General features: G+C 41.0%; 34 protein-coding genes and 1 CRISPR repeat array. Of the genes, 16 read left to right on the top strand and 18 right to left on the bottom strand.

The window, feature by feature from the left end; translation table 11 throughout:
• Positions 1-86: 86 nt before the first annotated feature.
• Positions 87-1,409: direct repeats of the CRISPR family, unit length 37 nt; unit sequence ATTGCAATTTCATTAACTCCCTATCAGGGATTGAAAC.
• Between the two features lie 149 nt (positions 1,410-1,558).
• On the top strand, positions 1,559-2,254 hold the full coding sequence (locus ACM0OR_RS19740; RefSeq protein WP_414578199.1) for a type 1 glutamine amidotransferase: 696 nt from the start codon (positions 1,559-1,561) through the stop codon (positions 2,252-2,254).
• A 78-nt stretch (positions 2,255-2,332) separates the two neighbouring features.
• Here the strand turns inward: ACM0OR_RS19740 and ACM0OR_RS19735 are convergent, their stop codons facing one another.
• From ACM0OR_RS19735 to ACM0OR_RS19715, 5 genes are all read right to left on the bottom strand, one after another.
• The gene (locus ACM0OR_RS19735) at positions 2,333-4,030 is read right to left on the bottom strand and encodes an alpha/beta hydrolase (RefSeq protein WP_414578198.1); all 1,698 of its coding nucleotides are present in this window, start codon (positions 4,028-4,030) and stop codon (positions 2,333-2,335) included.
• A 476-nt stretch (positions 4,031-4,506) separates the two neighbouring features.
• Complete coding sequence (locus tag ACM0OR_RS19730; protein WP_414578196.1) at positions 4,507-5,445, bottom strand: DMT family transporter; 939 nt, start codon at positions 5,443-5,445, stop codon at positions 4,507-4,509.
• Between the two features lie 113 nt (positions 5,446-5,558).
• Positions 5,559-6,734, bottom strand: coding sequence for an enhanced intracellular survival protein Eis (gene eis / locus ACM0OR_RS19725; protein WP_414578194.1), 1,176 nt, complete (start codon positions 6,732-6,734; stop codon positions 5,559-5,561).
• 115 nt (positions 6,735-6,849) lie between these two features.
• Complete coding sequence (locus tag ACM0OR_RS19720) at positions 6,850-7,455, bottom strand: TetR/AcrR family transcriptional regulator (RefSeq protein ID WP_414578201.1); 606 nt, start codon at positions 7,453-7,455, stop codon at positions 6,850-6,852.
• A gap of 285 nt (positions 7,456-7,740) precedes the next feature.
• Complete coding sequence (locus tag ACM0OR_RS19715) at positions 7,741-8,235, bottom strand: GNAT family N-acetyltransferase (RefSeq protein ID WP_414578192.1); 495 nt, start codon at positions 8,233-8,235, stop codon at positions 7,741-7,743.
• A gap of 334 nt (positions 8,236-8,569) precedes the next feature.
• Between ACM0OR_RS19715 and urtA the strand changes: the two genes are divergently transcribed.
• From urtA to hisC, 6 genes are all read left to right on the top strand, one after another.
• Entirely contained in the window at positions 8,570-9,886 is a 1,317-nt protein-coding gene (gene urtA / locus ACM0OR_RS19710; protein ID WP_414578191.1) for an urea ABC transporter substrate-binding protein, read from the top strand.
• A 322-nt stretch (positions 9,887-10,208) separates the two neighbouring features.
• A complete protein-coding gene (gene urtB, locus ACM0OR_RS19705; RefSeq protein WP_414578190.1) occupies positions 10,209-11,369 on the top strand; it encodes an urea ABC transporter permease subunit UrtB in 1,161 nt (386 codons plus the stop codon).
• A gap of 39 nt (positions 11,370-11,408) precedes the next feature.
• Positions 11,409-12,527 (top strand): urea ABC transporter permease subunit UrtC, encoded by a 1,119-nt coding sequence (gene urtC, locus ACM0OR_RS19700; protein ID WP_414578188.1) that lies wholly within the window; start codon positions 11,409-11,411, stop codon positions 12,525-12,527.
• Positions 12,502-13,242, top strand: coding sequence for an urea ABC transporter ATP-binding protein UrtD (gene urtD, locus ACM0OR_RS19695; RefSeq protein ID WP_414578187.1), 741 nt, complete (start codon positions 12,502-12,504; stop codon positions 13,240-13,242). The genes urtC and urtD overlap by 26 nt, the downstream gene beginning before the upstream one ends.
• Before the next feature lie 53 nt (positions 13,243-13,295).
• Positions 13,296-13,994, top strand: coding sequence for an urea ABC transporter ATP-binding subunit UrtE (gene urtE / locus ACM0OR_RS19690; protein WP_414578186.1), 699 nt, complete (start codon positions 13,296-13,298; stop codon positions 13,992-13,994).
• Positions 13,995-14,081: 87 nt separating this feature from the next.
• Positions 14,082-15,140 carry a histidinol-phosphate transaminase gene (gene hisC, locus ACM0OR_RS19685; protein WP_414578184.1) on the top strand — a complete coding sequence of 353 codons (1,059 nt, stop codon included), beginning with the start codon at positions 14,082-14,084 and terminating at the stop codon, positions 15,138-15,140.
• A 52-nt stretch (positions 15,141-15,192) separates the two neighbouring features.
• Here hisC and ACM0OR_RS19680 read toward each other — a convergent pair whose 3' ends face one another.
• The 4 genes from ACM0OR_RS19680 to ACM0OR_RS19665 form a co-directional block, all read right to left on the bottom strand.
• Entirely contained in the window at positions 15,193-16,599 is a 1,407-nt protein-coding gene (locus tag ACM0OR_RS19680; protein WP_414578183.1) for a family 2B encapsulin nanocompartment shell protein, read from the bottom strand.
• 104 nt (positions 16,600-16,703) lie between these two features.
• Complete coding sequence (locus tag ACM0OR_RS19675) at positions 16,704-18,113, bottom strand: family 2B encapsulin nanocompartment shell protein (protein ID WP_414578182.1); 1,410 nt, start codon at positions 18,111-18,113, stop codon at positions 16,704-16,706.
• Between the two features lie 66 nt (positions 18,114-18,179).
• Positions 18,180-20,432 (bottom strand): family 2 encapsulin nanocompartment cargo protein terpene cyclase, encoded by a 2,253-nt coding sequence (locus ACM0OR_RS19670; RefSeq protein WP_414578180.1) that lies wholly within the window; start codon positions 20,430-20,432, stop codon positions 18,180-18,182.
• Positions 20,433-21,290: 858 nt separating this feature from the next.
• On the bottom strand, positions 21,291-23,138 hold the full coding sequence (locus ACM0OR_RS19665; RefSeq protein WP_414578178.1) for an SUMF1/EgtB/PvdO family nonheme iron enzyme: 1,848 nt from the start codon (positions 23,136-23,138) through the stop codon (positions 21,291-21,293).
• Between the two features lie 645 nt (positions 23,139-23,783).
• Between ACM0OR_RS19665 and ACM0OR_RS19660 the strand changes: the two genes are divergently transcribed.
• Complete coding sequence (locus tag ACM0OR_RS19660) at positions 23,784-24,392, top strand: hypothetical protein (protein WP_414578177.1); 609 nt, start codon at positions 23,784-23,786, stop codon at positions 24,390-24,392.
• Here ACM0OR_RS19660 and ACM0OR_RS19655 read toward each other — a convergent pair.
• Positions 24,389-24,535 carry a hypothetical protein gene (locus tag ACM0OR_RS19655; protein WP_414578176.1) on the bottom strand — a complete coding sequence of 49 codons (147 nt, stop codon included), beginning with the start codon at positions 24,533-24,535 and terminating at the stop codon, positions 24,389-24,391. The genes ACM0OR_RS19660 and ACM0OR_RS19655 overlap by 4 nt on opposite strands.
• A 91-nt stretch (positions 24,536-24,626) precedes the next feature.
• On the opposite strand from ACM0OR_RS19655, the gene ACM0OR_RS19650 reads away from it, so the two are divergent.
• Positions 24,627-25,085, top strand: coding sequence for a hypothetical protein (locus tag ACM0OR_RS19650; RefSeq protein ID WP_414578175.1), 459 nt, complete (start codon positions 24,627-24,629; stop codon positions 25,083-25,085).
• Between the two features lie 107 nt (positions 25,086-25,192).
• Here ACM0OR_RS19650 and ACM0OR_RS19645 read toward each other — a convergent pair whose 3' ends face one another.
• On the bottom strand, positions 25,193-27,499 hold the full coding sequence (locus tag ACM0OR_RS19645) for an AAA family ATPase (RefSeq protein ID WP_414578174.1): 2,307 nt from the start codon (positions 27,497-27,499) through the stop codon (positions 25,193-25,195).
• A 475-nt stretch (positions 27,500-27,974) separates the two neighbouring features.
• Between ACM0OR_RS19645 and ACM0OR_RS19640 the strand changes: the two genes are divergently transcribed.
• The 3 genes from ACM0OR_RS19640 (at position 27,975) to ACM0OR_RS19630 (ending at position 34,406) form a co-directional block, all read left to right on the top strand.
• A complete protein-coding gene (locus tag ACM0OR_RS19640) occupies positions 27,975-29,579 on the top strand; it encodes an iron uptake porin (protein WP_414578172.1) in 1,605 nt (534 codons plus the stop codon).
• Positions 29,580-30,097: 518 nt separating this feature from the next.
• The gene (locus tag ACM0OR_RS19635; RefSeq protein WP_414578170.1) at positions 30,098-32,764 is read left to right on the top strand and encodes a protein kinase domain-containing protein; all 2,667 of its coding nucleotides are present in this window, start codon (positions 30,098-30,100) and stop codon (positions 32,762-32,764) included.
• A gap of 58 nt (positions 32,765-32,822) precedes the next feature.
• On the top strand, positions 32,823-34,406 hold the full coding sequence (locus ACM0OR_RS19630; protein ID WP_414578168.1) for an NB-ARC domain-containing protein: 1,584 nt from the start codon (positions 32,823-32,825) through the stop codon (positions 34,404-34,406).
• Between the two features lie 215 nt (positions 34,407-34,621).
• On the opposite strand, the gene ACM0OR_RS19625 is transcribed toward ACM0OR_RS19630, so the two are convergent.
• Entirely contained in the window at positions 34,622-35,425 is an 804-nt protein-coding gene (locus ACM0OR_RS19625; protein WP_414578166.1) for an ABC transporter permease, read from the bottom strand.
• Between the two features lie 654 nt (positions 35,426-36,079).
• Here ACM0OR_RS19625 and ACM0OR_RS19620 point away from each other — a divergent pair.
• Entirely contained in the window at positions 36,080-37,153 is a 1,074-nt protein-coding gene (locus ACM0OR_RS19620) for a glycosyltransferase family 4 protein (protein ID WP_414578164.1), read from the top strand.
• Between the two features lie 79 nt (positions 37,154-37,232).
• On the opposite strand, the gene ACM0OR_RS19615 is transcribed toward ACM0OR_RS19620, so the two are convergent.
• Together ACM0OR_RS19615 and ACM0OR_RS19610 are read right to left on the bottom strand one after the other, a co-directional pair.
• Positions 37,233-37,622 carry a DUF1499 domain-containing protein gene (locus ACM0OR_RS19615; protein ID WP_414578200.1) on the bottom strand — a complete coding sequence of 130 codons (390 nt, stop codon included), beginning with the start codon at positions 37,620-37,622 and terminating at the stop codon, positions 37,233-37,235.
• Between the two features lie 58 nt (positions 37,623-37,680).
• Positions 37,681-38,199 carry an HPP family protein gene (locus ACM0OR_RS19610; RefSeq protein WP_414578162.1) on the bottom strand — a complete coding sequence of 173 codons (519 nt, stop codon included), beginning with the start codon at positions 38,197-38,199 and terminating at the stop codon, positions 37,681-37,683.
• Positions 38,200-38,390: 191 nt separating this feature from the next.
• Between ACM0OR_RS19610 and ACM0OR_RS19605 the strand changes: the two genes are divergently transcribed.
• Positions 38,391-39,539, top strand: coding sequence for an alanine--glyoxylate aminotransferase family protein (locus tag ACM0OR_RS19605; RefSeq protein ID WP_414578161.1), 1,149 nt, complete (start codon positions 38,391-38,393; stop codon positions 39,537-39,539).
• 355 nt (positions 39,540-39,894) lie between these two features.
• On the opposite strand, the gene ACM0OR_RS19600 is transcribed toward ACM0OR_RS19605, so the two are convergent.
• Together ACM0OR_RS19600 and ACM0OR_RS19595 are read right to left on the bottom strand one after the other, a co-directional pair.
• Positions 39,895-40,080, bottom strand: a complete 186-nt coding sequence (locus tag ACM0OR_RS19600; RefSeq protein WP_414578159.1) for a hypothetical protein — start codon at positions 40,078-40,080, stop codon at positions 39,895-39,897.
• Between the two features lie 66 nt (positions 40,081-40,146).
• Positions 40,147-41,130: a GntR family transcriptional regulator gene (locus ACM0OR_RS19595; RefSeq protein ID WP_190701387.1), complete on the bottom strand. Its 984-nt coding sequence runs from the start codon at positions 41,128-41,130 to the stop codon at positions 40,147-40,149.
• 209 nt (positions 41,131-41,339) lie between these two features.
• Here ACM0OR_RS19595 and ACM0OR_RS19590 point away from each other — a divergent pair, with 209 nt between their 5' ends.
• Entirely contained in the window at positions 41,340-42,089 is a 750-nt protein-coding gene (locus ACM0OR_RS19590; RefSeq protein ID WP_414578158.1) for a dienelactone hydrolase family protein, read from the top strand.
• A gap of 203 nt (positions 42,090-42,292) precedes the next feature.
• Complete coding sequence (locus ACM0OR_RS19585) at positions 42,293-43,195, top strand: S1 RNA-binding domain-containing protein (RefSeq protein ID WP_414578156.1); 903 nt, start codon at positions 42,293-42,295, stop codon at positions 43,193-43,195.
• Between the two features lie 88 nt (positions 43,196-43,283).
• Here the strand turns inward: ACM0OR_RS19585 and ACM0OR_RS19580 are convergent, their stop codons facing one another.
• On the bottom strand, positions 43,284-43,742 hold the full coding sequence (locus ACM0OR_RS19580) for a type II toxin-antitoxin system VapC family toxin (RefSeq protein WP_414578154.1): 459 nt from the start codon (positions 43,740-43,742) through the stop codon (positions 43,284-43,286).
• The gene (locus tag ACM0OR_RS19575; RefSeq protein ID WP_414578153.1) at positions 43,739-44,008 is read right to left on the bottom strand and encodes a hypothetical protein; all 270 of its coding nucleotides are present in this window, start codon (positions 44,006-44,008) and stop codon (positions 43,739-43,741) included. Before ACM0OR_RS19575 ends, ACM0OR_RS19580 begins: the two co-directional genes overlap by 4 nt.
• Between the last annotated feature and the right edge of the window lie 650 nt (positions 44,009-44,658).

The following is a 44,658-nucleotide window of genomic DNA, read 5'->3' as shown; positions in this document are numbered from 1 at the left end:
TCATTTTGAAATCTCTCTTAATTTTTATTAGTAAATAAGATGCGTTTTCCCTAGGGTAATGCTCAGGCTCAGGCACAGAAGCAAAGATTGCAATTTCATTAACTCCCTATCAGGGATTGAAACGGCGAGATGAATAATAAAGGCTTCATCCTATATGATTGCAATTTCATTAACTCCCTATCAGGGATTGAAACAATAGTATTTTCGAGTAAGCCAGCCTCTTGGTACGATTGCAATTTCATTAACTCCCTATCAGGGATTGAAACTCAAAGCTTTCCTTTGCGCTGGCGCAGTAAGTCAAATTGCAATTTCATTAACTCCCTATCAGGGATTGAAACAAAAAAAGCTGAATTAAATTCTCAATTAGCTGATTGCAATTTCATTAACTCCCTATCAGGGATTGAAACAATGGCCAAGTAAATCAAATGCGTCGCCAAGCCATTGCAATTTCATTAACTCCCTATCAGGGATTGAAACCCGTTCGCGGTTGCTGTCCCGTTCGCTTTTGTTGTGATTGCAATTTCATTAACTCCCTATCAGGGATTGAAACTTTGCATCGTGAGTAACAACACTGAAAACAATAAATTGCAATTTCATTAACTCCCTATCAGGGATTGAAACAAGTTTACCAACGTAACCAGTATCAGCTAGGTTTTCATTGCAATTTCATTAACTCCCTATCAGGGATTGAAACCTTGCAATAGACTGCTATTTTTTTTAGGACAGATTGCAATTTCATTAACTCCCTATCAGGGATTGAAACATTGACAGGGAATCACCCAAAGTAACCGCTTGGTATTGCAATTTCATTAACTCCCTATCAGGGATTGAAACAGAGTAGAGACTATTAGAGAGTGGACTAAATCTGGATTGCAATTTCATTAACTCCCTATCAGGGATTGAAACAAACAATACGCTGCCCTTGATTATGCAGCAACCAATTGCAATTTCATTAACTCCCTATCAGGGATTGAAACTTCTAGGCTTAGACTGTATTCAACTACCCTCAATAATTGCAATTTCATTAACTCCCTATCAGGGATTGAAACCCAGGTGGGAAAAGTATCTCACCCTCCACAGCGTGAATTGCAATTTCATTAACTCCCTATCAGGGATTGAAACAGTGCAGGTGCAACATCAGACCCTAGCACCCATATTGCAATTTCATTAACTCCCTATCAGGGATTGAAACAGATTACAGCGATCGCACTTATCTCTGACCAGAATACCATTGCAATTTCATTAACTCCCTATCAGGGATTGAAACCAAATCTGGAGATGGCGGACGTGAAAAACATCCCAATTGCAATTTCATTAACTCCCTATCAGGGATTGAAACCCCAGTATCTAATTGCTGAGATTAGAGCGGTAAATTGCAATTTCATAAACTCCCTATTAGGGATTATTGCGTTCTTCTTTGCGCCTTTGCGCCTTTGCGCCTTTGCGTGAACAATCAAATAGTATTATTCAGCAACACCAAAATATTGATGTAACAGATCAAATTATCATAAGAGAAGGGCTAAAGCCCTTACTACAAACGAATATTGGGGAATTGGAGATGAAGATACATTACTTGCAGCACGTTCCCTTTGAAACACCTGCCAGTATTGAAAAATGGGCATTAGAACACAAACATTATCTTTCCGCCACTAGATTTTATGCGAACGAATCCTTACCGCCAGTGGAGGATATTGATTGGCTAGTGGTGATGGGTGGCCCAATGAATATTTATGAAGATAATCAATATCCTTGGTTGACACAAGAAAAGCAATTTATTGCCCAAGCAATCCAAGCCAATAAGACAGTAATTGGGATTTGTTTAGGTTCGCAGTTGATAGCAGATGTTTTAGGCTCTAAAGTTTATCCAGGAGAGAATAAAGAGATTGGTTGGTTTCCTATTGAACTAACAAATGAAGGTCAAAACTCAACTATTTTTAGTGCATTACCGCAGCAACTTACAGTGTTTCATTGGCATGGTGACACCTTTGATTTACCGCCAGGTGCGACTCGGTTAGCCTACAGCCAAGGGTGTCAAAATCAGGCGTTTATTTATAATCAGCGAGTCTTAGGTTTGCAGTTTCACCTAGAGTCAACTAAAGAGAGTGTTAGTCAAATTATTGCAAATTGCGGTGATGAATTGGTTGAAGGGAAATATATCCAGCAATCAACAGAAATGCTCGCTCAAACAGAGAACTTTGAAAAAATTAATACTATCATGAATAGTATATTAGATAACCTTGCTTATAATTCGTAACTGTTTGTAGTAATGACTTTAGTCCTTTTCAATTTTAAAAATAAGGGCTGAAGCCCTTACTACGAACATTATGGAACATTAGTATTGTGGGGAAATGGTATTAGGTTCAGCACCTAAACCTTGTGCTAATTCTGTAGAGGTGAGAGACTTAACGATACTCAAACCCAGAGAATGGCGAGAAATGGTTTTAGCATAAGCTGCACTCAGATAGGGTGCGTATTCTGCATTATTAGCTACATAGGTTTGGAAGAAAGGTAAACTCAAAATATTCATGTAGCGATGTGCTTGTACTGCATCCCCGACTAAATCTGGAGATAAGGGTACTTGCTTACTGCTGGGATGACTATTCCCAATGGTGGTGAAATGAGTTCCACCAACAAGCACGGCGAGATATTTTTGGGAACTAGCTAACCAAGAAAAGGGTAAGATTTGCTCATACAAAGCTGGTGCAATAGTATCTTCACTGCTACCAATCAGCATCACAGGGACTTTAATCTGATTAATCCCAGACTTGCCAAAAATAGAACTGGTGATGGGGTTAACTGCGATCGCAGCTTTGACTCGTTTATCTTGTAAGCTATCTAGCAGGGATTTATTTTTTATTCCCAAGGCGCGACACTGAAATAAAACAGACATATTCCAGGTTTTATTCAGTTTCTCTGGTTTGCAGTCTTGTTGCAACTGCCCAAAGTTAATCTTACCGCCAGCTAAGGCTAAGGCTGTGTAGCCTCCTAAAGATTGCCCAAAAACACCCACTTCTTGCAGATTTAGCTTACCTTTAAACTCACCATCAGACTGGTTACTAATTTCCAGTTGATTCAAAACATATTTTACATCTAAAGGTCGGTCTTGAAATTCCTCTGGTGATATGACTTCATTTGCTTGTTGACTCACACCCCGCGCTTGTTTAGCATCGCTACCGGGATGATTGGGAACAACTACAGCAAACCCGTGAGAGGCTAAATGTGTAGCCAAATATTGAAAGTTACTGCTGTCTGAACCCAAACCATGCGAAATGACAATTACAGGCGCAGTCTTTTTAATCCGGGGGAGATAAACATCTGTTAACAATAAGCGATGACGTGCAGAGTCAAAAAACTTGAGTGTATATTTTTGCGCCGGAATTTTGCCGTGATTGGCTAAATCTGGTAGTTGAGACAAACCTTTGGTATTGTGGATGCTAGAGGCTTCTAGATTAGATTTTTTGGTAACTACTGCGATCGCTTGGTGAGTTTTATTAACGATTTTCTGTAATTCCCCTGCGATCGTTAGACTTTGGGCTAAATTAATGTAGATACCGTTAGTAGGATATTTGCGTAATAAATTTAATAAAGTTAACCCTTCCGGTTCACTAGCTGCTAACACTAACGCTGAACGTAAAGCATTTAATTCCGGTTCTGTTTCTATGGTTTTACTTTGAATTACCTCCCCCAACCGCCGCAGTAAAAATTCTCCTTGGGGCGTGTACAAAAATTGCGACAATACTACCGAACTAACTTTCACCGGAGTATGTAACATTTGCCGCAATTCTTGAAACTGTTTCGGTGGTAAATATTGCTGATATATAGCTAATTCTTCATTGACGAAACCTGTTTTGGCATATACTTCTAAAGTAGCAACAGAAATAGATAACTCTAAACCTGAATAAGAGGTATAGACTCTTTCGGCTGCTATGGCATGATGATTTACTCCCGATGTTGGGAGTAGTATTGACAGAACTAGCAAGAGCGAATGTTTGCTCACGCTGCTAGTCCATTTATTCAATAAACTATTCATTGCTCAACTGTTTTGGTGGTGTAATGCTGATTGTTGGTAGTAATGCTGACACCCCAGTTGATTGGAAGAATTCGTAATTCGTAATTCGTAATTCGTAATTCGTAACGATGCTCCCCCCCGCTACGCTCTAAGCGTAGCTATGCCGCAGGCTTTACGTAATTCGTAAAACCTTAAATTTGAGTTGGATTTATTGGCTTGTGTTGTATAAACTTATTCTGATAATTCAGAATTTCAATGATTTTTTGTGGTGATTACGTGATGAAAATGTGGTTTTTTAGAAGATACACAGGTAGAAAAAGATTCACCCTTGAAGAGACTTAAACTGATGCTTGACACTAACGCTAATGATCATAACAAATGTTAAAAATCACTGCCTCAGTAATTTTAATGTAGCTTTAAACATTAAATTTCCTTGAGAGCATCCCACCGACAGAAGTCCCGCACGAAGAATAAAAGAAACAGATATTTCTATCCTGTCACCTGTCACCTGTCCCCTGTCCCCTATTCTTCTTCAGCGCGATCGCAATTGAACCACCTACTACTAAAAATGCCCCAAATACACCTAAAATTGTCAGCCGTTCTGGAGGGATTAAATTAGGTGCAATTAGTGATGTAAATTCTACTGCTATTAAAGTGACAATAGGAGCTAAAGCTAATACAGCACTAACACGGGATGCTTCCCAATGTTCCAAAGATTCCGCAAAAGCACCATAGGCAATGAGCGTATTTAGACCACAAAAAAGTAAAGTTACTAAATGAAAATTATTGAGTGTAATAATTGTATCTATCTTAGCTAGGGGAGTGAATAATAAAGCACATCCGCCATAAATCATTAACATAATATGGGCAGAAGATAGAGATTGTAATAATTGCTTTTGAGCCAAAGCATAGACTGCCCATACTACTGCACCTAATACCACTAAACCACTACCGAAAATGTATGTACTAGAGGAAGTAATTAAATTAGTGAATTGGGCGCGAAAAAATAGAACATAACCTAAAGTTAAGACACTTACACCCAACCATTGCCGCACATTGTAGCGTTCTTGAAAGACGACTAAACCACCAAAGCCCAACAACAGAGTAGCTAATTGAATAATCACCTCAGCGTTAGCGGGAGACGTTAACGCTAAACCCTGCATAAACAAAAAGTAATTAGCCGCTAACATCAGAGTAGCGATCGCTAACAATTTCCAACCATTAGCACTCAATTTTCCTAACTGCGGTAATTGACCGCGCATCCCTAAATATGTAGCCAGCAAAACAAAGGACACCAAAAAGCGAAACCAAATCACGGTGTAAACGTCCAAAGTTTGCAATACCACCTTGAGTGCGATCGGTAGAACGCCCCACAAGCAAACAGTCAACAAAGATAACGCCAGCCCCAAACGCCAGCGACCAGAACTATAGTGCATAATAATTCGTAATTCGTAATTCGTAATTCGTAATACCCTACGGGTTCGCGTAGCGTTCCGTTCGCGCTAGGGTTGCGTAGCAAAGGAAAGGCTTGCGCCTACTTAATTCGTAATTAAAAGAAATCCATCATCCAGGGAGAGACACCGGCAAATATTTGCGTAGCGGTGGAGAGTGCTGTGGCTGTTGCATCTAGTTTTCCGGCTAGTTGTAATTGAGAGGGTGTAAATAGGCTGGAGTATAGGGGTGCTAATCCTTGAATATCTAGCTTTAACTCACCTTTACCGCCTTTGGTGACTTCACCTCGACCATTGGCAACAGATAGAATAAATTTACCTTGGTTGCTGGTTAACAAGTTATCTTGTATGTCTAAATGTAATTCTGCTTCCACTCCTGGCGGATAACCACGGGCGGACAAGGCTTTGCACACATCAACTATTCTTAGCATCCAGCGATCGCTCTGGCAAATTTTAGCAGTTTGCTCTGGTAAAAGTAATGTCAGAGCATCAGTAATGGAACTCTTCCAGCGTACTTTGTCAATTTGGGAACGATGATTGGCCAGAAATGACCAGAAAGTGCGTGCTGCATCAGGGGAAAGCATCACCCAATCTTTAACTCGCACAATAGAAGCGTCTTTGGTACGTTCTTGAGTGAAGATGATGTAACCTTGGGGTTGGTCTTTGTCACCAATCAAGTAAGTATAGAGAGTTTCTTGAGCTTCTGTGTGAATTAATCCTTGCCAAATTGCGGGATGTCGATCTAAGTATCCGTGAGTAAGTTTTCCCTGTTGCTGATGTAGACTGTGAAATAGATCGTCATCTTTCGGGTCTACAGGTTGCACTGGTAAAGACTGTTCCCGTATCTGAATACTTTGTGTAGAAATTTCCCAAGTGCAGTAACTTCCAGCTTGTTCATAGCCGGCTTTGCGGTATAGGCGTTGTGTAGCTGGATAGAGAACCGAAATTGGTATATCCTGGGCGTGGATTTCCTGGAGAGCATTTTGGAGCAAGGCGATCGCAGCTCCATCCCCACGGTATTCTGGAGCAATACCCACCGCCGCCAGTCCCGCCATCGGTACACGCCCACCACCCCACCATTGACCCATCGAGTAAATTACCAAGCCACCAGCAACTTGTTGATCTCGATAGATAACACGAAAATTATCTAAACCAACAAGGTTGGCATAAATTTCACTGTCACCAGCCGACATAATAAAACACTGTTCGAGGATATGTCCTAATTGCCGAATATCCTCTTGCTGGGCTTTGGTGTATTTAAATTGAGGTGTCATTGCCTCTACCCTTAGTAGCACAGACTGACAATCATACTACAAAGAGTATGTTCTGTATTCTTCACCCAAGAGAATCACTCAATGGGGCAGTGGAGAGTCAGCAATTTTTTAATTTTTAATTGATCACCCCTATCCCTCTTACAAAAACATCTACACAGGTTTCAATATATTCTTCACTGCTGTATCTATGGGGCTGGAGTTTAACATCACGACATAGCATTCCGGCTAACAGCATTCCCCTAAACATTTCAACGGCTGCTAATAGATTAATGTCAGGTCGGACAGTTCCACGTTTTTGACATGATTGCAAGTAAGCTACCAGTTTTTCGCCCAAAGGCTTGGCTGCTTCTTCTATAACTTGCTTGGCGGCTTCTGGATGTCGCTTGGCTTCGCCGATAAAGGTACGAATTAGGTCTTCTTGCGCCTCCAGCATGGCGTTATACAACTGAGCATAATTTTTTAAGTCAGTGCTTAAATCCTGTGTCCATGCTTCTGGGTTAGCGAGGGCTTCGGTTTGCAGTGCTAGGGCATTTTCAATTACTGCTTTTAACAGTTGCTCTTTGCTAGAAAAATGGCGAAATAACGTTACTTCATTCACACCCGCTACACGAGCTATTTCACGGGTAGTTGCTCCTTGAACACCCAAGCCAGCAAATACCTGTGAAGCAGCCTCTATCAAACGTGTACGAGTCAGAGCAGAAGAACGGACAGTTTTAATCATTATTTGATTTTCAGTAATTGCTGGCATTGTTAAATTTCATTGAAAAATAGTTTTTAATGGAGATAAGTTAGCTCAGATATGATGGATTAATGTTTTTTAAATGGAAATCAAAATTTTATTTATCAGAAGAATATTAATCTCAATTGTAATGCGAAACACAAACCAATATCAAACTGTCTAATTTTATAAAAATCCGATTTCATTGTTGAAATACACGTAGCTTTACCGTACTCAGTGCTGAGTCCTGAGTAAGAAGGATATTACGCTGCTCAATGCCTCGCTACGCTAACAGAACTCTCCCAACTCTTTACACATCTCAGTGACAGGAACTACTAACCCACGTCCTAAGTGATGAGGTACTCTTTGAAGAGGAATAAATCCCAAGCGTAAATAAAAACCTTCAGCGTAAAGACTAGCAGTTGTGATGACACTATCAAAACCTTGTTGAGTTGCTTCGGCGCAAAAATGTTCTACTAAAGCCCGGCCAAATCCTTGCCCTTGATAATAAGGATGGACGTATAAACTAATTAGTTCATTCAAAATAAAACTAGCGAATCCTGTGATCATCTCATCTTCAATTGCCACCCTGATAGTCTCTAATTTCAGGTATCTTAAGATATTAGAACCATCCGGCTTATCAAGGTAATTACGCCAAGCCAATAGTTCTTTACGAGTATAAAAATTTGTCGGTAGAGCTTTAATAGCAGCAATGTGGATAGCACTCAGTTTCCATGCGTCTGTGTCCTTTGCAGGCCGCAGAGATATTTCCTTGGGACTCATTTTTCTAGAATGGCATTGAAATTGTCTGCGTTAGTTAAAAGAAATTGTATTTGCGATCGCTACACCTCAACAAGCTGATTTGTCCAATTCTTGCTATAAGTATAACATTTATTACATGAACTTCTGTGAATCTTCATCTAAAAAGATTAATTTTCTGTTGTATGAAATACCGTTTTTGTATACCATATAACATTTCGCAGGTTAAAAATCGAACTAATATCACAGTTTAAAAGTTAATCTTGTGAGCTTGGCAGCAATCAATATTCAGTTTAAACAAGTCAAGCTTTCTGCTGGCTTGTAATAGCTAATTCATTAAGGGAAAATTAATCAACCGATGAGTAGACAATTTAACCGACGTAGGTTTTTGATTTATAGTTCTGCAACTATTGGTAGCACCATTTTGCTGAAGGCTTGCGCCAATAACACCCCAACCGCTACGGACACTCCAGCCACCACTGGAGGTACTTCTCCTGTGGCTGCGGCTAGTGGTGAAACCATTAAAATAGGCATTCTACACTCCCTGAGTGGCACAATGGCTATTAGTGAAAAAAGCGTTGTCGATGCTGAGAAACTAGCCATCAAAGAAATTAACGCGGCTGGTGGTGTCTTAGGTAAGCAAATTGAAGCCATTGTTGAAGATGGTGCTTCTAACTGGGATACTTTTAGAGAAAAAGCCACCAAGTTGATTGATCAGGATAAAGTAGCTGTAGTGTTTGGTTGTTGGACTTCAGCTAGCCGTAAGAATGTGAAGCCAGTCTTTGAAAGCAAAGACCATATGCTGTGGTATCCCGTACAGTATGAAGGTCAAGAATGTTCTAAAAACATTTTTTACACAGGTGCAGCACCAAATCAACAAATTGAACCTTCTGTTGATTGGTTATTAAAAAATAAAGGCAAAGAATTCTTTTTAGTAGGCTCAGATTATGTTTTTCCTCGTACTGCTAACACCGTTATTAAATCCCAATTAGAAGCTTTAGGCGGAAAAACTGTTGGTGAAGATTATTTACCATTAGGTAATACGGAAGTTACACCAATTATCAGTAAAATTAAGCAAGCTTTGCCTAATGGTGGGATAATTTATAACACCTTAAATGGTGATAGCAATGTAGCTTTCTTTAAACAGTTAAAGGGTGCAGGATTAACACCAGATAAATATCCTTCTATGTCTGTCAGTATTGCAGAAGAAGAAGTTAAAGCAATTGGGGTTGAGTATTTGAAAGGTCACTATGCTGCTTGGAATTACTTCCAAACAGTGGACACTCCTGCTAATAAGAAATTTGTCGAAGCTTTTAAAAAAGAATATGGTGCTGACCGGGTAACAAATGACCCAATGGAAGCTGCATATATCGCCGTTTATTTATGGAAGCAGTCAGTAGAAAAAGCTGGTAATACTGATTTAGATAAAGTGCGGGCGGCGGCTTATGGTCAAACTATAGATGCACCTGAAGGAAAGGTGACAGTCAATGCTAATCATCACATATCCAAAGTTGTGCGGATTGGTGAAGTTAGAGATGATGGTTTGTTTGATATTGTCTACGCTACACCTGCACCCGTTGAACCAGTTCCTTGGAATCAATTTGTGAAAGAAACTAAGGGATTTGCTTGTGATTGGTCAGATCCAGCAAAGGGTGAAAAATATAAAAAAGCTTAAGTACAGTTATGAGTGCTGAGTGCTGAGTAATGAGTAATGAGTAATGAGTGGTGAGTGCTGTTAGCGGTAGCGCGGCGTTTAGCCGATGCTGAGTGAGTGTATTTTAACGTGAGTTCGACGAATTTTAAAAACCCCTCTCCAAACCTCTCCCCTGCAAGGAGAGAGGCTTCAAAACCTTTATTTTTCGTTGATATTTCCAGATATTTAAGCCCCTCTCCGCGTCGGAGAGGGGTTGGGGAGAGGTCATCGAACTCACGTTATTTTACTCAGCACTCAGTTTTGACTCATTACTAAAAAATAAGCTTATAGCTGGTGAAAAAGAATGTTAACAGGTTTTTTAGATGCTGTATTTAATGGTATTAGCATCGGTTCTGTGTTATTAATTGCAGCCTTGGGATTAGCCATTATATTTGGCTTGATGGGTGTGATTAATATGGCGCATGGTGAATTGATGATGTTTGGGGCTTATACAACCTTTGTTATACAGAATGTCTGTAAACAATTAGGCGGGTTTTGGTTTGAAATTTATATATTTTTGGCGTTAATTATCGCTTTCATTTTCACTGCATTTATCGGATTAATTCTGGAAAGAGGTGTGATTCGTTACCTCTATGGGCGACCCCTAGAAACTCTGCTAGCAACTTGGGGAGTCAGTTTGATTTTTCAGCAGTTTGTTCGGAGTGTGAATTGGGTAATAGTAATTGGCTTGGTTTTGTTTTCTCTATTATTTTTTGGGGGTTTATGGATTTTAAATTCCCGCACAAATTTAGAGAGAATTCGTAACTGGGTTGTGGGGGTGATTTTCTTGTTATCTTCGGGGGTGACAATCACTACAGTTAATTTATTGAGTCAAACTTATCAGCTAGCAGTCACTCAACCTTGGTTCGGCGCACAAAATGTAGACGTAACCGCGCCTAGTTGGTTACAAACTGGCATATCTTTAGGTGGTGTGCAATTACCATTCGCTAGGTTATTTATTATTGTTTTGACAGTAATTTGTGTAGGAGGAATTTATCTATTTTTACAGCGTTCTAGCTGGGGACTAAGAATTAGGGCGGTAACACAAAACCGCAGTATGAGTGCTTGTTTAGGTATCCCTACTAAAAAAGTTGATGCGATTACTTTTGCTTTGGGTTCTGGTTTAGCTGGGGTGGCTGGGTGTGCGATTAGTTTGCTCGGTTCTGTGGGGCCAAATACTGGACAAAACTATATTATCGACACATTTATGGTTGTGGTTGTCGGTGGGGTGGGTAACTTAGCCGGTACTATTGTAGCTGCTTTGGGAATTGGCACGGCTAACTTTTTAATTGGTTCGGGGACTCTGGCTTTGTTGTTCTCTCCTGTAAAGCCTCTAGCCGATTTCTTGACGTTTTTTGCTACTACAAGTATGGCGAAGGTGATGGTATTTGTGCTGATTATTGTATTTTTACAGTGGAAGCCTGGGGGAATGTTTCCGCAAAAGGGTCGGACTGTTGATGTTTAATTTTTTTTATCTCACGCAGAGACGCGGAGGGCGCAGAGAATGAAGAAGGGAGGAGGTTTAATATTAATTGAGGTTGGGGTGGTGGTGGCGATCGCACTTATCCTAATTTTAATTATGCCATTGGTGTTGTCAGAGTTTCGCTTGAATTTGTTGGGGCGATTTTTGTCCCTGGCGATCGTGGCTTTAGGGATTGATTTGATTTGGGGTTATACTGGATTACTAAGTTTGGGACATGGTATTTTCTTCGGTCTGGGTGGATATGCGATCGCCATGTACCTGAAGCTGCAAATCCCATCTGGTGAGTTACCTGATTTCATGGGGTTATATGGTGTTACTGAACTTCCCTGGTTTTGGCGACCTTTTTATTCTTTCCCAATAGCAGTAGCGGCTGTGGTGATAGTTCCAGGCTTGCTGGCGGGGTTGCTGGGATATTTAGTATTTCGCAATCGCATTAAGGGAGTTTATTTTTCAATTCTGACCCAAGCTGCAATTATTGTATTTTTCAACTTTTTTAACGGTCAGCAACAATTTTTCAACGGGACAAATGGACTGATAGATTTCACAACATTATTTGGTGCAAATGTCAGCAACCCACAAACAAAATTTATTTTCTACACCCTCACAGTCTTGCTTCTCGCCGCTACCTACGGGATTTGTCGCTGGTTGACAAGTGGACGCTTTGGTAGATTATTAATCGCAATTCGAGACGATGAAAGCCGTGTAAGGTTCTCTGGCTATGACCCTACAGATTTTAAAACCTTAGTCTTTGCAGTTTCAGGTGCGATCGCAGGTATAGCAGGAGCATTTTACACCCTGCAAAGTGGTTCTGTCTCACCCAGAGCAATGGATATAGCTTTTTCTATTGAAATGGTGATTTGGGTAGCCGTGGGCGGACGTGCTACATTAATCGGGGCAATAGTGGGGACTTTATTAGTTAATTATGCCCGTACTTTTTTAAGTGAACAATTTGCCGAAATCTGGCTATTTTTTCAAGGCGCACTCTTTTTAATTGTTGTAACAGTCCTTCCTGACGGACTAGTCGGATGGTTGCGTAGTCAAAACATTGCCTTTTTCCAACGCCGTCAACAAATTTCGACATATCCCAGCTTAGAAGAAGACCCAGAAGTGCAACATGAACGCCAAAATCTTGGAAACTGAAAACGTTACTGTGAGTTTTGACGGTTTTAAAGCCATCAACCAACTAAATTTTAGTATGGATGTGGGTGAGTTACGAGTAGTAATTGGCCCCAATGGTGCTGGTAAAACCACATTTCTTGATGTAATCACGGGGAAAGTCCAACCAACTATAGGACGAGTTTTATTTAAAGGAAAAAACCTGCGTTCTTTACCTGAACATCAAATTGCACGGCGGGGAATTGGGCGCAAATTCCAAACACCTAGAGTTTATCTCAACCTCACCCCACGGGAAAATCTAGAAATTACCAGCAACCGCAATAAAAGTGTTTTTTCGACATTGTTGGGGCGTTCTCATCCGACTGAGAAAAATAGTATTAAAGGTTTATTAGAAACCATTGGTTTAACTCCTAAAGCAGACATCCCCGCCGCGTTATTATCTCATGGAGAAAAGCAACGGTTAGAAATCGGGATGTTAGTAGGACAGTCCCCAGATTTATTACTTGTAGATGAACCAGTCGCAGGTTTAACAGATGAAGAAACTTATAATATCGGCGAACTACTTTTAACATTAGCCCAGAGTCATTCAATTTTAGTCATTGAACATGATATGGAATTTGTCCGCCAAATCGCCAAAAAGGTCACAGTTTTACATGAAGGTTCGGTACTCTGCGAAGGCAATTTTGAAGAAGTCCAAAATGACTCTCGTGTGATTGAAGTTTATCTAGGACAGCAGTGATAGGTGACAGTGGGAATAGGAGAGAGAAGCTAATGACTATTGACTATTGACAAATGCTAAACATATCTAATCTTAACGTTTACTACGGTGAAAGCCATATTCTCCGCAACGTAGATTTAACTGTACCAAATGGGCAAATGATCTGCCTAATTGGACGTAACGGTGTAGGTAAAACAACCCTACTCAAAACAATTATGGGGTTACTCAAACCTCGCAGTGGTACTATTAACTTAGCCGGGAATTTAATTAACTCCAAATCTCCAGATCAAAGGGCAAAACTGGGGATTGCTTATGTTCCCCAAGGACGAGAAATCATTCCGCGTTTGACAGTTAAAGAAAATCTGCTGTTGGGATTAGAAGCTAGACAAAAACAGGTTAAAAAAGCCGAAATTCCCGAAGAGATTTTTAGTTTATTTCCGGTGTTAAAAACCATGTTATCGCGGATGGGTGGTGATTTAAGTGGTGGACAGCAACAACAACTAGCGATCGCGCGTGCTTTAATGGGACAGCCTCAACTACTCGTCTTAGATGAACCCACGGAAGGTATTCAACCCTCAATCATCCTGGAAATTGAAGCAGCAGTCCGCCGCATCATTGAAACCACAGGCATTTCTGTCTTACTAGTAGAACAACACTTACACTTTGTCCGCCAAGCCGATTATTACTACGCGATGCAAAAAGGTGCTATTGTTGCCTCTGGTTTAACTGATGAACTGAGTCAGGACGTGATTCAGAGGTTTTTAGCGGTATAGGGGCGTTCCATCATGCCAATAAAACCTCCCCTCCCCTCTGCGTGAACCTCCGCGCCCCTCTGCGTTTAAAAATGAAAGAATATCACCATGTCCAACTACTTCCGCGCCAACGTTAACGCAATGGCTAGCTACATTCCTGGGGAACAGCCCCCACGGGGTACACAAATCATTAAACTCAACAGTAACGAAAATGCTTATCCTCCCTCACCAGCAGCATTAGAAGCACTGAAAAATATTGATAGTGAATCGTTACGGCGTTATCCAGAACCCTTTGGCGGACAATTTCGCCAAGCTGTCAGTCAAGTCTTAGGAGTTCCCAGTGATTGGGTAATTGTCGGTAATGGTAGCGATGAAATTTTGAGTATTGTAATTCGCGCCTGTGCTGAACCTGGACGCAAGGTAGTTTATCCGATGCCGACCTATGTCTTATATCGCACATTAACTGAGATGCAGGCGGCGGAAATTCTGGAGATTCCTTATGCAGAAGATTACAGTTTACCTGTGGCAGAATTAATTGCCGCAGATGGGGCTGTGACTTTTATTGCCTCACCAAATAGTCCTTCTGGTCATGTTGTCCCGAAAGATGACTTACGAAAACTAGCGAGTAGTTTATCTGGGGTGTTGGTAATTGATGAAGCATATGCAGACTTCGCTGATGAGAATGCGTTGGATGTGGTGCAGGAATACGAAAATGTGATTGTGATTAGAACCTTATCTAAAGGTTATTCCTTGGCGGGATTGCGTTTAGGCTTTGGCATTGCCAATCCCAAATTATTGCCAGGATTGTTTAAAGTCAAGGATAGTTATAACATTGATGCGATCGCCTGTGCAGTTGGTACAGCTGCTATCACTGACCAAGCTTATAAAAATGCTTGCATCGCTAAAATTAAAGCCTCACGCCACAAATTAATGCAAGACTTAAAGCAATTAGGCTTTCGGGTGTGGGATTCTCAAACCAACTTCTTACTAGTCCAGCCACCCCAAAACAACGCCGAATATCTCTACCAAAAACTCAAAGCACAAAAAATTCTCATCCGCTATTTCCCACAGCCAGGATTAGATGATAAATTACGCATCACCGTTGGGACTGATGAGCAAAATCAAGCTTTGGTTAAAGCGTTATCTGGACAGGAGACAAAAAAGTAAAAAGTCAAAAGACTCATTTTTTTTGACTTTTTACCTTTTCATGCCCTTTTCCTTAGTGACCGATTTCGACATCTTCGAGGATGCCGAGTGCGTCAGGGACGAGGACTGCGGTGGAGTAGTAGGCAGTGACAAGATAGGAGATGATAGCCTTTTCGTTGATACCCATGAAGCGGACAGACAGACTGGGTTGGTATTCGTCAGGAATACCCGTTTGGTGTAGGCCGATCACACCCTGGTCTTCTTCACCAGTCCGCAGTACAAAGATAGAGCTGGTCTGATTCTTGGTGATGGGGATTTTATTGCAGGGAAGAATGGGTACGCCTCGCCAAGCATTCACCATGTGTCCGTCCAATTCAATGCTTTGGGGATAGATGCCGAGGCGGTTGCACTCCCGACCGAAGGCGGCAATAGTGCGGGGGTGAGCTAGGAAGAACTTCGACTTTCTCCGACGGGTAAGCAGTTCGTCGAGGTCATCAGGGGTAGGTGCCCCGCTCCGAGTGTAGATACGCTGTTTGAGGTCGGCATTGTGCAGTAAGCCGAATTCACGGTTATTGATCAACTCATGTTCTTGACGTTCCCGCAATGCTTCGATGGTCAATCGCAATTGTTGCTCGGTCTGGTTCATCGGTTCGTTATACAAATCCGCGACGCGGGTATGCACCCGTAACACAGTTTGAGCCACACTCAACGCATACTCGCGGGGGGAGAGTTCGTAATCTACGAATGTTCCTGGTAGCTGAGTCTCCCCAATATGTCCCGAAGTCAATTCAATGACAGCTTCACCATACTTGTTCTGTGGGGCTTGTGGGCGATTTCTGAGACGGTCAACATGAGCTTGCAAGGACTCGGACTGGTTAAGTAGTTCCCGAAACGCCTGTTGTGGTAGAGCTAAGACCGTGCATCGGGTGAGAGCTTGGATTGTGAAATCCCAATTACTCTGAGACTCTAGCAAGGTGCGATCGCCAAAATAATCCCCGTCAGCTAACACACCTAATATGGTCTGCTCATCATACTTGCCCACACCAATCTTATTGACTTTGCCATGTGCAATCAAGAACACCTGATTGGCTGGCTGACCTAACTGGACAATGATGTCACCGGGTGCAAACTCCTGCTGCACAAACCGACCCGCCAAAGCACTCAATACCTCAGTGTCATCAAAATCTCGCAGCAATGGTAACTCACACAGTTCCTGGGGAATTACCTGCACCGAAGCTCCTGTGTTGGTGAAAGTCACCCTTCCATCACCCACCGCATAGGTCAGTCGTCGGTTCACCCGATATGTGCCACCCTTCGTCTGCACCCAGGGCAGCATTTTCAACAACCACCGCGAGGTAATTTCCTGCATCTGCGGTGCAGATTTAGTGGTTGTGGACAAATTCCTGGCTGCGGCTGTACTCAAACTTAGTTGAGGTTGTCCACTCTCAACGTCTAAATTCGATTCAATAGCTTCTGTCATTTCACCCTCTACTTTCTAGTTACTCACAAAACTGTCTGACCCAATAGATGAGAGGTTAATTTCTCATTGATAAAAATCAATTTGCCTTAACCTCTCACGAATACTCAGATCCCTATTTGGACATCTTCGAGGATGCCAAGTGCATCAGGGACGAGGACGGCTGCGGAGTAGTAGGCGGTGACGAGATAGGAGATAATCGCCTTTTCGCTGATGCCCATGAATCGAACAGATAAACCGGGTTGGTATTCGTCAGGGATACCAGTTTGGTGTAGGCCGATTACCCCTTGTTTTTCTAACCCAGTGCGGAGCAAGAGGATAGAGCTGGTGCGGGTGTTGGTGATGGGGATTTTATTGCAGGGAAAGATTGGTATACCCCGCCAAGCTGGTACTAAGTGGCCACCCATGTCAATGCTTTGGGGGTAGATGCCGAGGCGGTTGCATTCCCGACCGAAGGCGGCGATGGTGCGGGGGTGTGCCAGGAAGAATCCGGGATCTTTCCACACTGTAGCTAGCAGTTCATCGAGGTCGTCAGGGCTGGGTGGCCCATTCCGGGTGTAGATACGCTGTTTGAGGTCGGCATTGTGCAGTAAGCCGAATTCACGGTTATTGATCAACTCATGTTCTTGACGTTCCCGCAATGCTTCGATGGTCAACCGCAATTGTTGTTCGGTCTGGTTCATCGGTTCGTTGTACAAATCCGCGACGCGAGTATGCACCCGTAACACAGTTTGAGCCACACTCAACTCATATTCACGGGGCGAGAGTTCGTAATCTACGAATGTTCCTGGTAACTCAATCTCTCCAACATACCCTGAAGTCACCTCAATGGCAGCTTCCCCGTACTCGTTCTGTCCTCCTTCTAGGTTGCTTCTGAAGTGGTCAATGTGAGCTTGCAATGCTTCGGACTGGTTGAGTAGTTCCCGAAATGCCTGTTGTGGTAAAGCTAGTACCGTGCATCTGGTAAGAGCCTGCACCGTGAAATCCCAAACACGCTGGGACTCTAGCAAGGTGCGATCGCCAAAATAATCCCCGTCAGCTAACACACCCAATATGGTCTGCTCATCATACTTACCCAGACCAATCTTATTGACTTTGCCATGTGCAATCAAGAACACTTGATTGGCTGGCTGACCTAACTGGACGATGATGTCTCCGGGTGCGAACTCCTGCTGCACAAATCGACCCGCTAAAGCACTCAACACCTCAGTGTCATCAAACTCGCGCAGCAATGGTAACTCACACAGTTCTTGGGGAATCACCTGCACCGAAGCTCCTGTGTTGGTGAAAGTCACCCGTCCATCACCCACCGCATAGGTCAGCCGTCGGTTTACCCGATATGTGCCACCCTTCGTCTGCACCCACGGTAACAGTTTCAACAACCACCGCGAGGTAATTTCCTGCATCTGCGGTGCAGATTTAGTGGTTGTGGACAAATTCCTGGCTGCCGCTGTACTCAAACTTAGTTGAGGTTGTCCATTCTCAACGTCTAAATTCGATTCAATAGCTTCTGTCATAACTTCATCCTTGCTTTTTAGTGATTAATAAACAAACTTGAGAAACACTCCGCACTCTTAATCGAGTTATGAACTGATACCCCATGCACCGAGCAACGATTTGATCCGCGCAGCCGAAGTACCTAACCCTGTAGGGCCATTGAGTAGCCGCCTTTCTGCTGAACTATGACGCAATTCAAATTCCTTATAGCGGTCTACGGTGATATGCCACTTGAGTACGCCGCACATCCACTGCTGTAGTTTCTCGACGTATCTGTGCAGTTTCTCGCGGGTACTTGTGTCCAGGTTGAAATCGTCGAATAGGGCTGGCAATTCAGTAGCGACAATGTGTTCAAACTGCTGCGCCCTAGAAGTCATCAGGTTATTGACGACCTCAACAGCCTGAACTGAATCACAGTTGAGAAATTGCTGAACGACCAGTACGCCGTTATTGAGTTCGCCCTCAAACTCTATTTCTTTCTGGTAAGAAAAGATGTCGTTGGTTAAACAGGCGAAGTCGGCAGCTGAATTGTCCAGCCCACGCATTGGTCGGGTGCGGTATATCTCCGGTGGGATCTCGTCGCCCTGGGCTATTCGGGACAGGCTCATCGTCAGATCCGATCCAAACGTCTTACGACGCATCTCAACGTAATCTACCGGGTCTGGAATTCGGTTTTGGATCTGGTTGGCAAGTTCCCACAACCAGCTTTCAATCATGTCCTCGACAGCACGGCGAAACTGAGATCGCGCGATCGCGGACATGGGGGCAGCTGTACGAGACCACAAATCAGCCAAACCTCGTTCCACTGGGTTGGTTGGCTCTGGAATGGGGGCGGAATCTAGTGGCATAAATGCCGCTAGTCTGGCGTTGAACACTTTCGCACCAGCCATGTTGCGGCTGTATCCGTAGAGTGCGGGGAAGTAATCGTCGGCATAAGTTCCCCAAACCAACCAACCCGCCGTCAAATTCAGCTCAGACGCGGACGCATTCGGATGGATTAACGCACCACATAAAGCTACGTCGGCAACATCAAACTTGTGGTTATCCCAGATGACGGCATCAGGAATGCCAGGTAGTGAGTCCAGCATCCCCATCTGACGCGCCCATTCTTTGGAATGCTGCCGCGCAGCATCCAAATGGGGATTTAAACTTGTCGAAAATGGCATATAAAACTTTGGCAGTTTCACCGGCCCTACAGCCTGGTATGGAACGTGAGTGAAACTCTTGAGCCTTCCCAAACCCAAGGCGGCATTTAACGATCCCATTCGTGCAGCTGATGTCCCCAGCCCTGTTGGCCCACCTAAAACCAGCGAAGGTATCGGAGAATTATCCACTCCCTTGTTCATGTAGCGGCTCGACCTCATATGCCACTCGTGACCGCCCGATTGCCAGTCCTGAAGTCCTTTAATGTATAACAGAACGTTGATCCGAGCCATCGGATCTAGTCCGTACTCTTCAAAAAGAGGGGGTAGTTCGGTGACGGCGGTGTTCTCAAATTGGTATAGGCGCGAATTTAGCAGTTCGTTAGTGAGGTTGGCAGCCTCCTGTGGACTCACATTCAGGAATCGCTCCAAGACCAAGACGCAGTTAGCATTTTCGCCTTCATCTTCGACTTCTCTCTGGTATGAGAATAGGTCGTTGCGGAGATGGACTCCATCGGAAAATGTGTCTTTGAGGACGCACATTGGGCGAGTTGCGGCAATTTCGGCCGGGATTTCCACAAATGCGGCGTGTTCGACGAGGTTCGCTGACCACGGCGCACCACCAACCTTGCGGCGCATCTCAATGTACTCAATGGGGTTAGCAACCCGATCCTGGCGGATATTGGCGAGTTCCCACAAAGATTCTTCGAGAAGGTTTTTGGTACTCTCGGAGAACCGAAGCCGCCAGTCTATAGATTTGGTAAAGGCCGTCCGCAGCCACAAATCAGCCAAGCCTCGTTCCACTGGGTTAGTCGATACTGGTAGGCTATCGCTGGGGTACAAAGGCATAAATGCTGGTAGTCGGTCAAGGTACTCCTTCGCCCCAGCCATATCTTGACTACGTTTATAGGTTTCCAGAAAGTGATCGTCGAAGAAAAACACCCAGACATACCAGTCTGTCACTAGGTCAAGCTCCATCCCTGGCGCATCTGGATGGGTATACGAGCAAAGTAAGGCGTAATCGTGGGAGTCAAACTTATGCTCATCCCAGATCACCAAGCTTTCCGCTTCTTCTTGTGAACCAAGTATCCCCATTTCGTAAGCCCACGCTTTGGAATGCACTCGCGCCGCTTCCAAGTTTGGGTTCAGCCGCGCTGGCCAAGGCATATAAAATTCTGGCAGTTCAAAGGGTTGCATGATCTGCGCTTAACCTCCTCTGGAGTCTTTTTGCTGTCTTTTGGGATTCAAAATAAAAAATGTCCCAAATTTTTTTGAGGGATGGGCATCTTGCCCGTCCTATATTCAGAGCAGACAAGATGCCCACCCCACAAGATGAATAATTTATTTTTTGGAAAGCCCTTCTTTCGTAATTCTAAATATCGTTGCGCTTCACCAGTATCCTCACCACTCCAGCGATATCCTCTTATCTGGTTTGCTTGTGGTGGCTCGTGTGAAGGCAATCGTACAAGACGTTTCTCATCCAAATAACGAGCTAAGTAGAACGGCGTAAATAATTAGAGGTTGTAGTAAGGACTAGTAGTTCATCAAGTTTGAATTGATGGATAAGCAAGTTTGTAGTAAGGACTAAAGTCCTTACTACAAACCATCAAAACTAACTTGACACAGCACTAGAGTCCTTACTACAAAATCGATCACAATAACTTTCTATTACTTAACATAGTTAGGTTTATTCCCATCGACTTACTTATGTCCGTTTTATTTGAAGTTATCTATAGCGAAAGTTCAGGTTTTTGAAAAGGCTATTTAAGTCATTAATTATTTCCGATATTGGTAGATGAATTTTGAGAGATTTATCGTGTTCTTATAAGTTTTCATAGTTACATAAAAAAAGCAATACGTAGACTCAAGTAGTGAAGCAGATAGTTAAATGAAAAATTTAAAAAAGATTAGACATTTAAGACTTTTAAGATAGTTAAGCCGATAGTTAAATCCAAAAAATAAGACAGTTAAGACTGTTAAGCCAATAGTAAGAACATTTAATACAGTGGTTAAACAATAATTACTAATTGTCGATATTTGTAACTAGTTTTTTTGCTAATGACTAATAACAACCCGAAACCCACAAATTCTCAATCCCCCGTCTGACTCATTCCAACTGCGGCTAGCACTGCGACATAGTTCTGCACCAAAGTTCCAAGAACCACCGCGCAAAACTCGCCGATATATATCACCGCCTTCTTCCCACACACTACCGTCAGTGGGTGCGCCATTATAATTGTTATGCCAAGGGTCAGCGCACCATTCCCACACTAACCCGTGCATATCGTACAATCCAAAGGCGTTGGCTACCCGAAAACTTCCGACATCTGTTGTTTCTTTGCGGTGGCGGTTTTTGGCTTCTGTGCTGTAACTCTCGCTACTGCTAAAGTTAACTAAGTCAGAGGTGATGGTTTCGCCAAAGTGAAAAGATGTAGTTGTGTCGGCGCGACAGGCGTATTCCCATTCGGCTTCACTGGGTAAACGATAATCACGTCCAGTTTTCTCTGAGAGTCTGGCACAAAATTCTACAGCTTCATGCCAAGATACATTTTCCACTGGTCGATTTTGACCTTGAAATTTAGAGGGGTAAGGATTTAGAGGTTGGTTGATTTTGGGTAAAGCGGCGACCGATCGCCATTGGGCTTGTGTAATCGGATACTTACCCATAAATAAAGGCGCGATCGCTACTTCATGTTGGGGGCGTTCGTCAGCATCTCCTTCAAAGTTGGGCGAACCCATCATGAATGCACCCCCAGGAATTTCTACCATTTCCAGGGTGATGTCTTTACTGATGGCTTCTAGAAAGAATTGGGTAACATTGCGATCGCGATTTACTATACGTCCGCCTGTATCTACCGTCACCACCTCAAACTCACAGGTTTTTAAAGGTGGTAGTGGTATTTTGGTTTTTTGTAAGGTTGGTGGTAACGGGACTAGTGTCGGTTGATTAACTAACAATATTTGCGTTTCAATATCAGGCAGAGTTGTACCTTTTAAATCATCTAAAGCCTCTATAGCTGATTGATATCGATCATTAGGTAAATGCTGAATTAATTTATCTAAAACTTTGCTTAAATTATCACTGACAATAATACCTTTCTTCTCTAAATAATCTTGCCACAGCCACTTAGCATTCATCGGATCATAAAGACCATCATCAATATGTCCATAAAGATTTTGTTGGGGCAAACATTGAGTTAAAAGACGCACACAAGTTACACCCAAAGCATATAAATCACTAGCAGGGCAAGCAAACCCCGCCATTTGTTCAGTTGGAGCATAACCCAGGGTATAAATAACTGTCGCTTGTCTCGCTATACTAGTTTGTGTAACTTGTTTAGCACCACCAAAATCTATTAATACTAGTTTCCCATCACTATCACTACGAATAATATTCTCTGGCTTAATATCCCGGTGGATCACATTACAAGAGTGAATAAAATCTAGAACTGGTAACAAATCTAACAAAACTTGCCGAATTCTGGCCTCCTCAAAGGGCTCTTGCTGCACCTCTTGTAAGAGAGTTTGCCCTTGAATAAATTCCTGCACCAAATATAAGCTTGAACCTTGTTCAAAATAAGCCAATAATCGGGGAATTTGACTATGATTTTCTCCCAGTTCATATAACCGAAAGGCTTCTTCTTTGAAGAATTCGGCTGCTTTGCTACGTTGTCCCGTTCCCTGAACTTGGGGAAAGAATTGTTTGATGACGCAAGGCGCATTTAATCTGTCTACGTCTTCAGCCGCGTAGGTTTTACTAAAGCCACCTTCACCTAATAGCCACAACACACGATAGCGGTTTCTCAGCAATTGGCCAAAGCCGCTTTGCCCGCAAGTCATGCAAAATCTATTGCCATCAGGGTTGAATGGATTTGAGCAATTGGGATTTTGGCAAATTTGCATAATGAGGTGAGGAGAGCATATTTTCCAAAGTTAGCCCCAATATTATCGAATGGGAAACTGATATTGAAACAAATAAAATTCTATAATTGATATGTGTATACTGTTATCAAAGGATACATATCAAACATTTTGATTTATTTGTTACTTTTTACTGATTGCTCTACATATTAGCAACCATATTTTTATTGATAAAATAATAATATAACTAAGCTGTTTAACTTGTCAATACTATTTCAATATAGTGATTGTTTATCAACTTATTCGGGTACAAATAGGTTTTTATTGACTAAGTATAAAAATATAAGTTACTGGCATGATGTTAAATTTAAACCCACCTTGTTAAAATTTGGTAATTTTGATACAGCCAGATGCAAGTGATTTCCACGGCTGAACTGACTTAAGCACGCAAAAACAATGCAGTCGTGAGCTGTTATTGGAAAACTGATCCTTAAGTGAACTGTTATCTGATCTAAAACAGAAAAACTGCACATTTTTCTGATCATTAACTGAACTGTTCTCAGATCCTATCCTTCATTTTCTCTATGTGAAATAGTAGAAATGTGGGTGCAACTTATTGGGCCTGGGTAAGCCACTAAGGAGTTGCACAGCAGAACATCAACTTAACACGGATAAGAGGATCAGGTTATGTCACCTACTCTAAAAACCCTGGCGATAACAGCGATAACACTGTTTTTAGGAATGCAAAACTCAGCAACAGCCTTGGTTAAGCCATCCATTTCTGTAAACGACGCAGTAACTACTAATCCTAGCAACCAGATACCCAAACAGCCAAATGTAATTGCTCAAAACTATACCTATTGGGGACCCGAAAGAGATTTCACAATTAAGATGCCAGGTAGAATCAAAAGCAATACAAACGATCAATTAACATCTGTAAGTTCTAATACCAACACCGCATACACGATTCTGCACAGAGATTCAGCAGCAGTGGCTCAGTTAACTCCTTCACAAGTTCGGCAAGTTTTGCGTAGCTCAATGCTGGAAACTATAGGTCTTACTGGCCTAGTGATTAGAACTACTAATTATCAAATTGAAGGATATCCCGGCTTAGAACTAATCATACAACACGCCGATGGCACGCTGGGAAAATATCGCGCCTTTGCAGTTAATCAGCGTCTCTATTTTATGGGAGCTATAACATCAAATAAGTTCGCCAGAGAATCCATTAATTTCTTTGATTCTTTCCGCGTTTATCCTGAACGAATTCGTTACTCAAATGCTGGTGTTTATTAATAAATAGCCCTTGTAGTTGGATTGTAATATCTCTCAAAACCAGTAAATCGCAGTGAGTTAGATGTAGGTTGGGTTGAGGAACGTAGACCAGGATCGGCTTGCCATCGGCTAACCCAATAAAGCTTGGGAATGTTAGGTTTCACTCTGTTGAACCAAACCTACAAATTTTATTAGCTGAGTAGTATTGTCTGAAAACAAAAAAGGTCATAGTGAGTTAGTTTCAGGAGTTACAAGGTGTATTTTATTCACACATTATCACCACATGATGTAGAGCCAAATTTTTGGCAGAAATTGAAATTTATTGACTGGCTAAGAATATTTCTGAGACTAGTCAAATCTGATCACAGTCAAAAATTCAGTATAATCCAAGCTTTATCGGCAATTAGAAAGTATGGACTATTCTTATTGTTACTTCAAAAATACCCCAATACGAGAATAGTTCCTACTCAAGAAATTGATGCGGTTTTACACGCACACATGGCTAATGTTGATCAATTTGAAAGAGATTGCCGAAAACTATTTAATGTTTCTCTTTTCCACATTCCAGAATTTGGGCTTCGAGGAGACAATGAACGTTTAGAATGGCAATTAATTTTTGATCAAACTCAGGAACTATTCGAGCTAAATTTTGGGCAAGATTCTCTGGGGAATTCTCCACCCGCTTGTTGTGAAATTCTCTTGAGGTATACATAATTAACTTGCGTCTAGAATTATTCTGCTCCCGTCGGGTATCTTGTCAATCTGGCATGGGTGAGAACCACCCATGCCTTCAAACTCCTTACCCTTGTGGGTAGAGGGTTTTAAATTTCCATATCTAATGTTTGTAGCAAATTTTCTGTTTCTTCCATTTCCGTTAACATTCCCAGTTTTTCAAAATTCTCTAATGCTTTATTTGCCCACTTTTGAGCATCAAATAAGTTACCTTTTACCTTCGCTAGAGAATATAGTGAGCGTTGACAAAATGCAGCGCGACTTTTGTCTTCATTAGCTTCAGCAACTCGCAGTCCTTCCATGAGAAGTCGTTCGGCTTCATCTAATCTTTCTTGTTTGATGGCAATTTCAGCCAACCAATTTTGTGTACAGAAGATAGCGCGTATCCATCGCATCTGTTGTGCAAGTTCTAGGGTTTGTTGAAAAATAATTCTCGCCTGTTCATATTTTTTATATTTAAAGAAAATTTCACCTTGATAATATTGAATTTGGATTAATTGCCGCGATCGCTCCTCTTCATCTAGCTGTTTTTGTTCTAGTAACTCCCTGGCTTGAGTTAGCCAAGTCTGCGCCTCATCCAGCCTTTGCTGTTGAATGCGTAACACGGCGATATTTCTAGCCAAGCACAACATAAATAACGGTTCTTGATAGTGACGTAATTCCCAAGCCTTGGTAAATAGTTCATCTGCTGCTTCTAAATGCTGGAGTCTACCTAGAGATGTGAGAGTCCAAGCGCGATCAACCATGACTTTGGCTGTAACTTGCCAGTCTCCACGTTGTTCTGCGGCTTGAATTAGCCATGCTGTCCAAGTCAGGCGATCGTCCCAATATCGCAAGCGATTCTCCCTTCTACCCATCACATGGGTGTAAGCCTCTAGATTTTGCCAAAACTGCCACATTTCGGCATATCGACTCTGAACCATACACCACTCAATCGCAGCTTGTAAATTTTGCCACTCCTCTTCTAAACCATCAAACTGTCCTTGCCAGCCTTTAGCATCTTGTCCGGCATAACCTTGAGAAAAATTTAAGTACCAACCAATCCACCTCTCCCTTGCCTCCCATTCAAAATCAGGGTAAGCATTGAGTTCAGCTTGGGCATACTCACGGGTTAGTGGTAGCATACTGTAGCGATTATTGTCCTGTCTGACTAAGGAAAGGTTTCGCAATTGGGCTAAATCTGCATTGGTTATACAGGCGTTAACTTCTGGAACTGCAACTTGTACGAGTGCATCTTGTAAAGGTGGCATCGGAAACAGTGCTAGTGCCATAAGTAACTTATGGGCTGATTTTCCTATAAGTGGATTAACGGAAGTTTCAAAGCAAAACCGGGCAACATCTCCCCTCGGTTCAGATATTCTTCCCAATACTTCTTTCATAGAATAGCCGTTAGCTAACTGACCAATTGAGTAGGTAATGGCTACCGGAATACCTCCTGTTCCTTTATAAAGTATTTGACTATCTTGGTCACTCAGAGAAACACCCTTTTCTTGGGCTTCATGCTTAATTAAACACAAACCATCTGACTCTGGCATTGACGTTAACCGCACGGGGACAAACAAAATTTGTTCGCGGGTAGTAATGATCGCTTTTACACTTGGTGGTAATTCATGGAGAAAAGCCAATATATCCTGCTGATTTTCTACAGTCTCCAAATTATCAACAATTAGCAATGTGCGTTGACAAGATAAGGCTTCTTTAATTAACTCTAATTGCTCTTCAAAACTCACCCCTGTAATATCTAACTCATCTAATATCCGCGCCATCTGCCGAAAAATATCTTGCAACGTCCTCTTGGGAGCTAAACTTGGCAGTAAACCAAAGGGCATCAAGTAAGATTGTTTGGCTGAGGTAAAAATAATAGTATCAAAGGTAGGCATACCCAAGAAAGCTTCGTGCTTTTCACTGGCGTGCAGACAGCAATAGGCTGCTTCTAAAACAAGGGTTGTTTTGCCTACGCCACCAATACCATCAACGCTAATTAAATGTGCTGAATGTGTGGGTGAAAGTAACTTCAAAAGCCGAGTAATTTCTTCTTCTCGCCCAACAAATGTATTACAACTACGCGCAGGTAAGTTTTGACGTACCTGTTTAGAGGGAATAGAAAAAGGCACTGGAGGTAGTTCTATAGAAGTATCAATCTTGCGTTCATTATCCAGTTCCTTTGATAATTTTTCTAACGCTGATAGCACTGTATTGATGCGGATTCTTTGCCCTGTCGTGACTGATAATAAATGCCAAAGTTTTGGGCAAAAGACTCGCTGTACAGTGCCGTCAGCAAATCCTGTAATCTGAATATCTTTTAGCCTATTCCCCTGTAAAACTTGCTCTAGAATAGACCTTTGCTCATCTGTCAAAGGTCTACCTGTTTTGGAGACAACTAGAATATTTGCCACTCTTATAAGTTTTGATATTTTTTCAGCGTCCATATATTTGCCGGAAATAATTCCTTTTAGTGAGCTTAACTTAATTTTGAAACTAAATGATCTCTTGAATAAAATGAATTTCCAGAATGAAAATGTTGAATATTTTGAATTTAAAGGTTGAATAATATGAGTAAAATTTAATTTGTAAAATAGATAAAGCTTCTGATATTGTATTAATTAAAGTTACTTTAGTTTTGATAGTTTGTAGTAAGGACTTTAGTCCTTAAAGGATGCGTGGAAAGTCGTGTTTGCGTTAGCTTCTTTGCAGGAAAAGGATACCAGAAAGTTCTCTCTATACCTCCTCTTAGAAAAATCAGAACTAAATTTCTCTCTACGTTCTCTTCTCTTCTCTTCGAGAGGCTACGCCAACGAGAGGCTACGCGAAGACTACGAACTTGCTAATCCATCAATTTAAACTTGATGCACTACTACTGCTAGGACAAAAATGTTAAATTTTTTTATAGATCCTCTGAAGTTCATCGTTGCTGTATTGATTTTTTTGGGATTAACTCCTTTGGGAAAGGTGAATGCTGAAGATTCCCCACAAGTTTCAACCACCGAGAAAAGCACTAATTCCCTTCCAGAAATTAATCAATATGCTCAACTAGATGCTGCGCCAGTTACCTCAGTGAATCAGCTTTCTGATGTGCAACCCACTGATTGGGCATTTCAAGCATTGCGATCGCTAGTTGAGCGTTATGGGTGTCTGGCGGGATACCCAGATGGGACTTTCAAAGGAAATCGCGCCATGACTCGCTTTGAGTTTGCAGCCGCCTTAAACTCTTGCATAGACAAAGTTAGTCAACGCCTGAGTGCTGAGATTACAGACTTAATTACTCAAGAAGATTTGGCGACTTTGCAAAAGCTGCAAGAGGAATTCACTACAGAACTTGCTACCTTGAGGGGTAGAGTTGATGCTTTGGAAGCACGTACTCAACAGCTAGAACAACAACGGTTTTCCACCACCACAAAACTTAATGGTCAGATAATATTTGCTGCGACAGATGCTTTTGGGGATGCTAGCCGTAGTGGAAATGGGGATGAAAGTAATCTCACATTGTTTAGTCGAGTACGCCTTAACTTGGACACCAGTTTTACTGGAAAAGATCAGCTACGTGTAAGACTTCAGGCGAGTAATGTGATTAATCCAATATCACCGGGAAATGAGGCTCGTTTAAGCTTCCAATCTGGTAGTGATGCAACTAATGATGTTGTCCTCAGTAAGCTGGAATATTATTTTCCTTTAGGTGAGACAATCAGAGTTCTAGTTGGTACAGGTTTTAATACTTACTTTGATGATGCGGATGTGATTAATCCTCTACAAAGCGATGGGGATGCTGCTCTTTCTCGCTTCGGTCGATACAATGCAATCTACCGCTTGGGTGGAGATACAGGCGTAGGTGTGACTTTTAAGCCAAATGGCAATTTTAAAGCAGAGATGTTTTATTTGGCGGGTAATGCCAACAACCCTACTAGCGGACTATTTAACGGTAAATATGGTCTATTGGGACAGATTATACTTTATCCCAACGCCAAAGACAAAGTTACCCAAGTTGCCTTCACTTACGTCAATGCTTACAACGAGAACGGTTTAGGACATAATACTGGCAGTTTAGCCTCTAACTTGGGCGGTAGAAAAGTTTCCTCTAATTCCTATGGGATTCAAACGAATGTCAAAATTAATAATGGCCTGCAAGTTGGTGGATGGGTAGGCTATACCAATGCACGGGCTTTAACTGGCGATGTCAAAGGTGATGCTGATATTTGGAACTGGGCTGTGACTCTAGCCTTTCCTGATTTGGGTAAACAGGGGAATTTGGGCGGAATTATCGTGGGGATGCAGCCTAAATTGACTGGTTCTTCCGCAGAGTTATCAGGCTTACCTCGTCGTGATCCCAATACAGGACTTCACATTGAAGGGTTTTATCGGTATCAAATCAACGACAGAATCAGCATTACGCCTGGTTTGATTTGGCTGACATCACCAAACCACAACGAGCAGAATGGTGACGTTTTTGTGGGAGTAATTAGGACTACTTTTAAGATATAAGGAAGGGAACACCAAAAAATAAATTATCCGCAATTGATAATTGGGTAGGGTGCGTCAGTATAAATAATTTCTGAGTATAGTTAGGTTCTATCGCACTGACGCACCCTACAGTTTGGATATTTTTTTATCTGGAAGTCCCTAAACAACATTGTGTAAGAACCCCGATTTGATTAAAAAAGTCGGGGTTGTAAAATCATCAGTTTTTATTTTTTCAAAGGTTATTATTTTTTGCAAAAAACATTACTAGTAGTATGTTAAAAACATCATAACTATACTAGAATTATTACGTAAGTAATATTTGCTAAAAAGTGGGCGTAACTTCAATCTAATTCGTAATAGCCTACGGCAAAGTTTTCCATTACGTAATTTTTGGGCTTAATATCCCCACTTCTATAAAAGTTATAAATTTAGCTCCTCGATTTATTAAAAAAGTCGGAAATCTGAACCTATCGATGTTTACAAATTTAAAAATATCTCATTATTCAGTGTGTAATTAAACTAAATTTAGAGGCGAATCAATGGAAGTTTACTGCACCCGTCCAAGTTGTACAAAACCTGAAAATACTATTCCAGATGAATGTTTAACTGCACGCGCTGCAACAGAAATATGTTGTGCTAATTGTAAAATGCCATTGATTTTACAGGCGCGTTTTGTAGCTATAGATTTATTAGGAAGTGGCGGATTTGGTAGAACTTTTAAAGCCAAGGATATTCTTAGAGCCAATGATCAGATATTCTCTCGTAATATCCGTGTAATTAAACAGTTACATCCGATAAATCATCCTGGACAAATATTAACTCCTTCAACACTGAACTATATAGAGGAAAAGTTTGGTGAAGAAGCAAGTACTTTGGAAGAACTGAGACATCAACAGATACCCAGATTTTGGGATTATTTTCATGAGGAAGTTAATGAAGAAACAGGCCGTGTACAAAAGTTTTTTTATTTGGTGCAGGATTATATTGCAGGACATAATTTAGATCAAGAACTCCAGCAGAAGGGAAAATTTGCAGAGGATGAAGTTATAAATATTCTCAAGGAAATTCTCAATATACTAAAGTATATCCATAATTATGACGGTACTCATGGAGTTATACATAGAGATATCAAGCCTGCTAATATCATGCACTGTAGTTATGATGGGAGGTTATATCTAATAGATTTTGGTGCAGTTAGACAGATAGTACAAGGATTACCTATTGATACAACATCTATAGTCTTAGATGCTCGTTTTGCACCCCCTGAGCAATTCCGTGGTGAGAAATTATCCTTTGCATCAGATTTATTTGCTTTAGCTACAACTTGTCTGTGTTTGTTAACAGGAAATAAAAATCCTCAACGGCTTCTGTTTAAGTCAAAATTGAAAGAGAATTTACAGGTAAAGGATCAGCATTTTGCCGAGGCTTTAGATAAAATGCTGCAATACGAACCGGAAGATCGTCCTCAGTCTGCTCAAGAAGTTCTAGATATTTTGTCTGCTGAACTTAAACCAGATTTGCTTGCTAATCAAGCACCTGCTCCAAACTCACTTTCTACTCAAACATCTAATCCAGATCCGCATCCTAAAGTTTCTTGGTTTAAGAGATTTAGTAATGGGGTAGAGCGACTTCCTCAACGTTGGCGTTCGATAATAGGTTTTAGCTTGTCGTTTTTTTTAGGAATAGCGATCGCAGTTGCTGCCCATCATAAACCACCTGTGCCACCACCAGCAGCACCACCCCCTAATTCCCAATACTTTAGTAGAGGAGAAGAATCTTTAATTCCTGAACTAAATGCAAATTCTAATAACCCAAGTTGCCAAGAAGCTTACAAGTTTAAGCAAGACGGGATGAAAGTTTTTCAGAAAGCTAATTTGTCTGGAAATAAATCAGATTTCAAAGACGCTGAAGATTTGTTTACAGCATCCATACAAAAATCTAAACAAATTTCTCCTGTAGTAGCTCTTAATCAAGGTAGTTGTGTAGTTGATCCTGAAACATTTATTTATAAATATAACTCCAAAGTTGCTCAATCTGATTTAGCTCGTCAGGGTAGTCTGCCAACAATTGCAGTTGTTAATCTCAACGAATCCACTTCTGATATAGATATCCCACTAGAAATACTGCGTGGTGTAGCCCAAGTTTTAGATGAGCAAAACACAGCCAACCCATCATTTCAAATTTTACTAGGAAGTTACAATAAAAGTAATGTAGAGACAATAGCTAGAGCTATTTCTAACCATGAAATACCGGGAGATAGACAATATTTTAATAAAAGTCAAATATTAGGTGTGGTAGGTCGCTATACAAGCAGTAATATTTGGCAAGTAGGAAATATTTATGGAGGTACACAAGGGAAGGAAATTGTTGTAATTGCACCCACAAGCACTGCTACTAGAAATGCACAATCTAGTACCCAAGACAGATTAAATTCTTACGTTTTTCGGACAGCATCTAATGATGCTATTGCATCTGAGGATTTAGCTAATTACATACAAAGTAATAGTCAATGGAAGAAAATATTAATTATTTATGAGGACGAAAGATATAGTAATTCCCTAACTCAAGAATTCAGAAACGAACTGAGGGCAGTAGGAGTAAATAGGGGCGATATATATACCTGTAATTTATTCGAGGAAGAATGTAGCGATAAAGCAACAAAAGAAAAAGTAGACGTAGTGATGTTAGCTCCAGAACCTAAACTTGAGTCTATCGAAAAAGCAATAGATACTGCTACAAAAGCTAGAGCAAGAGCGGGAAAAAACATTCAACTATTAGGAGGAGATGTTTTGTATGACAAAAAAACATTCGAGCTTGGAAATGCGGCTGTTGGTATGGTGATTCCTGTGTTTTCTCATATACACAATACTAACAATGATTTCAAGAAGCGAACTCAAAGGCTTTGGGGAACAGAAAAAGTGAGTTGGAGAACCATTAGTTCTTATGATGCAGCGCAGGTATTTGTGAAAGCTTTGACTGATCTTAGTCAAAGTAATACTCCCACTCGTCGAGACGTATACATAATATTGAAGAAGAATGGTAAATTTTTTGCTCCAGGTGCTACTACGGATGTAAGATTTGATCAGAATGGCGATCGCAAGCTAATCACAGGGGTTGGTGTTTTAGTAAAAGTTGATAAAAATAATCCTCAAAGTGATGAATATGGATTTACTCTTCTGAAGATACCAGAGAGAAATAATTCCTAGTAAGTCTTATTAACCTGCAATTTCATTGTGTAAATTGTTCGCAAATACTAAGAAATTTATGTCTAGAAAATGCTTTTCTCTCAAAGCTTCTCAACGTGGAAAAGAACTCATCAGGGAAGCTAGGATTAGAAAAATTGGACAAGCCAGAAGAGACAGAATTAGGAAAAAAGGATGGATTGAGCCGGGTTGGGATGCGGAAGAAATATTTCTTAAGGAAGCCAGTAAAATGTTAGAACCGAATCGAGACTGGGATAATGATGAAAGATATGGTGTATCATTATCAACTTGGAGACGCTTTCGGGAAGGAAAGCGCATTAATGCCACTACTTTCCAGACTTTGTGCGAGGTGTTAGGTTTGAACTGGGAAGAGGTAAAAGAAAATGAAGCAGATATTAATAAGGATTTGAGCGAAGCACCTCCTCTGTCTAAGTTTTATGGACGTACCCAAGAATTAGATCAACTTCAGCAACAGATCATCGCAGAGAACTGTCGATTAGTTACAGTTTATGGCATGGGGGGAGTTGGTAAAAGTGCTTTAGTTCGCCATTTAATAGAAAGAAATGAAATTGCTAACAGATATGATTTCATCATCTGGCTGCCTCTACAATCAGCACCTCTATGTTCAGAAGTATTGATAAAACTTGTGCAGTTTTTATCGAGAGGTGAACAAGAAACAGGCAATATTGATCAAATCATGCAGTATTTACATCGTCAAAGATGTTTGATAGTGCTGGATGGTTGGGAAGAAATTATTGACAATCATACTCAAGATTATACCAACTATAATTTATTTGTAGAGAAAGTTGCTAAAGAATCTCACAAAAGCTGTTTATTATTGCTGAGTAGAAGAAGACCTAAGAATATTGAACGATTAGAAGGACAATTTGTTTACTCTAAAAGGTTGGGAGGATTAAGTTACGAAGATGCACAAGAATTTTTAAGAGCAGAAGGTTTGTCAGGTACAGATAGTGAGATAGAAGAACTTAGCAGGCGTTATAACAACCCGTGGATTCTGAAAAGAATTATTGGGAGTGTTAATAATGTATTTGGTGGTGATATATCAAACTTTATGATGCTCTCAATTTTTGTTGATGAAGTCACAACTGACTTCTTAGATAGACAATTTCAAGCACTCTCACAAGCAGAAATAAATGTGATTTATTGGGTAGCTATCAGACGCAATACAGCCTTATGGAATCAATTGTTACAAGATAGTCGGCAATTGTTAACTGATAGTCATTTACTGCAAACTTTAAATGATTTAATGAGTAGGCATTCTTTGTTAGATAAAAATATTGAAGAAACTCCCCTAATTTATGTCCTAGATCCAGTCATTTTAAAATATAGCACTAAGAGATTCATTTTCAAAACTTGTGAACAGATTCAACAAGTATTTATAAGTGGTGTTATTAATGGTTATGAACTGTTTATCACCCATAATTTTATTACAGAATATCCAAACGATGAGGAATTGAATCAAGAACAAATGAGACGATTTGTTAAACCTATTCAACAAACTCTATTAGCTCAATTTCGTAGTCAGCAGCACGTGGAAACTCAACTGAACAAGGTTATTTCTCTATTGGAAGCTCAAGGATATACCTCTAAAAATATCTCACATTTGCTTTCTGCTTTTGAATAAATAGAGTTTCAATTTTAAGAGGTTGTTTGAAAAGTTTCAAGAGGTATAAAAATGTCATTCTGACTGGAGCGGAGCGTAAGGTTCGCGAAGCGTTCCGTAGGAAAGAATCTAGGCTTTGTGGCACATACACCAGATGTTTCATTCCGCTACGCTGCATTCAACATGACAAAGAAACAGACTTTTCAAACACCCTCTAAGAATCTCTCCCCTGTCCCCTATTCCCTCTTATCTCCCAAGGCGCGAATTGATTCAGCTATGACAGCAACCATTGCAGAGGCGACAATTAATAAAACACTTAAAGCATTAATATCAGGTTTAACGCCTGTTCTAATACGACTAAAAATTTCCATTGGTAAGGTATTATAACCGCTACCAGAGGTAAAACTAGAGATAAGAAAGTCATCTAAGCTGAGGACGAATGCTAGTAAACAACCTGCAACAATTCCTGGCATTAATTGTGGTAGTAATACTTGAATAAAAGCTTGTACTGGTGTAGCACCTAAATCTAATGCAGCTTCTTCTAGATGGGGATCTAAATTAGTAAGTCGGGAAGAAACGACTAGTCCGATATAAGCTATACAAAATACTACATGAGCAGCTACAATTGTCCATAAACTCAAGGGTATAGCGAAGGCTGCCAGAAAAACGAGGGTGGCAACAGCGATCGCAATATCGGGAATAATTAAGGGTAGATAAGCAATACCACGATAGAGCTTTTTCCCAAAAAACTGATAACGCGCCAAGCCTACCGCCATCAAAGTTCCTAAGACTGCGGAGACACTTACCGCAGACATGGCGACAATTAAACTATTTTTTAAAGCTGAGAGAATGCGATCGTCACTTAGTAATTTGGTGTACCAATCGAGGGTGAAGCCTTGCCAAGTTGCACTGTAGGGTGATTGGTTGAAGCTATAAAACCCTAGTACCAGAATCGGTAGGTACATAAACACAAACATGACTACTGAGAAAACCGCTTGCCATGTGACAAACGGTTTTTTTTGAGATGGAGATATATTCACGTTTTGATTATTCTTAAGTATGGCAGTATAAAATATATTCGACTTGACAGCAAACGTCAATATTAGATATCTCCAGAAACCTTGTAAAGATGTAGCTTTCTACGTCTCTACAATCTTTTTCACCAGATGTCTAACAGATTTTCTGTAGAAACGGCAATTTATCCCGTCTCTACCAATTGTCAAAAATCAAAAAACCTGTATCTTCAGGCTTTGAAAGAGTAAAGATGAGAAAAAACATCAATAAAACTCTAATGATGGCAATATACTGTCCAATCCGTTAATTTTAAAGTTTTTCCTAACAAAAATACCTAAATTTTCACTCCAATAGTTTAGATTGACTTGATGCAATGATGCTCTAGAGAAATTACAATGCAACTTCTCTAGAAACGCGATCATTTTTGTAAATTACTGACTCGTATTTTCAATGTACATAAAATACTAATCATAAGACAAATATACTGTATAAGGAATAGGGTAATTTCCCTACTAGGATAGACGAGTAATTAAGAATTTAAAGCATAAGATTTAGGGGTAATGAATTTAAAAAATTTGTGTTAAAAAATGGTTTCTAGTGCGCCCTAAATTAACCGCAAGCACTCTGGAAACGATAAACAAACACACCTAATTCAAATCTTAGTTTGTCGGAGGTTTGTGATGAGAATTGCTCAAATAGCCCCATTATGGGAGAGAGTACCCCCGCCTGCTTATGGCGGTATAGAGTTAGTGGTGGGGTTATTAACTGATGAGTTAGTCCGACGAGGACACGAAGTAACACTGTTTGCTTCAGGAGATTCTATCACTTCAGCCAAGCTAGCATCAGTTCATCCCCGTGCGCTCAGGCTTGATTCTAGTATCAAAGAATATGGCATTTACGAAATGCTACAACTAGGTTCAGTATATGAACGTGCAGACGAATTTGACATTATTCATTCGCACATGGGCTGTGCATCATTGTCTTATACCAAACTGGTGAAAACGCCTACGATTAACACTCTACATGGTATTTTTACCCCTGACAATGAAAAAATGTTTCAGTATGCAAAAAGTCAGCCTTTTGTGAGTATTTCTGATGCCCAACGGGAACTCAGATTAGGACTCAATTATGTGGGAACAGTTTACAACGGCATTGATGTTAGTAGTTATAAGTTTTATCCCCAACCAGATGAACCGCCATATCTAACCTTTTTAGGTCGGATATCTCCAGAAAAAGGCACACATTTAGCCATAGAAATTGCTAAAAAAGCTGGTTGGCGATTAAAAATAGCCGGTAAAGTAGACGTTGTTGATGTGGAATATTTTGAAAAAGAAGTTAAACCATTAATTGATGGTCAGCAAATCGAGTATTTAGGCGAAGCAAATCATACACAAAAAAATGTCCTGATGGGAGGTGCAGTAGCAACCTTATTCCCCATCACCTGGCGAGAACCATTTGGTTTAGTCATGGTTGAATCAATGGCTTCAGGTACACCAGTTATCGCCATGAAACTTGGATCAACTACAGAAGTAATTGCCCACGGTAAAACGGGTTTCCTGTGCAATGATGTCGAAGAGTGCGTTAGTGCGATCGCTAAAGTTGCAGATTTAGACCGTTATGCTTGTCGGGAGTATGTCCAAAACCGTTTTAGCCTCCAAGCCATGACTGATGGCTATGAAGAAGTTTATCGGCAAATTCTGCAAAAGAAATTTGCTAATAATGGGCGTCTCCGTAGCACAGTAATTTTAAAGTAAGGATTAGGGACTGGGGATTGGGGAAGATAAAAAGAAGTTTTTTGTTTGTCTCCCTTGTCTCCCTTTTCTACTATCTTCTTTAATTCAACTTGGCTCTAATTGTCTCAATGCGTTGACGATTAACGCCCAAATCACTCTGACCTAAACGGGAAGCCGATCGCACATGAATTACATTAGCATTGCGATCAGCATAAAACTCTACATCATCTACAAATCCCAGCAAAGCACTCTGAAATTCTGCATATAAATAATCTTGTGTTTCAGTAATAATTTTGGTACGTGGTAAGGACTGAATGATTGTTTTGAGATTAGCGATCGCAGCTTCTGGTGTTGAAGTAAAATTCAGGGGTGCAATTTGATGAACTGCATCTGAACTTTGACTAGAAACACAATTAGGCGAACTAGGACAAGCGGCTAACTTACCTTCGCGTACACCTAAATTATTTGGTCGTTTACCTGCAAGCATAATTGGTATTGGGTATTGGGAACTGGGAAGTTAAATAATAATCTTTTGACTTTTGACTTCTTTAGTGGTGGCTGTAACGTGCTACTATCCATAAACAATAACGCTCTAATCCTACCAAAGTTACTGTAATCCCAACTGCTAGGGCAAATAAAAGTAGATTATCGACATTACCAGCTTTTAAAGCAAAACTAAGGGAAGTAGAAACGGCCGGGGGGTGCATTGCATCTAATATAATCATTAATGCGATCGCAATTACCATCGCTAGTCCCCCAGAAAGGTAGCCCCCACCTAGGACAAAATAGGTGATAAACCCGATAGTTGCTGCCATCATTTGGGCAAGAACTAGGGTACGTACAGTATTTGTACCATGAAGAGGATCTAAATAAATCAGAAATGCACTGGAAGCTAGAGAAGCAAATAGCAATCGCTGCTGGCTAAGAGTTTCTACCAAAAACATCACAATCAACACTATCAAAGTTGGTGCTGCAACTAGGGCAAGTTCGCCTTGAATATTGAGTCTGCGTCTAATCGACCGATTGGCCCCCTGTAGGGGTTTTAAGCTAGAACGTTGTTTACTCATTACTTAAATAAATACTGCTGGGCAAAATGTAAAACTTTGTTCTGGTTGCTGCTTCCTGCCAACGAGAGGTTTTAGAGATTGACTGGTGTAAACTACGCCTTTGGTAATAGAAAAAGATAATCTCAAGGCAGAGTCAAAAATCGGTCATGCGATCGCTTTATGATCCGGTAAGTACCACTGAGGCGAAAATCATGACCCAGACAATTGCTATTAATGACAATCAACGCTTACAACTCCAACCTCTAGAAATTCCCACCCGTCTGCTACTGGGGCCTGGCCCTTCTAATGCCCATCCCACAGTTCTGCAAGCGATGAGTACCTCTCCAGTAGGGCATCTTGACCCAGCTTTCTTAGCTTTGATGGATGAAATTCAGTCTCTGCTACGCTACGTTTGGCAAACTGAAAACCCCCTCACCATTGCTGTTAGTGGTACAGGTTCAGCTGCAATGGAAGCCACTATTGCTAATGCTGTAGAACCCGGTGATGTCGTGTTAATTGGTGTGGCTGGTTATTTTGGTAATCGTCTGGTAGATATGGCTGGAAGATATGGCGCAGATGTCCGCAGCATCACCAAGCCTTGGGGACAAGTCTTCTCACTAGAAGAACTCCGCACCGCCTTAGAAAACCATCAGCCAGCAATTTTGGCTTTAGTTCATGCGGAAACTTCCACCGGCGCACGTCAACCATTAGAGGGAGTAAGTGAATTGTGTCAGGAATTTGGCACACTGCTATTAATAGATACAGTCACAAGTTTAGGCGGTGTCCCCATATTTTTAGATGCTTGGGGAGTAGACTTAGCCTATAGTTGCAGTCAAAAAGGGTTAGGTTGTTCCCCAGGTGCGTCTCCCTTTACCATGAGTTCCCGCGCAATGGAGAAATTGCAAAAACGCCGTACTAAGGTTGCAAATTGGTATTTGGATATGAATTTGCTGGGTAAATATTGGGGGAGTGAACGCGTTTATCATCATACAGCCCCGGTTAACTTATATTATGGACTGCGGGAAGCATTGCGTTTAATTGCCGAAGAAGGACTAGCGAACTGCTGGCAACGCCACCAAAAGAACGTAGAATATTTGTGGCAACGTTTAGAAGATATAGGATTAAGTCTGCACGTAGAACGGGAGTATCGCTTACCCACCCTTACCACTGTGCGTATTCCGACTGGCGTGGATGGTAAAGCAATTGCACGGCAATTACTCAATGAACATAATATTGAAGTTGGCGGCGGCTTAGGTGAATTAGCCGGTCAAGTCTGGCGTGTGGGACTAATGGGTTTCAACAGTCGTCCCGAAAGTGTTGACCGACTCATAGAAGCATTGCAGAAAGTTCTACCCAAGTAGTAAGCTGTTAAGCATTTAATTTGCACATTGAGGCCGCAGGGGGGCAGAGAGCAGGGAGCAAGGGAGAGGGTTTGCAGCTTTGATGACCATGAAAATGGTGCAATTTAAATGACGATTAGCTTAGGAATGAGGGCGTCAATACTTGTCGGTTAAGCTAAAAACATTAAATCAGGTAGGTTGGGTTGACATTAGGAAACCCAACGTTTACTCATGGACTTTTGTTGGGTTGCGCTGTCGCTACTAGCGTGACCGGACTAATGTGGTGTATAAAAAATAAGTAATAATCTTCTTTATTTCTCTGTGTTCTCTGCGTCTCTGTGGTTCATTATTGCACTATTTTAGCCTTGCCACACCACTACAAAAACTGAGGTTGCAAGAATTGATGAGAAATTTGAGTTAATGTATCGCCTGACATTGCTAATGTGTCGCTTGACATTGACAATGTATCGCCTGACATTACTAATGTGTCGCTTGACATTGACAATGTATCGCCTGACATTGCTAATGTATCGCCTGACGTTGCCAATGTATCGTCTGACATTACCAATGTATCGCCTGACATTACCAACTCGAAGAACGCTTTCAACAACAATGGCGTTAACCGTATTTAACCCAATCCCAATTCACGTTTGAGCAAGTTAATCGAATTTGTACCAATGTAACTTTCTACTCTAATCAGCTTGGGTGGACGAATAATGTCTTCAGAAGCTGCTTGGACTGCTGTTTGCACTATGCTAAAACAGGCTTGATCGCAAATAATTACCTCGGCGCGTTTGACAATAGCTTGCAATTTATAACTATCCTGTGGTTGGGTAGTCATGATTAGTAGGTCATCACCTCGTAAACCGTGTAAGATTACCTCCGCTTGATGACCAATTCCAGAACTGAGGCTAACTATACCTACACAGTTATCTTTAGGTAGGGTTTTTAAAAGGTTGAGTTCTTTACTGTAGTCGTAGATATCGAGAGGAATCACCCGCACAGATTTAGGTGCAGCGATCGCTTCCACATCGTTGATAAAATAGCGACTGGTCACTACTGTAGCTGAAGTAGTTTTATCTAGTATTGCCGCTAACTCTTCTATTGCTACTAGTTGTACTGGGATTTGCAATGTGTCTTCTAATTCATAGACCATTAAATCACCAACACCCAAATCTTTAGAAGGGGCTGCAACTATTACCCGCGCACCACAACGTAAACGCCAGTCAATTTCTGCTAAGAATATCTCTCGTGCTTGATTGAGTGAACATCCTTGGCCAATTAGTTCATCTAGGGCTTGCTGCAAAACCTTTGAGGCTTCAGGATGTTTTTGCAAAATGGGTGATTGTAGCCGACTTCCGCCTTCATGACCTTGGGCGCGGACATAAATTCCTGAACCAGCCAGACTTTCTACAAAACCATCTTCTTCTAGCTGACGGTAAACTTTACTAATGGTGTTGCGGTGTAGCCCAGTTTGCATGGCTAAAGCCCTAGTGCTGGGTAACTTATATCCTGGCGAATATTGCCGAGAGGCGATCGCAAACCGCATTTGATTAAATAGCTGGGTTGATGCGGGAATTTCACTATCTGGCTGAATACGGAATTGAATCATCACCCAAACTCCTGAATACTAGTATCACTAGATCAATTACGTTAGCGTAGCGGGGGGAGCATCGTTACGAATTACGAATTACGAATTACGAATTACGAATTATATTGACTCTTGGTAGTTGAGATTTAATTGGTAATGGACTAAACATACTGGCATAGTTATATCAAATAATCACAAAGCTTTATCAGGTTGCATGGGTAAAAATTATTATGACTGAGCAAGCATTAGATACTAAATTTGTGCAGATTCCGCACAATAATTTACAAATCTCTGCATACTTAGCACAACCCCAAGCACCGGGTTCTTACCCAGGAGTGGTGGTTTTACAAGAGATTTTTGGTGTAAATGAGCATATTCGAGAGGTGACAGCACGCATTGCCGAGTTAGGATATGTAGCGATCGCACCCGCACTATTTGAACGGGTTGCGCCTGGTTTTGAAACAGGTTATACCCCAGCAGATGTTGAAGTTGGGAGAAAATACGCTTGGGAGCAAACTACAGCATCAGAATTATTAAGTGATATTCAAGCCGCCATCAACTACCTCAAAACCTTACCCAACGTGAAGAAAGATGGCTTTGGTTGTATTGGTTTTTGTTTTGGCGGTCATGTAGCCTATCTTGCTGCCACTCTACCTGATATTACTGCAACAGCTTCTTTCTATGGTGCTGGAATACCCACTCGTATAACCGGAGGCGGCACACCAACCATTACCCGCACCTCAGAAATTAAAGGCACAATCTATACATTTTTCGGCAAGAAAGATGCTAGTATTCCCCCAGAACACGTCAACCAGATTGCAGCAGAGTTAGAAAAATACAACATTTCCCATCGTGTGTTCGGCTACGATGGAGCTGACCACGGATTTTTCTGTAACCGTCGTGCTAGCTATCATCCTCAAGCAGCAGCTGATGCTTGGGAGCAAGTACAGCAACTATTTGCTACTATTTTGGCAAAATAGAAACTGATCTACTTGCCCATACCACGGTTATAGATTTGTAAACTTAACACTGCTGTTAGTTCAGATAGTGTTAAAGATTCAGTCAAAATTCATAATTTGTGATTTCTCATAGTGAATCAAAAATTTTCAACAGCCTTGCTGAATTACGAATTACAAACTCCGTCGGTATCCAATCAAATAACAACAATTTATTGTCAATTGTCATGAATTCCGAATCGCAACTTTCTCAAAAAGCCAACTCGCCTTTTACGATGGATGATTTTGCTAAGGCGTTAGAAAAACACGACTACCAGTTTCAAAAGGGACAGGTTGTTTACGGTAAAGTTTTTCAGCTTGATCCTGATGGGGCTTATGTTGATATTGGTGGCAAATCGTCAGCTTATATTCCCCGTGATGAGGCTTCTTTGAGAAGTGTTACCGATTTATCGGAGGTCTTACCGTTACAGGAAGAATTAGAGTTCTTGATTATCCGCGAACAGGATGCAGAAGGTCAAGTAACTTTGTCTCGCAAACAGTTAGAAATTCAGCACATCTGGGAAAAATTGGTGCAGATGCAAGAAAATTCCCAGACAGTGCAAGTACGAGTAACAGGTGTGAATAAAGGTGGTGTCACCGTTGATTTGCAATCATTGCGAGGATTTATTCCGCGATCGCACTTGGCAGAACGTGATAATTTAGAAGCACTCAAAGGTCAAAATCTTACTGTTGGCTTTTTGGAAGTAGATCGGAACAACAAGAAATTAATTCTTTCTCAGCGTTTAGCCACCCGTTCTAGTAACTTCAACTTGTTAGAAATTGGTCAGTTAGTAGAAGGTAAGGTGACAGGAATTAAACCTTTTGGTGTGTTTGTTGATGTTGAAGGTATGGGTGCTTTACTGCACATCAAGCAAGTCAGTCAAAGGTTTATTGAATCCCTAGAAAAAGTCTTCCAAGTTGGTCAACAAATTAAAGCTGTAGTTATTGACTTGGATGAAGGTAAAGGTCGCATTGCTATCTCTACCAGAGTGTTAGAAAACTTCCCTGGTGAAGTGGTAGAAAATCTAGAAGAAGTGATGAACTCAGCAGAAGCACGCGCTCATCGATCTGCTAATAAATCGGCTGAATAGATTTTTTTGAATTTACTGCGATCGCCGAAGGCGGGGTGTAGCCCATCGCTTTTTCTATTTTGGCATGAAGAGAGGCGATCGCTTTTTTTTATATTGATGGTAATGGTGGAATTTCAAAATCATTAAATAAGCAAATATTGTCAGCAGAATTGTTTAAAGCCCTGACCAATTTTGCATCGAGAGTTAGTAAAATAGCACCAACCTGCTGAGAAAGGGCGACATAGCAAGCATCGTAGGCAGAGATGTTATAATTGAGAGCGATCGTCACGGCATCAGCCATTAAGTCAGCCGTCGATACAACACGCAAGGGAAAGTTTTTCAGCGTTGCTAAATCTACTTTAACTTCAGCCTCAGTGTACATTTTTGCGCGAACATACTTCCACATAACATTGGCAGACTCTATATAAAACAAGTCTGGTACAAAAATTTCAGTCTGTGGATTAGCAAGATGACCAAATAGTTGATTAACTTTGGTAGTTAATGGGTCAGCAATAAAATACTTGATGCACACACTGGTATCTACCACACATCTCAGGGAAGTATTCATCTATTCCGGTCTTCTCGAATCATCTCAGTGCTATCAGGTAATCCAAAGTCTGCTGGATTCAAGCGACTACGACGAAGACGGATTTCTTCTAGAAGTTTTGGGACATTTTTGTATCTTTCGTCTACTGTTGGCTGTGCTTTTGTCTGCAAAGCATTCTTTAATACAGTAATAACTTGAGCTTCAACTGAGCTATTTTCAGCGTTAGCTAACTCTTGCAACTGTGCGTATAACTCATCGGGTATATTGAAGGCGTTAAGGGTAGCCATCGCTTGACCTCCCAAGAGAATTTATTGCTAATGGTAGCACGATGGGAGTTTGGAGGAAGAGGTGAGGGTGCGATCGCCTCTTAATTTACAGTGTAACCCCAGGAATATTACATAAATTATTATATTTTTAGTCATTTATAACCGAGTTTCTACTTAATTATAGCAGAAGTCTTCAAATTATTTTTTCAATAGATATTTAACTAATTCCGAGTTTTTACAAATGTAAAACAACCACGAGGTCATTCATACTTCTAAATAAATGTATAGTTTCAATCACTTGGGGCTTTACATACTAATTAATTGGAGGATAGAAGATTTGAAGCTGTCAATAAGTATTTTTTCTAAAAAATCCATGCCAAACCAAATTAAAAAAATTCAACAGGAAATTAAAACTTTGGAAAATGAAATTAAAAATACTCCTTGGTGGAAAACAGGAATTTTTTAACACCAGCCTAATTTAAGACTCAGGCTCGTAGATTTGTAGGTTGAGTGGTACAAATTGAAGCAAAATACTACTCATCCATAGAACTGGATGTAATTTGCTGTGAACCATGTATAACAGCCAGTACATCAATTTGTTCTGGTTTAAGTATGTTAGGACTTACGTATTGACAGAATAACAAAATAGTGAATTGATGAATATAGGTCGT

The sequence above is a fragment of the Anabaena sp. CCY 9402-a genome (assembly GCF_963920945.1).
GTDB lineage: Bacteria > Cyanobacteriota > Cyanobacteriia > Cyanobacteriales > Nostocaceae > Trichormus > Trichormus minutissimus.
This window is presented reverse-complemented; position numbering and strand designations above follow the sequence as displayed.

What these genes read in the sequence shown, in the direction of transcription:
- ACM0OR_RS19635 (WP_414578170.1), top strand. Translation starts at nt 30,098, where the DNA reads ATGGAAGTTTACTGCACCCGTCCAAGTTGTACAAAACCTGAAAATACT.
- ACM0OR_RS19660 (WP_414578177.1), top strand. Translation starts at nt 23,784, where the DNA reads ATGTCACCTACTCTAAAAACCCTGGCGATAACAGCGATAACACTGTTT.
- urtC (WP_414578188.1), top strand. Translation starts at nt 11,409, where the DNA reads ATGAAGAAGGGAGGAGGTTTAATATTAATTGAGGTTGGGGTGGTGGTG.
- ACM0OR_RS19580 (WP_414578154.1), bottom strand. Translation starts at nt 43,742, where the DNA reads ATGAATACTTCCCTGAGATGTGTGGTAGATACCAGTGTGTGCATCAAG.
- ACM0OR_RS19585 (WP_414578156.1), top strand. Translation starts at nt 42,293, where the DNA reads ATGAATTCCGAATCGCAACTTTCTCAAAAAGCCAACTCGCCTTTTACG.
- ACM0OR_RS19600 (WP_414578159.1), bottom strand. Translation starts at nt 40,080, where the DNA reads ATGTCAGACGATACATTGGCAACGTCAGGCGATACATTAGCAATGTCA.
- urtD (WP_414578187.1), top strand. Translation starts at nt 12,502, where the DNA reads ATGAACGCCAAAATCTTGGAAACTGAAAACGTTACTGTGAGTTTTGAC.
- ACM0OR_RS19715 (WP_414578192.1), bottom strand. Translation starts at nt 8,235, where the DNA reads ATGAGTCCCAAGGAAATATCTCTGCGGCCTGCAAAGGACACAGACGCA.
- ACM0OR_RS19680 (WP_414578183.1), bottom strand. Translation starts at nt 16,599, where the DNA reads ATGACAGAAGCTATTGAATCGAATTTAGACGTTGAGAGTGGACAACCT.
- ACM0OR_RS19610 (WP_414578162.1), bottom strand. Translation starts at nt 38,199, where the DNA reads ATGAGTAAACAACGTTCTAGCTTAAAACCCCTACAGGGGGCCAATCGG.
- ACM0OR_RS19730 (WP_414578196.1), bottom strand. Translation starts at nt 5,445, where the DNA reads ATGCACTATAGTTCTGGTCGCTGGCGTTTGGGGCTGGCGTTATCTTTG.
- ACM0OR_RS19575 (WP_414578153.1), bottom strand. Translation starts at nt 44,008, where the DNA reads ATGGCTACCCTTAACGCCTTCAATATACCCGATGAGTTATACGCACAG.
- ACM0OR_RS19735 (WP_414578198.1), bottom strand. Translation starts at nt 4,030, where the DNA reads ATGAATAGTTTATTGAATAAATGGACTAGCAGCGTGAGCAAACATTCG.
- ACM0OR_RS19590 (WP_414578158.1), top strand. Translation starts at nt 41,340, where the DNA reads ATGACTGAGCAAGCATTAGATACTAAATTTGTGCAGATTCCGCACAAT.
- ACM0OR_RS19740 (WP_414578199.1), top strand. Translation starts at nt 1,559, where the DNA reads ATGAAGATACATTACTTGCAGCACGTTCCCTTTGAAACACCTGCCAGT.
- ACM0OR_RS19630 (WP_414578168.1), top strand. Translation starts at nt 32,823, where the DNA reads ATGTCTAGAAAATGCTTTTCTCTCAAAGCTTCTCAACGTGGAAAAGAA.
- ACM0OR_RS19670 (WP_414578180.1), bottom strand. Translation starts at nt 20,432, where the DNA reads ATGCAACCCTTTGAACTGCCAGAATTTTATATGCCTTGGCCAGCGCGG.
- ACM0OR_RS19640 (WP_414578172.1), top strand. Translation starts at nt 27,975, where the DNA reads ATGTTAAATTTTTTTATAGATCCTCTGAAGTTCATCGTTGCTGTATTG.
- ACM0OR_RS19675 (WP_414578182.1), bottom strand. Translation starts at nt 18,113, where the DNA reads ATGACAGAAGCTATTGAATCGAATTTAGACGTTGAGAATGGACAACCT.
- urtA (WP_414578191.1), top strand. Translation starts at nt 8,570, where the DNA reads ATGAGTAGACAATTTAACCGACGTAGGTTTTTGATTTATAGTTCTGCA.
- urtE (WP_414578186.1), top strand. Translation starts at nt 13,296, where the DNA reads ATGCTAAACATATCTAATCTTAACGTTTACTACGGTGAAAGCCATATT.
- eis (WP_414578194.1), bottom strand. Translation starts at nt 6,734, where the DNA reads ATGACACCTCAATTTAAATACACCAAAGCCCAGCAAGAGGATATTCGG.
- hisC (WP_414578184.1), top strand. Translation starts at nt 14,082, where the DNA reads ATGTCCAACTACTTCCGCGCCAACGTTAACGCAATGGCTAGCTACATT.
- ACM0OR_RS19595 (WP_190701387.1), bottom strand. Translation starts at nt 41,130, where the DNA reads ATGATTCAATTCCGTATTCAGCCAGATAGTGAAATTCCCGCATCAACC.
- ACM0OR_RS19605 (WP_414578161.1), top strand. Translation starts at nt 38,391, where the DNA reads ATGACCCAGACAATTGCTATTAATGACAATCAACGCTTACAACTCCAA.
- urtB (WP_414578190.1), top strand. Translation starts at nt 10,209, where the DNA reads ATGTTAACAGGTTTTTTAGATGCTGTATTTAATGGTATTAGCATCGGT.
- ACM0OR_RS19720 (WP_414578201.1), bottom strand. Translation starts at nt 7,455, where the DNA reads ATGATTAAAACTGTCCGTTCTTCTGCTCTGACTCGTACACGTTTGATA.
- ACM0OR_RS19665 (WP_414578178.1), bottom strand. Translation starts at nt 23,138, where the DNA reads ATGCAAATTTGCCAAAATCCCAATTGCTCAAATCCATTCAACCCTGAT.
- ACM0OR_RS19620 (WP_414578164.1), top strand. Translation starts at nt 36,080, where the DNA reads ATGAGAATTGCTCAAATAGCCCCATTATGGGAGAGAGTACCCCCGCCT.